Here is a 54883-nt window from a genome sequence, read left to right as displayed (position 1 = left end):
TGCAGGAACCCGCGCACTCGTTCTGAATATTTCTCGATGTTCATGTCTAACCTCCACGGATCGTCCCGCCCTTCGTAAGGCACGGAGCGATGATTGAGATTGAGCTCCCTCAAAGGCGAGCCCGTCGCCGGAACAACCGGCGTTGCAACGAGATATGGGAGAAGTTTTTGGGGATTTAAAGGAGCGGAAGAGATCTGCTGGAGGTACGGGTATCCTTCCGCTACGACTTGCCGCCGGGCGCGCTCCCGGCGGCAAGTCAGAGTTGGCCATCAGCCCTGTACACTAGGATGCGCGACCGGACGATTTGGGCTCGTGTCGCCTCGAGCACCATGTTGAGCGGGGTTTGGGCGGCGGGCGCACCTTCCCGAAGCCGCCCGAGCGGTTGACCTCCGTCAGCCGCCTTTCCCCGGCTTGCGCGCCGAGAGCAAGCCCGGTCTCCTGCGCCAGCGACGTTGGAGCACAGATCATCGTGGATGCGCAGTAGTACAGGCGTCCGACGGGGTTGATGTTCTCGTCGAGCGAAGAGCCAGACGATACGGATCTGCATCGGCACGCGGATCAACCGTGGCGTCCTGCGGAAAAGACGGGGTGCTGCTGCGTGCAGCGCATTGGCTCAGCCACGTCGATTACGACGTTCTCATGACCGGAGATTACTTCAGTAGAGGCTGCAGCAACAGAGGCCGCTGGCGCCCCGCGAGTCGGCTGTCATGCCACATCCGGGCTACTAAGGAAGGGGCTGGACAGCAGAAGCGAAAGCACCTACTTGATACGTTATTACATCACATGAGGTGACACATCATGACATCATTTTCGCACGTGATATCGGCGCTTGACGCGCCAGCTTGACGATACGTCTTGTTTCCGGCTAGCTGTCCGCGATGGTTCCTCGAGGTTGTACCGAAGGGATTAATAGGGAACGCGGTGAGGCGGCTTGCAAGAGCACCGATGCCGCGGCTGCCCCCGCAACTGTAAGCGGTTTGCCCACCCATCCTTGGGCGCTGAATGCGCCATGCCACTGAGCCTTTGCTCGGGAAGGCAGATGGGAGGCAGACGACCGTGAGCCAGGAGACCTGCCATCAATCGACAATCCAATCAGCCGGGCGGGGATGCCCGGAAAGGATCAGCCATGTTTGACCTGCGCCGCAAGGCCCTCCTCCGTCTTGATTGGACCCTCGGCCCATAGCTGTGCGGCACGGCATGGGCACTGCCCTGGTGGCATCCGCTTTTCCCTCCCCCAATCGAGATTTCAACAATGCGCCGTTTCATAACCATCCTTGCTTTGGCGTCGGGGCTTGCCGCGCTCGCCGGCTCCGCCTCTGCCCAGACCCAATACCCTCTCACGCTCAGCAATTGCGGCCGGGACGTGACCTTCCAAAGCGTCCCGCAAAAGGTAGTCTCGATCGGCCAGGGCATGACCGAGATCCTTCTCTCCCTCGGCCTCGCCGACCGTATCGTCGGCACCGCCGTCTGGGTCGGACCCGTGCTGCCGGCCTATGCCGAAGTAGTTCGTAGCATCAAGCGGCTTGCCGACAATAATCCCAGTTTTGAATCCGTCGTCGGCGAGGAGCCGGACCTCGTTGCCGCCGAGTTCGAATGGCATATCGGGCCGCAGGGATCGGTCGGCAGCCGCGAGCAGTTCGCCGACCTCGGCATCGAAACCTATGTGTCGCCCGCCGATTGCGTCGCCAAGCGCAATACCAACGGCGGCGATGGCGTCCGCAAGGAACTGTTCACGATGGATCTCATCTATCGTGAAATTGCCGAACTGGCGGAGATCTTCGATGTAAAGTCGCGTGGCGACAGTCTGATCGCCGAGCTTCGCGCCCGTGAAGCCGCCGCCGTCTCGTCCGTCGCCGGGCTGGCTGGCAAGGACACTCCGGTCGTCTTCTGGTTCTCCAGCAAGGACGTGGAGGGCGATGCCTTTATCGCCGGCAAGAACAGCGCACCGGCCTATATCCTGAGGACGCTCGGCGCGGCCAACGTCGTGACCAGCGAAGAGGAATGGCCGCTGGTCGGCTGGGAAACGATTGCGGAGGCAAACCCGGCCGTCATCGTCATTGCTACCATGGATCGCCGCCGCTATGCCGCCGATGATCCCGCAGTGAAGGTCGCCTTCCTGGAACAGGATCCGGTAACGCGCGAACTCGACGCGGTGCGCAAAAAGCACTTCGTGATGATGGACGCGCAGTCGATGAACCCGACGATCCGCACGATTGACGGGATCGAGATCCTGGCCCGCGGCATCGCTTCCTTCGGTCTTTCCCGGTGAGGCAGGTGGCTTCAAGGTGTTGGACCTGGTGGGCGCTGGCCGGGCTTTGCCTTGCCGCTAGCCTCCTTCTCGCGCTGATGGTCAGCCTGGCAGTCTCAATCGGGGAGATGGCCATCCCGCTGGCGACAACCGGCAAGGCCGTTGCCAACCGCCTTGCCGGGACCGGCTTCGAGCTCAGCCGCATCCATGAAGGCATCGTCTGGGACTATCGCCTCAGCCGCGCCCTGGTCGCCGCCAGCGCGGGAGCAGCACTCGCGCTCAGTGGCGCCATCCTCCAGGCTCTGCTGCGCAACCCGCTGGCCGAACCCTATGTCCTCGGCATCTCCGCCGGGGCATCCACGGGCGCCGTTTCCGTTATGATCCTTGGCGTGGGCTCCGGCGCACTTGGACTCTCCGCCGGCGCCTTTGTCGGAGCTGCCGTCGCCTTCCTGCTCGTCGGCCTGCTGGCGGCCGGTGCCGGCGGCAGCAGCGAGCGAATCATCCTGTGCGGCGTCGCAGGCTCGCAGCTTTTCAATGCCATCACCTCCTATATCGTCACCACCTCGGCCAATGCCGAACAGGCCCGCGGCGTGCTCTTCTGGCTGCTCGGCTCCTTGAGTGGCGTGCGCTGGCCGGATGTCTCCCTTTCGGCGCCGGTGGCGCTGGTCGGCTTCCTGGTCTGCATGGCTCATGTCCGGGCGCTTGACGCCTTTGCCTTCGGAAAGGATGCCGCAGCCTCACTCGGCATTTCCGTCACGCGCGTGCAGGTCATCCTGCTCGGCACGACGGCAGCCATGACGGCGATCGTGGTAAGCATGGTCGGTGCGATAGGCTTCGTCGGCCTAGTGATCCCGCATGCCGCACGCTTCGTCGTCGGGCCGGGCCATGCCCGGCTTCTGCCGGCCACAGCCTTTGCCGGCGCGATCTTCATGATCGGCGCCGACATCATCTCGCGCATCATCATTCCGCAGCAGATCCTGCCGATCGGCGTCGTCACCGCCCTCTTCGGCGCGCCCGCCTTTGCCGCGATCCTTTATCGGGCACGGAGGAGCGCATGAGCATCGCCGTCGAAAACGTCAGCTTCGCCGCCGGCAACAACATTGTGGTCGACGGTGTCAGCCTCGACATCGACAAGGGCAGGATCCTGGGTCTTCTCGGCCCGAACGGATCGGGGAAGTCCAGCCTGCTGAGGATTATCTGCCGGCTGAGAAAGGTGCAAAGCGGCATCGTCCGCCTCGGCGAAGACGATATCTCCCTCATCCCGCGCGCAGCATTGGCCCGTCGCATTGCCCTCGTGGAGCAGCAGTCCAGCACCGATACGCAGCTGACGGCACGCGACGTGGTGGGGCTCGGTCGCACCCCCCATCGCGGACTGCTCTCATCGAGAAGCGCCGATGACGATGCGGCCGTCGAAGACGCGCTGGATCGGGTCGACATGCTGCACAAGGCAAACCAGCTCTGGCAAACCCTGTCGGGAGGTGAGCGCCAGCGGGTCCATATCGCCAGAGCCCTGGCGCAGGCACCGAGCGAACTCCTGCTCGACGAGCCGACCAACCATCTCGACATCCAGCATCAGCTCGAGATCCTGTCACTCGTCTCCCGGCTCGGCATCACCTGCATCGTGGCGCTTCACGATCTGAACCTCGCCGCCATGTTCTGTGACAAGATCGCCATTCTGCGCGAAGGAAAATTGGTTGCCGCCGGCACCGCCGGAGTGGTGCTGACGGAAACGCTGATCGAAGATGTCTTCGGCGTGCGTGCGCATGTCGAACGCTCGTCGGTGCACGGCCGGTTCAACATCCAGTACCGCCTGGGCCAACGCCAGAGCGCCTTGTCGGATCTGCCGAGCGAAGGTGGGGATCGCACTAGACAATCCTCCTAATGCGTTTAAGCCTATCGATCCTTGCCCTGTCTTAGACCTTTCTCGCTGGAAGCTTCGCTCCGTCTTCGGCGGAAGACATCAATGCCTGGCGTCTTCTGGTGGGCGACCAGAAGGAAGCCAAGCTGACGGTTCTGGATTGCGTGACCGGTGATGAACTCGCCAGTTATCCACTTAAGGGATAGGTCACGCACCTGGTAGCCAGCGAAAGTGGCAAGACCGCCTTCGCGGTGCAGATGAACGCCGATGCGGTTGACGTCGTGGCCACCGGCGCGACCTTCTCCGACCACGGCGAGCACAGCGACATTGAGCTGGAGCAGCCTTCACATCTCGTGCAGCTGGAGGGGCGTCGTCCAGCCCATGCCGTGTCGCATGGAGATGAGGTCCTGCAGTTCTTTGATCTTAAGGGTGAGGCGCGCGTCTTTGCGGAACAGGCGCTTCTCCAGGGAAAACCGAACTACGACACGGTTAAAGCAGCCGCTCCTCATCACGGCCTTGTCGTCATGAACGATTACATGCTCGTTTCCGAGCCGGACCTGTCGCAACCGGTTAAAGAAGGGGAACTGCCCCCGCGCCTAGGCCTTAAAGTCCTCGACAAGGCGGGACAGCAGGCCGGCGACGTTGCCACGTGAACGGGGCTGCATGGCGAAGCCTCTTCCGCCGACATGGTCGCCTTTAGCTGCAAGGAAGGCGTTTTGGTCGCGCGCCCCAGGTGGGGCTGGAGCTCCGGAGCTGGAAATGCTGGAATACAGGCAGAACCTGGCCCGCAGGCTAGGTCAGCACGCTGCTGGGCGGCAAGCCCATGCAGTTCTTCCTCGGCAACTACGGCGATGACAAGGTGGTGGCGATTGACCCCTCGGAACAGGATCCGTTTCGCCTAGTTCAGCTCGCGGTTTGCCGGGTCGATTTCGCCCTCGATTCGAAGCGGGTGAGCCGAGCCTACGTCTTCACGGAAGACGGAAAGCTTCATCTTCTTGACGTTCTGACAGGCGAGATCACGAAGTCCGCACAGGTCACGGAGCCTTACAGCAAGGACGGCCACTGGCGCGACCCTCGTCCGCGCCTCACCGTCATGGGGAACGAAATCGCGGTAACCGACTCCAACCAGCAGAAGGTTCTCGTACTGGACGCGGGAACGCTGTCGCAAAGCCGCACCATTCCAGTTGCCGGAACACCGTTCAATATCGTTGCCGTCGGCGGATCTGGCGTACGCCATTGATCGTGTCAACCTGCGGCGCCTGTTCGAAGCACGATGGGCCGTGAGGACATTCCAGAAACGCAAAAACTCCGGTCGCGAGAGTCAGACTGCTGACAAAGTCCTCTTTGCCTTTGCTGGCGCTACTTCAACTCCGATCCGCTCTCTTCTCGATTCAGAGACGTTCCGTGAATCTTGGTCCTTGAGAAGGTGGGGCGGGGGTTTGTCATCAAGCTGAACTCCGGTCGCGAGACCGGAGTTCATTTGTCCTCAGCTGACGATCACTCGCCCGCCACCTCGGCCATCTCCGGCTGTCCGCCGGAAGCTTCGCCTTCGGACGCGCTCTCGCCTTCACCGCGGCGCGGACGGCGTGGGCGGTTGCCAGCATTGCGGCGGCGCGGCTGGCGCTCCTTGGCGGGTGCGGCCGGCGCATCTTCCTCGGCAGCCACTTCCGCCGGCGTTCCTTCGATCACAGGCTGAGGTCCGGAGCCATCGATGGCCGGCGCTGCGTCCGCTGCCGGGGCCTGCTCGCGCCGGTTCTGGCGCTGCTGGTCACGCTGTTGATCGCGTTGCTGGTCACGGTCTCGGCGCGGCTGCTGCTGCGGCTGTGCGTCGTTGGAATGCTGGCGGCCGCCGATATCGTCTTCGAAGTCGTTCGAGTCGTTGTCGTCGACATCCTGATTGTCGCGGTCTTGGCCATCGCCGCGGTCGTCACGCTGGAAGCGTTCCTGCATCTGCGCTTGGGCGGCGGCGATGATGCGGTTGTAGTGCTCGGCGTGCTGCAGGTAGTTTTCCGCGATCACGCGGTCGCCGGCGCTCTGGGCGTCGCGGGCAAGCGTGGCGTATTTCTCTGCGATATGCTGGGCCGTGCCGCGGATTTTGACGTCTGGGCCGGAGCTGTCATAGGTGCGGGTGAGAGGATTGCCGCCCTTGCGGTTGAAGTTGTTGCCACCGCCGTTGTTGGAGCCGCCACGCCCTCGACCGCGCTTGTTCTGCTGTCCTGGCCTCATAGATCGATCACCTGAATTTTCTGTTATCCGCTGATAGGGGGCCACGCGGCCGTGCTGGCACATGCCAGAGCAAGACTTCGCGCGCCGCGGACAGGAAGAAACCAAGCCGCCTGCCGCTTGTGAAAGTCAAATTAACTGATTCACGCACCGGGAAATGTTCAACCTTCGAAACTCTTAAAAAAGAGCCGGTCCAGGGTTGACCTAACCCGAACGAATCTCCGTTCATTCCCAGCCGCCCAGTGCGTGGCCGCAAACTATCCCGCTTCCTCTGTAAATCCAAGCTTTTTCTTTCGCTGTGCAAACTCATGCACCAGCCGCTTTGGAGAAGAGGAGCACGCGGTCGTTGCCGCCATAGTCGCATGCTGCTTCCACAACTTGGAAGCCCGCTTGCGCGAAAACGTCTGTAACGCTGTCCTTCTGGTCATAGCCGATTTCGACGCCGAGAACACCGCCGGATGCAAGCCTCTTCAATGCACCCGCGGCTATCGCCCGATAGGCATCGAGGCCATCTGCACCGCCATCGAGCGCCCGTGGCGGGTCGAAATCCCTGACCTCCGGCTCCAACTCCGCCACTACGGAGCTCTGGATATAGGGCGGGTTTGACACGATTATGTCGAAGCGCCCGGAGATCGCCTCGAACCAGTTGCTGCGGACCGTCTCAAGCCTGTCCGACAGTCCTAGCCGAACGGCATTGGCGCGCGCGGTCTCCAGGGCACCATCCGAGATATCCGTGGCGAAGCCGATTGCGCCGGCACATTCCTTGAGGAGGGCGAGGATGATTGCGCCCGTTCCCGTCCCGAGGTCGAGAACCCGGGCCGCCCCCTGCGCCGCGACGATCTGCCTCAGCCGGGGAAGAACCCTATCGACCAATGTCTCGGTATCGGGCCTCGGCTCCAGCGTCTCCTTGGAGAGCTTCAGCACCATGCCGTGGAATTCCCGTTCCCCTAATATGCGGTGCACGGGCTCGCGTTTCAAGCGCCGCACGACGGCATCTTCAATCGTGCCCATCTGCTCGTCCGTCAGCACGAGGTCCTCGCCGGCAAAAACCTCCATGCTGCTGAGCCCCAACAGGCCGCCGATCAGGACGCGCGCTTCCATGGGAGCGTCGGCAAGTCCGGCGGCGGCAAAACGCGCCCGCGCATCGGCAACGGCCGCACCGAGCCGGGTCACCCCTGCATCTCGCCAAGCTGTGCCAGCTGACCCGCCTGGTAGTCGGAGATCAAGGCGTCGACGACTTCATCGATGTCGCCTTCCATCATCCGGTCGAGCTTGTAGAGCGTCAGGTTGATGCGGTGATCGGTCACCCGGCCCTGCGGAAAGTTGTAGGTGCGGATGCGCTCGGACCGGTCGCCGGAGCCGACCTGGCTCTTTCGGTTGGCAGAGCGCTCGCTCTCGGCCTTTTGCCGCTCCATGTCGTAGAGGCGCGAGCGCAGCACCTGCATGGCCTTGGCGCGGTTCTGGTGCTGCGACTTCTCCGAACTCGTCACCACCAGCCCCGTCGGCAGGTGGGTGATGCGCACGGCCGAGTCCGTCGTGTTGACATGCTGCCCGCCGGCGCCGGAGGAGCGCATGGTGTCGATGCGGATGTCCTCGGCGCGGATCTCGATGTCGATCTCCTCCGCCTCCGGCAGCACCGCAACGGTTGCTGCAGAGGTATGGATACGTCCTTGCGTTTCCGTGTCCGGCACGCGCTGCACCCGGTGCACACCCGACTCGAACTTGAGCTTGGAGAACACGCCGCGCCCGCTGACGGTCGCGATGATTTCGCGAAAGCCGCCGGCCTCGCCTTCGCTGGCGGAAAGCACCTCCACCTTCCAGCCCTTGCCCGCGGCATAGCGCTCATACATGCGGAAGAGATCTCCCGCAAACAGCGCCGCCTCGTTGCCGCCGGTGCCGGCGCGGATTTCCAGGATCGCGCTCTTCTCGTCGGCCGCATCCTTCGGCAGCAGGAGGACCTGCATGTCGCGCTCCAGCGCCTCGACGCGCTCCTCCGCCTCCGGCAGTTCCATCTCGGCCAGTTCGCGCATCTCGCGATCCGTCGCCTTGTCGGCGAGCAGCGTCTTCAGGTCGGCAACCTCCGCGGTCGCCTTCTCGTAGTCGCGGATCTTGCGCACTACCGGCTGCAACTCGGAATATTCCGAAGCCAGCCGCACATAAACGTCCGCCGCCGGTCCCTCCGACATGCGCGCTTCGATTTCGCCGAAGCGGCGCTCCAACTCGCGCATCTTGTCTACAGGAAGCTTCGCCACCCTGCTCACTCCATTTTCTTGTTCTTCTTAGACCGGGACGCCGTTCTCTGCGGCAAACCGGATCAGCAGCGCGCGGATCGGCTCTTGCGACCGCTTCTCGTCCAGCGCTGCATTAAGCGCCTGCGCCAGCTTCTCGGCATCGAGCGACAGCAGCATCGCTTTGACTGGCCCGATCGCCGTTGCGCTCATCGACACCGACTGGAAACCGAGACCGATCAGCGCCATGGCCGAAAGCGGCTTGCCGGCCATCTCGCCGCACAGCGTCAGCTGCGTCTGGTTGCGCTCGGCCGCCCGCACAATCTCGCGCAGCATCCTGAGAAAAGGCTTGCCCAGCATGTCGAAGCGGTCGGAAACGCGCGCATTGCCGCGATCGGCTGCCATGGTGAACTGGAAGAGGTCGTTCGAACCGACCGAAACGAAGTCCACCTCAGCCATTAGCTCGTCGAGCTGCCACATCAGCGAGGGCACCTCCAGCATCGCGCCGAACTGCAGGCGCCGCGGCAGGTTGTGGCCGAATTTGGAAAGATGCTGCACTTCCTTCTGCAGAAGGTCGCGCACCGCATGGATCTCGGAGACGTCCGTCACCATCGGCAGCATCATCTTCAGTTCCGCACCGGCGGAAGCGCGCAGCAGCGCCCGCAGCTGCGTGCGCAGGAGCCCCGGCCGGTCGAGCGAAAGGCGGATCGCCCGCCAGCCGAGCGCCGGGTTTTCTTCCTCGTGGCTACGAAAATAGGAAACGACCTTGTCGCCGCCGATGTCGAGCGCGCGGAACGTCACCGGCAGGCCGTTTGCCTGCTTGATCACGTTGCGATAGAAGGCCTCCTGCTCTTCGAGCTTCGGCATGGTCGAGGCGATCATGAACTGCAGCTCGGTGCGGAAAAGCCCGATGCCGTCTGCGCCCGATTCTGAAAGCTGCGGCAGGTCCACCATCAGGCCGGCATTCATCATCAGGCTGATGCGCTTGCCGTCCAGGGTCACCGGCTCGACGTCGCGCAGGGCACGGAACTGCTCCTGCCGGCGCGCGCGCAGCCGCACCTTTTCCTCATAGGCCTTCAGGAGGTCTGCCATCGGCCGCAGATGCAGCTCGCCCTCGTCGCCGTCGATGATTACAGCATCACCGTTCTCGGCGAGCGCCACCGCACCGACGGCCTGACCGATCACCGGGATTCCCATGGCGCGCGCAACGATCACCACATGGCTCGTCACCGCCCCGTCCTCGAGCACGAGGCCGCGCAGCTTGTCGCGCGGGTAGTCGAGAAGCTCCGCCGCCCCCATGGCGCGGGCAAAGATGATCGCGTCCGCCGGCAGCCCCTCGCCCATGGCGCGGCCGCTATAGCCCGTCAGCTGCCGCAGCAGCCGGTTGGCGAGGTCATCGAAATCATGCATGCGCTCGCGCAGATACGGATCCGTCAGGCGCATCATGCGCGCCTTTGTGTCGCTCTGCACCTTTTCCACCGCAGCCTCAGCCGTCAGGCCATTGTGGATCGCTTCCTCCATGCGGCGCACCCAGCCCTGGTCGTAGGCAAACATGCGATAGGTTTCAAGCACCTCACGATGCTCGCCCTCGCTTGCGACCTCGCGGCGCGACAGCATGTCGTCGATCGAGATGCGCAGCGAGCCCAGCGCCTCGGCAAGCCGGCGCACCTCGTTGTCGGCGTCGTCGTTCAGGAGATTGGTGACCACCACGCGCGGCTCGTGCAGCACCACATGGCCAAGACCGATCCCCTCGCTGTAGCCATCGCCCTCGATGGTGACGGCACGCGTCAGGTCGAGCTCGAGGCCCGGCTTGGTGATCTTCTTCAGTTCCCCGGTCGCAATCATCTCGGCGATCACCATGGCGGTGGTTTCAAGCGCCTCGACCTCGTCTTCGCGGTAGGTCCGGCTCGCCTTGTTCTGGACGACGAGGACGCCCAAAGTGCGACCGGCCCTCAAGATCGGCACACCGAGGAAGGAGTGGTAGATTTCCTCTCCCGTTTCAGGAAGATAACGGAAGGCGGGGTGCGCCTGCGCATCCGAAAGATTGAGCGGTTGGGCCGACGCCGCGATGGTGCCGACAAGACCCTGCCCCATTTTCAGCTGCGAAAGGTGCACGGCTTCCGGATTGAGACCTTCGGTCGCATAAAGCTCCAGCACGCCGTCGGAACGCAGCACATAGACCGAGCAGACCTCGGCCACCATATTGCTGGCGATCTGACGCACGATCCGGTCGAGCCGCTCCTGCGGATCCAGCGGCTCGGCCATCAGTTCTCGCAGCCGCCGCAGCAGAACGCGCGGACCCGCCGACAGGTCTCTCATCGGCATAGTTGCTCCCGAAACGAGGTCACGTTCGCCGGCAATCTCCACCTCCGCAACCGGGAAGCGAGGCCTGCCGGCCCATGATCAACTCTTATCGAGACCGTAGGCAGAATGCAAAGTCCGAACGGCGAGTTCGGAATAGGCGCCGTCGATGAGGATGGAAATCTTGATTTCCGAGGTCGTGATCGCCTTGATGTTGATGCCTTTTTCAGCAAGTGCCTTGAAAGCGAGCGCCGCGACGCCCGCATGGCTGCGCATGCCGATGCCGATCACGGAGACCTTGGCCAGGCCCGATTCGTTCTGCGCCACGTCAAAGCCGATCGTCGCCTTGTTGTCCTCGAGCACCTTGAGCGCCTTCTGCACGTCCCCGGAAGGCACGGTGAAGGTCATGTCGGTGCGCGATCCATCCTCGGAAATGTTCTGGACGATCATGTCGACATTAATGTGGGCTTCGGCCAGCGGCCCAAAGATGGCGGCCGAGACACCGGGCCGGTCAGCGAGCCGGCGCAGCGAGATCTGTGCCTCATCCTTGGCATAGGCGATGCCGGTGACGACTTCCTGTTCCACGATTTCTTCCTCGTCGCAAATCAACGTGCCGGGCGGATTGATGAGGTCGCCCATGCCCGGCGCATCGGGATCCTCGAAACTTGAGCGTACGAAGGTACGGACCTTGTGAACCATGGCAAGCTCGACCGACCGCACCTGCAGGACCTTTGCCCCGAGCGAGGCTAGCTCGAGCATTTCCTCGAACGAGATCTTCTTCAGCCGTCGCGCCTTCGGCACCACGCGCGGATCGGTCGTGTAGACGCCGTCGACATCGGTATAGATGTCGCACCGGTCGGCCTTGACGGCCGCCGCAATGGCAACGGCCGAGGTATCGGAGCCGCCTCGGCCGAGCGTGGCGATCCGGTTGTCCGGGCCGATGCCCTGGAAGCCGGCAACGACTGCCACCTGGCCCTCGCCCATCCGGCGAATGATGTCCGACCCGTCGATCTCGAGAATACGGGCCGCCCCATGGGCGCTGTCCGTCCGGATCGGGATCTGCCAGCCCTGCCAGGAGCGGGCATTGACGCCCATCGATTGCAGCGCGATGGAGAGCAGGCCGGAGGTCACCTGTTCTCCGGAAGCGACCACGGCATCGTACTCGCGCGCGTCATAGAACGGCGAGTTGGCACCGGCGACCTTGGGCGTGTCCTGCACCCAGCCGACCAGCTCGTTCGTCTTGCCGGACATGGCAGAGACGACCACCGCCACCTCATGCCCGGCGTCGACCTCGCGTTTGACATGGCGCGCAACATTATGGATGCGTTCCAGATTAGCGACCGAGGTGCCGCCGAACTTCATGACGATGCGAGCCATTTTACCCTTGAGTCCATCCGTTCGCCCGAAGGGGCGTCTGCACAGAAACGCCCCGGGAGAGGCGGAATTCGCCGCGTCTCATAGCGAAAAGGGGGAAGGCGCGCAATGGCGGCGGAAGCGAGATTCGTAGTGCAGAAGGGCGCAACCCTGTGGCGTCACGCCCTCTCATTCAGCGATCTGATAGCGGGTCAGTTCCGGGTCAGGCACTCGGGGTCCTGATTGAAGCAAATGGTCCCATTCGGTCCCGGAACGGGGCCGCCGCTGCGTCCACCAAGGTCTCGATCTCGATCGCGGTCACGATCGCCCCGATCGCGATCCCATTCCCTTCGGTCGCGATCCCGGTCCGTGTCGCTACGATCTCGGTCCCAGTCGCGACGGTCGCGGCGATCCCAGTCCCGGTCGCGTCGGTCCCACCTGTCGCGGTCACGGTAGAAGTCGCGGCCGCGGTAATGGCGGTCCCAATAGTTGCCGAGCTCGAACGTGACGGTCGGGATGCCGAGCGGGCGGTAGTAGCGAGGCTCAACCTCGACGCGCCGCTGCTGATACGCCGCCCGCACGTAATTGCCGGAGACCCAGCCACGTCCGCCGCTGAAGGCGACGTCACACCAGTTGACGTTGCGCATGCAGCCATAGATCGTCACCGGCGATCCTTCCGGAATGACAGTGACCGCCGGATAGGAAGTGCTGGGTCCGGAGCGCATGTTTACGTTGCCGGTCGAGACGCCGCGTACGGCGGCGTCCGCGAGCGATGGCAAGGACACTGCAGAAACAAGCGCTGCAGCCGCGATAGACAGGTACTTCTTCACGTGTTTCCTCCTGCGGAGCATTTCGGCGGCCTATGCGCCGCCTTTCTCTCCAAAATGTTCGCAGCACTCTATTGTTCCCGGACGCCTGAACCGGCCGTGAACAAGCGGTTCAGTAGCATCACAGGTAGTTGTGCAGGAAGGTTAAGAGCGCCCGACGCATCGCCGGCGTCTCCTGGTGCCCTACGCCTGGCTGCGCCAGGAAGACCAGCGAGGCCGGCGCGCCGGCATTCGCATAAAGAGCCTGCGTCGTCTGAAGAGCGGCCGCAACAGCGTCTGGTGGCGTCAGCGGATCGTCCTTGCCGACACAGATCAGCTGCGGTCGCGGTGCGACCAGCCCTGCGATCTCACCGGTCGATGTTTCGCGCAGCATCCCCGGGATCGTAAGGTAATGGCCATGCAGATCGTGCACGCCGGTCTCTAACAGGGTGGCGAAGTCCGCATAGCAGCAGAGATGTGCCGCAGCAGCAATGCCCCGGTCGATCGCGGCAAGGAAATAGGCGAGCGCCGCCCCCATGGAGAGACCCGTCACGGCGATACGCCGCGGATCGACGTCGCTCCGCTCCGCCAGCCACGAGACCGCCGCCGCCTGCTCTGAAAGCATCTGCCCGAACAGCGTCCTCCCGTGCCAGAGCGCTGCCTTGGCTGCGGCATCCTCCGTCACACTGGCTCGTTCGCCGAAGGTCGGCATGTCGATCGACAGCACGATGAAGCCTTGCCGCGCCAGTGCAGGCCCGGGTGGATCCAGCAGTGCCGGGCGACCGTCGACCAGTTCGGAAGCTCCTATTCGTAGCGCCCGCCATGGGCGTGGCAGCGTAGAATCCCAAGACACCGCACCGCCGACGCCTTCGCACGCGTCAGAATGCCCCTGACGCTGTTCCTGTCGGGAAGGCGAAACCGCAACCGTTCAATGGCAAACCCGTCGGTGATCGCCGGCAGGCTCTCCGTCTCGCTAAGACGCAGTTCCTCAAACCTAAGCAGCGCCCGACGCCTGTCTACCGTGATCCCCATTTCCCCCTCCCGCACAATCGAGATCTTCGCAGATGCCGACACCGATCAAGCCGCGAATTGGGGATGATCCGCCACGTCAGATTCAATGAGATCATAAGCTTAAGAGAGAAATAGCTGCCATTTTTTCCCCGCCTTTTTTTGTCGAGCAATATTGGCTCGTTCCGCTTCGGCTACACCGGCACGCATCGCTGGCGAGGCGGGCCGGTGCCTGTACGGCTTGCCGTGATGCAAGTGGGCTTTGCAGGGCCGCTCAGAAAATGGTTCCCCTCTCGCTGGATAGGCGAGGCGTGCGTGTGTCGCACACCACCCGGTCTAGCTTTCCGCGAGGAACTAAGTCCAGGCCGCCGCAGAGGAACCGGAGTTGCGCTGGCAAAAGACACCGAACGGGGCACGTCGCGTGTCACATAATCAGTATTGAACGAGGCACACGGGTGTCCCGGCCAAAACTGAAAACACCGAGATCACCAAGGGAGGAGTCTGCCCAGCGTCTGGTACCTATCGGCCGCGTGCGAGACGCTGAACGTGACGCAGCTGAAGGAACAGTAAGATGGCTTCCGACATGACGGAATACGAAAAGTTGCGGGCCAGACAACACGAGGAGCTCTGTCGCCAGGCCGCAACTCTTATTCATATACGGCGTAAGGTCTGCCGTTTGAGAGCGTGCCGGCGAATTGGGATCTGCAGCGGATCCATGGTGCCCTCACCGCATCAGGCAGGTCAGGTGGAGGTGCAGCGAATGCTGGGGCTAAGCGGCAGAGCTTGCGCGCAATTGACGCTCTGCACTGCTAATCTCGATGGTTAAGGCAATAAAGCGTTCAACGGGCGAAGGATGAGGTGGAGCAGAGGGTCGCACCGTCTTCCCACCGAACGCTTGCGCGCCATCTTCTGGGCTCTATATCAGCGGCGGCAACGGCCCTTGACTTCTGACACCAATCATCCGACCTCAGGCTCGGATCCCGGAGATGACAACCCATGACCGATGCCGCAAAAACCACCATCGACCAGAGCGAAGTCGACCGCTTCTCCGCCATGGCGGCGGAATGGTGGGATCCGACCGGTAAGTTCAAGCCGCTGCACAAGTTCAATCCGGTTCGCCTCGGCTATATCCGCGACCGCGTCTCTGAAAATTTCGGCCGCGACCCCAAAGGGCATTTGCCACTCTCCGGCCTGCGGGTCCTCGATATCGGCTGCGGCGGCGGTCTGCTTTCCGAGCCAGTCGCCCGCATAGGCGCAAGTGTCGTCGGCGCAGATCCGTCGGAGAAGAACATTAGGATTGCCCAGACCCATGCCGCCGAAACCGGCGTGGAGGTTGACTATCGTGCCGTGACCGCCGAACAGCTTGCAGAGGCAGGCGAGACGTTCGACGTAGTGCTCAATATGGAAGTGGTTGAGCATGTGGCGGATGTAGATTTCTACATGCGCACCTGTGGTGCCATGGTCAAGCCCGGCGGCCTGATGTTCGTCGCCACCATCAACCGCACCTTCAAGGCGCGCGCGCTTGCCATCTTCGCTGCCGAGAACGTGCTGCGCTGGCTGCCGAAAGGCACCCACCAATACGAAAAGCTGGTGCGTCCGGACGAGATCGAGGCGCCGCTTTCATCTGCTGGTCTGGACATCATCCACCGCACCGGCGTCTTCTTCAACCCGCTCCAGGACCGCTGGAACCTGTCGCCGGACATGGACGTGAACTACATGCTGCTGGCGAAGAAGCGGGCAGAAATCAGCGGCTGAACGAGAGAACCTGATCCAGCAGATCGCCCTGCGTCTGCGCGTTCAAGGCGGCAAGTTCTCTGACTTTGGATCAGTTGATGACGATGGTGTCTCCCGCCGGCCCGAAGGGATCTTGGCATCGAAGGCATCAGGGTTAGTGCCTTCGTCGTGAAGCTGCTCGCCGCTTCACCGCCTCCGCCCAGTCTGGCTGATCGTCCGTCCACCAGAGAACAAAAGCTGGCCATCGTCTTGCAACGTGGCAGTGGCCGGCGTGCTTCAGCGCATCGGCATGGACGCCAGTAGGTGAAAGTCATCAATGACTCGATGTCTGACCAGAGAGAGAGCGTGGACGGTGCCGACGAGAAGCCACTGCCGTCCATGAAGCGCGGGAAGCGTTTGCCCCCAGCTCGGCGGACCCTCCTCGCCGTCATAGCCTGAGCGCCCGATAAAGCCCTGCCCGTTCAACCGCTCGGAACTTAAAAGGTTCCGCCGCCTGAATTCGTCAGTCTCGGGCTTGTCAAACGGTGCCACGAACAGCGCGAAATTGTATGCGGCCAGGCGTTCCATCCTACCGCAGCCGTTAGTTCGCATCCTCGGGCAGGACCGGGATCGGCGCGATGTCGATGCCTTCGTCGACCAGCGAGCGCACCTCGTCGAGGCTTGCCTTGCCGATGATGCCGCGTGCGTCCGCCTCACCATAATGGATCTTGCGGGCCTCTTCGGGAAACCTCTCGCCGACATCCTCGGCATTGGCCTTGATAGCGGCGACCGCTTCCTTGAGCTTCGCCATCATCTGCTTCTGCGCCATGTCCATCGCCACCGCCTGCTTCTCCTCGCGCTTGCGCGCCGTGGCAACGGACGGTGTCATCAGCGACTTGGAAACTGCAGCCGAACTGCAGACGGGACAGGTCAGCAAGCCCGCCTCGACCTGACGGTCGAAGTCGGCGCTTCCTGAGAACCAGCCTTCGAAGCTATGCGCGTTGCCGCAGACGAGGGAATAGCGGATCAAGCGGCCACCCCTTTCGCCTCCGCCGTCACGACATCGAGCGTGAAGTCGCGGGCGTTCTTGAGATTGGGGATCTTGCCACGGGCAGCCTTGACCTGGTCTACGTCGATCTCCGCCATGACCACGGCCTCTCCACTGCCCCCGGCAGACGCGAGAACCTTGCCCCAGGGATCGATGATCATCGAATGGCCGAAGGTCTCGCGGCCGTCCTCGTGCACACCCGCTTGTGCGGCAGCTATGAGGAAGGCGCCATTCTCGATCGCCCGTGCCCGCAGCAGAACTTCCCAATGCGCTTCGCCCGTCTGGCGGGTGAAGGCGGCAGGCACGGTCAGCACTTCGGCGCCGGCGACGGCTTCCGCGCGGAAGAGCGCCGGGAAGCGGACGTCGTAGCAGATGGCAAAACCAAGCTTGGCGAAGGGAAGATCGGCAATGCGCGCTTCTCCGCCAGGCCGGTAGACGGCGCTCTCGCGCCAGCTTTCGCCATTGTCGAGGTCGACGTCGAACATGTGGATCTTGTCGTAGGTGCAGATCCGGCTGCCGCCTGGCGCAAACAGAAAGCCGCGATTGGCAATCTTGCCGTCGTCGAGCGCGATGGCCGTCGAGCCGACGTGAACATGGATGCCCAATTCACGAGCGAGATCCTGTGCCGTGGAAACGATGACGTCACCCGCCTCGTCTTTCAGCACCGCCCGCAGCCCATGTCTGTCCTTCTGTACTGCGCCGGTCATCTCCGGCGTCTGAACATAGACCGCACCCTGGCTCGCCGCCTCGCGCACGAGCCGCGCCATGTCGGCCGCGTTCTTCTCCGGATCGACACCGGAGCACATCTGGATCGCAGCCGCCTTGAACGCCATCGTCGCTCTCCTTTAGTTGGCGAGCATCGGATCGAGCTTGCCGGCCCGTTCCAGCGCATGGAGATCATCGCAGCCGCCGACGTGCTCGCCGTTGATGAAGATCTGCGGGAACGTCGACCGGCCATTGGCCTTGCCGATCATCTCCTGCCGCAGATCCGGCGCATAGGTCGCATCGTGTTCGGTGAAGTCGACACCCTTGGACGCGAGCAACGATTTTGCGCGGACGCAGTAGCCGCAGCCTTGGCGGGTGTAGATCGTGACGTCTGCCATCAAATTCTCCAGGCGCGGACGAGGCGGGAGCGGGCCGCGCATTTGCACTGTCATTGGCTCTTCATATAGGCCCAGTGACAGCCATTGCAAAGGTCAAAACGGTGACCTCGGCGGCCCCCGCCTTCTTCAGCGCACGGGTCGCGGAGGAGACGGTGGCGCCGGTGGTGAATACATCGTCCACCAGCAGGATATGCTTGCCGACGACGTCGATCTCCCACCCTGGCACGACCTTGAAAGCGGGCCGCACATTCTCTTCGCGACCGCGGGCTGTCAGACCGACCTGACATGAGGTGTTCTTCACCCTGACCAGCGTGCTCGGCAGGAACGGCCGACCCGACTGCCCTGCCAAGTGTCGCGCAAGTTCGGCCGACTGATTGAACTTGCGGCTGACGAATCGCCAGCGATGTAACGGCACGGGAACGATAGCATCGCTCCGGGCGACGAAGCCATCAGAGGCGCGCAGCATCCAGGCCGCCATCATGGCGCCAGTTCGGTCCGGTCGCTATACTTCAGCCCGTGAACCAGTTGCAGCACCGGTCCTTCGTGACGCTGCGCAAACGGTTGAAGACGGGCGGATCGTCAATCGCCTCCGCCGACACCATGCCCTCGCCCGGATCATAGCTGAACGGGATCCCAAAAATATCGCAATTAGGGCCGCTCGATGAAACGGATCTCGCTCCAGCAGGTTGGGCAGAAACTTGCGCGGCGCCCGGTGCCCAGCCCACATGCGGGGCAGACGGGAGGGTAGACGAGGTCGCACCGCATGAGCGTAGGGGATCGCCTGAGGATACCGAGCTCCTGCTCTGGGTGATCTGCCACCATGGATTGACATTAGCCGGCGGGACGCGCCATTGCGCAAGCAGTTTTCAGAATGGATGACGCGATGGAGATCATTTTCGATCAGGCACTGGCCGCAAAGCGGCGCGAGCGGGCGGTTCGCCAGAGCGGTCCTGGCGCAGCTTTCCTGCTTGATGTTGCCGCACGCGAACTCGCGGAGCGCCTTTCGGTGGTGGAGCGGCATTTCGATGCCGCTGCCGAACTGCATGGCGGAACCGGTATTGCTGCCCGGCTGGCGCTGGAGACTGGCAAGGTCGGAACGGTCAATCGGATCGAGACAGACGCTACCTTTGCTGCAGCCGGGGAACCGATAACAACCGCCCCGCTGGACGACGTGCCGCTCGCACCCGCATCCGTCAATCTCGTCCTGTCGCCGCTGTCGCTGCACCTCGTCAACGACACGCCCGGAATGCTGGTCCGCATCCGGCGGGCGCTGAAGCCCGACGGCCTGTTCCTGGCGGCAATTCCCGGTGCCGGTACGCTGGCCGAGCTTCGCGACGTCCTGCTAACCGCAGAGGCCGAGCTCACCGGCGGCGCCAGCCCCAGGGTCATTCCCTTCGCCGATGTGCGCAACGTCGGCGCGCTTCTGCAGCGCGCGGGGTTCGCTTTGCCGGTGGTGGACGTGGAGAGCTACATCGTGCGCTATGATTCGCTGTTTCCGCTAATGCGCGACCTTCGCGCGATGGGGATGGCCAATCCGCTGGTCGGGCGACGCCGCGCTCCTGTCAGCCGCACCCTGTTCCTGCGCGCCGCCGAGCTTTATGCCGGGCGTTACTCTGACCCGGACGGCCGCATCCGGGCAACCTTCTCGATCATCTATGCGTCCGGTTGGGCGCCGCACGAAAGCCAGCAGCAGCCGTTGAAGCCGGGATCCGCGAAGGTGCGGCTCGCGGATGCATTGAAGGTCGGCAGCAGCGACGAAAACTAGCTGATCGCGTTCTCAAGGTGGCTCTCGATCGTGTTGAAGACGCCGAGCAGCGCGTCGGAGAACCCGCCGAGACCGACGATCAACGCGACCGCGATCAGAGCTGCGATCAGGCCATACTCGATGGCCGTGGCACCTTCGTTGCAGCGCGACAGGGACCGGAGGAGACGCATGCGGATTGTGCCTTTCGCTTTGCCTCGCCGTCTCGCCGCTCAGCAGCGATTATCCACGTCGTAGGGCTGGATGATGCAGACGGAGCCGGGCGTTTCCTGAAGCACACTGCGACGGATGGTGTAGTGCTTGGATGCCTTGTCGGCAGACCCGATCGAACCGGTGGTGATCCGGTCGATTTCCTCCTGCACGTGGGCCAGGTGACGGTCGTTGCGGTTCTCTGCCAACATCGGAGTGACGATCAGCGACAGCGCGATCGCAGCCGTGCCGAACAGCAGGGCGATGTTCACGGCGCCGGTCCTGCCGGATCTGCGGGATGGCCGATTGCGGGCCCGCACAGTCTTCCAGACTTCCTCGTCCATGGTCTCAAAGCCTCGTCAACGCATATACACTGCCTTGGTGAAGGGGGAGCCTAGGAGATTCAGATAAACGATCTGTTAACGTCGTTCCGATTCCGGCAAGGAGTGTGACTTCAAAGCAGGTCCTGGAGGAAGGGAATCAACGGTTCGTCGGCCGGCGGCATCGGGTAGGAGCGGAGATCGCGGACCCGCACCCACTTGATCGCCTGCCCTTCCTGACCTTGAGGGATGCCCTCGTAACGCCGGCAGATGTAAAGCGGCATCAGCAGGTGGAAGCTTTCATAAGTGTGGCTGGCGAAGGTAAGCGGCGCCAGGCAGGCGACCTTGGTGGTGATGCCGAGCTCCTCTTCCAGCTCACGGATCAGCGTCTCCTCGGGCGTCTCTCCCGGCTCGACCTTACCGCCAGGAAACTCCCAAAGCCCGGCCAGCGATTTGCCTTCCGGCCGCTGCGCCAGCAGGATGCGCCCGTCCGCATCGACGAGCGCGCAAGCCGCGACGAGCAGGAGTCGGCGTTCGGCGGTCATGCCTGCACCTCGCGCCAATAATGGTATTCGTAGGCCTCGCTGAAGCCGAACTTCCGGTAGAGCGCCAGTGCCGGATGATTGTTATCGACCACCTGCAGCCAGGCGCTTCGGGCGCCGCTGATGCGTGCCCAGCGGAGCGCCGATGCGAGAATCTTTGAGCCGAGTCCCTCGCGGCGGTGAGACGTGGCAACGGCAAATTCCATGATACCGGCAAGATCATTGTCCTGTACGCAAAGAGCAACGGCAGCCGGCTTGTGCGCAGGCTCTTCGACGACGAAAAGCCCCGTCGGCGGCTTGATTGTGCTCAGCACCTCCGCAAGTGCAGGCTTTAGGCCCGCATCCTCCTCGTTGACGGAGAGATTCGCGTCGACGAAGCGCCCAATATCATGCATCGGGAGGTGATCGATCGTTTCCGGCAGGGTAACCTGCGCCAGGTCCGCCGTCATCACCTTGACCGTCTCGAACCGCTCCCAGCCGGCCTCCGGAAGTCTCTCGATCAGCATTGGAGGGGATAGCGGCGTCTGTCGCAGCAGGAGCGGGCGGCCGTATGACTGAAACCGCTTGCGCGCCTTTTCGAGCCGGATGTCCATGTCCCGGACATCGGAGGGATCAAGCGGTACCACACAGTTCAGCCGCTTCGACGGATGACCGCCTGAAAGCCTGAGCTGCCAGCTGCCGTCATAGATCACGGTTGCCGCGGGCCATGCACGAAAGCCGACAGCCTCCAGGCGACGGACAAGCGGCAGGTTGCTGGCGGGTGAACTTGCCTGCATACCTCCGTCAGCTCCGGTAATCGCCGTTGATGGCGACATATTCCTTAGTGAGGTCGCAGGTCCAGACGGTGGCCTTGCCTTCGCCGATGCCGAGCTCGACGCGCACGGGAATGTCCTCCCGCTGCATCACTGCGGTGGCCGCAGCTTCGGAATAGTCAGGATCCCGTTCCCCGTCGACTGCCACGCGTACCTCGCCAAACCAGATGGCTAGCTTGTCGCGATCGGCCATTTCGCCGGATTTTCCGACCGCCATGACGATGCGTCCCCAGTTGGCGTCCTCGCCAGCGACAGCGGTTTTCACCAGAGGCGAATTGGCGATCGAAAGCGCAATTCGCTTCGCGGCAAGGTCGTTCTCCGCCCCCGTGACAGTGATTTCTACCATCTTGCGGGCGCCTTCGCCGTCGCGGACGACCTGCAGGGCGAGATCCTTCAGGAGATCGTTGAGTGCCGCGCGGAAACCTTCCAATGCCGGATCATCGACCAAGGTCACCTTGGCCTGACCGTCTGCCGCCGCAGCGCCCGTAGCAAACAGCATCAGCGTATCGGAGGTGGAGGTGTCGCTGTCGACGGTGACGGAGTTGAAGCTCGGCTCGACACCGGCAGACAGCAGCTGCTGCAGAACCGACGCGTCGATATCCGCGTCCGTGGCCACGAAAGACAGCATGGTTGCCATGTCGGGAGCGATCATGCCGGCACCCTTGGCAATACCGTTAATCATCACCGTGACGCCGCCGATCTCGGCCGTGCGCGTCGCGACCTTCGGATAGGTGTCGGTGGTCATGATCGCCTTGGCTGCCTCAACCCAGAAGTCCGGCGCCGCAGCGGAATGCATGTCGCCGAGGACGCCTGCGAATTTTGAGGCGTCCAAAGGCTCGCCGATCACGCCGGTGGAAGCAAGGTAGACCTCGTTCGCTTCGCAACCCACCGCTGCCGCCGCCGACTTCGCCGTCAGTTCCGTCGCAGCCTTGCCCTTCAGTCCGGTAAAGGCGTTGGCATTGCCGGAATTCACCACTACCACCCGGGCCTGCCCGTGCGGCAGATTGGCGCGGCAGAAATCGACCGGTGCCGAGGGGCACTTGGAGCGGGTGAAAACGCCGGCGACAGTCGCAGGCTGGTCGAAGACCATCAAGAGCACATCGTTGCGGTTCTTGTACTTGATCCCGGCTGCCGCAGTCGCCATTCGCAAGCCGCGTATGGCAGGCATTTCGGGAAGGAATTTCGGAGCGAGCGGAGAGACGGAAACTGACATCGGGGCGATCCGGACTGAACATGGAAGGGCCCGGAAAACCGGGCCCTGAGGAAAGTCTTATTGCTGGGCCGCAGGCGCCTCGCCCGCTGCGGGGTCGGCATCGGGGGCCTTGTTGACCTCCTCATAGCCCTTGCGCAGCGCTTCGTCCATGATCTCCACCTCCTGCTCGGCCTTGGCCTGCTCGATGAGCGAGAGATACTTGTCGCGCATGACCAGCTGGCGCACCTGCGGCTCGACCTGGTCGAAGGCGGGCGGCTGGACGTCGCGGCGGTCTTCGAGCTTGATGACGTGATAGCCGAACTGCGACTTCACCGGCGTCTTGGTGTATTCGCCCTTCTCCAGCGCAAAGGCGGCTTCCTCGAACTCAGGAACCATGCGGCCCTTGGTGAACCAGCCGAGATCGCCGCCATCGGACTTGTTGGAGTCTTCCGACTTCTCCTTGGCGAGTTCGGCAAAGTCCTTGCCAGCATCGAGCTGCTTGATGATCTCGCTTGCCTCTTCCTCGGTCTTCACCAGGATGTGGCGGGCATTGACCTCTTCCTGCTTCGGAAGAGCTGCAATTTCCATCTCGTAGCGCGCCTTGACCTCGTCCTCGGTCACGGCATCGACAACGTGTTTGCGGAAATAGGCGTTATGCAGCTCGCGATCCTTGATGTAGTCAAGGCGCTTCTGGAAGTCGTCAGTCTCGTCTATACCCTCATCGACCGCACCCTGGGCCAGAAGCTTCACGTCGATGGCGCCAGAGAGCGCGGCAACCCGCTTCTGCTCGTCAGGAAGCTGCTGCAGCTGCGGGTCGAGGTTCTGGATCGCGAGGTCGAGCTCCGACTGGTGGATCTCCATGTCGCCAACCTTGGCGACAACCGCATCTTCCTGCGCGAAAGCGGGAGCTGTGAAGGAAACTGCGACAGCAAGGGCGGCCGAAGCGAGGAATTTGTGGCGCAACATCAAGTCACCTTTCGAGATATGGATGCCGGTCTCAGAAGCGCCTGATCCCGGTCGGAAAGCCTTCACAAACATCGGATTGTGGCCTTTGTGTATCGGCGGCCACCGTTGACATCAATCGACCCCCCTCTTATCTGTCACGCTACTTTGCGTCCAGAAGAGTTTCCGGGCGTAGCGGGCAATTTGCCGGGCGAGAACTCGGCCTGAGGCTTCGCTTTCTTTATGTAAAGATGACTGGAAAGGACCATTCTGATGGTCAGCTTTGGCGGATTGGCCCGCAAACTGTTCGGCTCTGCAAACGAGCGCCGCGTTCGCTCCTACAAATCATCTGTCGAGGCTGTCAACGCCCTCGAAGACAAGATTAAGGCGCTGTCCGACGCCGAGCTTACGGCGAAGACTGCTGAGTTCCGCCAGCAGCTGGCGGACGGCAAGACGCTCGACGACATCCTCGTTCCTGCCTTCGCCGTTGTGCGCGAGGCATCCCGGCGCGTTCTCGGCATGCGTCCGTTCGACGTCCAGCTGACCGGCGGCATGATCCTGCACGACGGCGCCATCGCCGAGATGAAGACCGGTGAAGGCAAGACGCTGGTCGCAACGCTTTCCGTCTACCTCAACGCGCTTGCCGGCAAGGGAGTCCACGTCGTTACAGTCAACGACTACCTTGCCAGCCGTGACGCGGGCACGATGGGGCGCCTCTACGGCTTTCTCGGCCTGACGACCGGCGTCATTGTCCACGGCCTCAACGACGACCAGCGCCGCGCGGCCTATGCCTGCGACATCACCTACGCGACGAACAACGAGCTGGGCTTCGATTATCTCCGCGACAACATGAAGTACGACCGTAACCAGATGGTTCAACGCGGCCACAACTACGCGATCGTCGACGAAGTGGACTCGATCCTCGTCGACGAGGCGCGCACGCCGCTGATCATCTCCGGCCCGCTCGACGACCGTTCCGAACTCTACAACACGATCGACGCCTTCATTCCGCTCCTGTCGGAAGAGGACTATGAGATTGACGAGAAGCAGCGCTCCGCGAATTTTTCGGAAGTGGGCACCGAGAAGCTGGAAAACCTGCTGCGGCAGGCAGGACTTCTCAAGGGTGAGAGCCTTTATGATGTCGAGAACGTCGCGATCGTCCACCACATCAACAATGCGCTGAAGGCCCACAAGCTCTTCACCCGCGACAAGGACTACATCGTCCGCAATGGCGAGATCGTCATCATCGACGAGTTCACCGGCCGCATGATGCCCGGGCGCCGTTACTCGGAAGGCCAGCACCAGGCGCTGGAAGCTAAGGAGAAGGTGCAGATCCAGCCGGAGAACCAGACGCTCTCCTCGATCACCTTCCAGAACTATTTCCGTATGTATTCGAAGCTCGCCGGCATGACGGGTACCGCGTCCACGGAGGCCGAAGAGTTTGGCAACATCTACGGCCTGGAAGTCGTGGAAGTGCCGACGAACCTGCCGATCCAGCGTATCGACGAGGACGACGAGGTCTACCGGACCTTCGAGGAGAAGTTCAAGGCGATCATCGAAGAGATCAAGGCGGCCCACGAGCGCGGCCAGCCGGTTCTCGTCGGTACTACTTCGATCGAGAAATCCGAGCTTCTGGCGACGATGCTGCGCCAATCCGGGTTCGACAAGTTCCACGTGCTGAACGCCCGCTACCATGAGCAGGAAGCCTATATCGTCAGCCAGGCGGGTGTACCGGGTGCCGTCACGATCGCCACCAACATGGCGGGCCGTGGCACGGACATCCAGCTGGGTGGCAATATTGACATGCGCTTGGAGCGCGACCTGGAAGGCATGGAAGCCGGCCCTGAGCGCGACGCCAAGGAAGCCGCCATTCGCGCAGAGGTAAAGGCGCTGAAGGAAAAGGCGCTTACCGCCGGCGGGCTCTATGTTATCGCCACCGAGCGCCACGAAAGCCGACGCATCGACAACCAGCTGCGCGGGCGTTCCGGTCGCCAGGGCGACCCCGGCCGTTCCAAGTTCTACCTGTCGCTGCAGGACGACCTGATGCGCATCTTCGGCACCGACCGCATGGACGGCATGCTGCAGAAGCTTGGTCTCAAGGAAGGCGAGGCCATCGTCCATCCTTGGATTAACAAGGCGCTGGAACGCGCGCAGAAGAAGGTCGAGGCCCGCAACTTCGATATCCGGAAGAACCTGCTGAAGTACGACGACGTCACAAACGACCAGCGCAAGGTCATCTTCGAACAGCGCATCGAGTTGATGGACGCCGATGCCGAAGCGCTGACCGAGATCGTTGCCGATATGCGCAATGAGGTTATCGAGATCCTGGTTGCCAAGCATATTCCCGAGCGCGCCTATGCTGAGCAGTGGGATGCAGCCGGCCTCAAGACGGAGCTGCAACGCCTTCTCAACCTCGACCTGCCGGTGGAAGACTGGGTTACGGAAGAAGGGATTGGCGAAGACGATATCCGCGAAAGGATCACACAGGCTGCCGACGCAGCCGCTGCCGACCGTGCGGAGCGCTTCGGACCCGAGGTCATAAACTACGTGCAGCGCTCCGTCGTCCTGCAGACGCTCGACCATCTGTGGCGCGAGCATATCGTCAACCTCGATCACCTGCGTTCCGTCGTCGGCTTCCGCGGCTATGCGCAGCGCGATCCGCTGCAGGAATACAAGGCGGAAGCTTTCGAGCTCTTCCAGGCGCTTCTGGCCAACCTTCGTGAAGCGGTGACCGCGCAGATGATGCGCGTCGAACTGGTGCGCGACCAGCCGGCGCCGGAACCGCCGCCGGTGATGGAGGCGCACCACGTGGATGCCACCACCGGGGACGATGACTTTGCCGGCGGCAATGATTCCGGCATGCAGGTGGCTCCTGACGATCGCGATCCGACAGATCCCGAGACCTGGGGCAAGGTCGGCCGGAACGAGGTCTGCCCCTGCGGTTCCGGTAAGAAGTACAAGCACTGCCACGGCGCCTTCGAACAGGCGTAGGGAATAGTTGCAAAGCAGATGAAAAGTGCCGCCTCCGGGCGGCATTTTTCGTTTCTGCCCGGTGGGGTCGCCGAGGGAAAGAGCGAAATCTCCGGCTGGCCGAAAGGATTGTTAACCCTGCCGTGGCAAGACTGGCATCTGCGTTTGCGTGAGATGCGAGTATTGCGTGCCGGTCATGGCGGTCATCGAAACAGCCGAGAGGTTCTTGCCGCAAGGCCTGCGCACGCGGCTGCGGCCGTGGCTGGACGATTTTGCGCGGACGCTGCGGCAGGACAATGAAACCGCCCGAGCGCAAGGTCAGGCGCTCATCGCCTTCCTCATTCGCCTCGTCAGCGCTGCCATCGCCTTCGTATCGCAGATCGTGCTTGCCCGCCTGATGGGCGAGTTCGAATACGGCATCTTCGCCTTTGTCTGGGTATTGGTTGTACTTGCCGGCAGCCTTTCCTGCCTCGGCTTCCACACCTCGGTGATCCGCTTCCTCCCACATCACCAGACGGAGGGCGATATGGCCGCGGCTCGCGGACTGCTGGTTGCTGCGCGCGTCTTTACGCTGATCTGCGCCAGCACGATCGCGGTTGCCGGCTTCGCCTTCCTCCATTTCTTCGGCGACCTCTTCCAGAGCTACTGGCTCGTCCCGCTGTTTCTGGCGATGGTGACCCTGCCGATGATCGCGCTCGGCGACGTGCTGGACGGCACCGCGCGGGCAAACGGCTGGACCGTGACGGCCCTTAGTCCGACTTTCATTTTTCGCCCGACGCTGATCCTTCTCTTTATGGTGGCCGGCGTCTGGATGGGAGCGCCCGATACCGCCGTCACTGCCATGCAGGCGGCGCTGGCTGCCACCTATCTGGCGACGCTGACGCAGTATCTGCGGCTGCGCCTGCGCCTTCAGCGCACCTTCGGGCGCGGTAAGCTGCGGCTCCAGTCGCGGGCCTGGCTTGCCTATTCGCTGCCGATCTTTCTGATCGACGGCATCGGCTTCCTCCTGACCAATGCCGACGTGGTGGTGGTCGGGCTCTATCTGCCGCCGGACCAGGTCGGCATCTATTTTGCCGCAACGAAGATCATCGTGCTCGTCCAGTTCGTGGCCTTCGCCGTCAAGGCGGCGGCGGGACCTCGCTTCTCCGTCCTTCTCGCCACCAATGACCCGCAAGAGCTGGCGCGGTTTGCAGCCCAGGTTGCCCGCTGGAGCTTCTGGCCGGCCTTGATCCTTGGAATCGTCCTGCTTCTGACCGGCAGACAGCTTCTCGGGCTGTTCGGCGAGGCGTTCACCGAAGGCTATTGGCTGCTGCCGATCCTGTTTGCCGGCATTCTCGCCAAGGCGCTGATCGGCCCCGGCGAGACCTTGCTGAGCATGGGCGGCCACGAAAGGCTCTGCGTCCTCCTCTATGGCGTCGTCCTGATCACCGCGATCGCGGCGAACGTGGTGCTGATCCCGCGCCTCGGCCTCACGGGTGCAGCGATCGCCACGTCTCTCGCCATGGCCGTCGAAGCCCTGCTTCTGCACATAGCCCTGCGCCGAACGCTCGGCATCGTGCTGTTTGCGCTCGGCCGCTCCAAGACTTTCCCCGGTATCAAGGCTGAATGACCATGGCTCAACCTCCTGGCAGCCCAGACTTCGAACGCACCCTCAGCGCCGGCTGGTCCCAGCCTCTGGCGCAGACATGGCGACAGGATCGACCGGACGCCGACACGAAAATGGCCGTCGGCCGCCCGGGGCGCGAACTCTGCCTCTACCCGGCCTCCTTCGGCTATGATCTGCAGCAGGAGCTCGAATTCCTGACGAACCGGGCGATCGAACCGAATATCTTCTTCGGTGCCCGTCTGCTCGCCCCCGCCATGCCCCGCATCGACGACAAGCAGGTGCGTTTCGCGCTGATCCGCGACGAGGATGGCGACCGCAGCCGAATGCGGCTTCTCATGCCGTTCACGGTGGAGAAGCCCGGCTTTGCCATGGGTCCGGCCATCGTCCGCGCCTGGGCCAACCCCTTCGGCCCCCTCGGCACGCCGCTGGTCGATGCGGAGGAAGCGGCCGAGACGCTCGACAATCTGCTGGAGGCACTTGCAAGGCCCGAGGCGCGCTTGCCGTCGGTGCTGGTGCTGCCACAGGTTCGGCTCAACGGGCGGTTCGCGCAATTGATGCGAGCAGTTGCAGTGTCACGCGATCTGCCCGTCACTGTCACCGACCGTCTGCAGCGGCCGATGCTGGAGAGCGATGAGCCGGTCGAAACTTATCTGAAGAACGCCATCTCGTCGCACCATCACCGTGAGATGCGACGGCAGTGGCGCCAGCTGGCGGCCAAGGGGCGCCTTGAATATGCCGTTGCGCGCCAGCCGGAAGAGGTGCGCCTGAAGATGGAGGAGTTCCTGGCGCTCGAGGCCACGGGCTGGAAGGGCCAGAAACGCTCCGCCCTGATCAACGATCGCTATCGCGCCGCCTTTGCCCGCGAGGCGATCACCAATCTAGCCGAGGTCGACGCTGTCCGCATCCACACGATCGAGTTCGACGGCAAGGCAATTGCCTCCCTCATCGTCTTCGTCATGGCCGGTGAGGCCTATACCTGGAAGACCGCCTATGACGAAAGTTTCAGCCGCCATTCGCCCGGCAAGCTGCTGATGGTCAAGCTGACGGAGTGGCACCTAGAGGACGCCAACATCCTGCGGTCGGACTCCTGTGCCGTGCCCGATCATCCGATCATGAGCCGGTTCTGGAAGGAGCGGGAGGAGATGGGAACCCTTCTGATCGGTCTTTCCCGCAACGGCGACCGGGACGTGCGTCAGGCTGCAGCCCAGCTGCATATGTACAACAGCACCCGCAACATGGCCCGGCTGCTGCGCCAGAAGATCATGTCGATCGCCCGCAAGCCGGATTAGACGGAGACTGCTACTCGGCGGCGAACTGCTGCCGCAGAACCCGACGAATGACCTTGCCGCTGGTGGTCATAGGCAGGCTTTCCACGAAGGCGATCTCCCGCGGATATTCGTGCATCGAAAGGCGGTTCTTGACCCAATCCCGCAGCTCGACGGCAAGTGCATCGTTCGCCTCGTGGCCATCCGCTGCAACGACGAAAGCCATTACAATTTCCGTGCGCACCGGATCCGGCTTTCCGATGACGGCCGCAAGCTGAACGGCCGGATGGGCCGTCAGGCAATCCTCGATCTCGCTCGGGCCGATGCGATAGCCGGACGAGGTGATGACGTCGTCGCCACGGCCGACGAATTCGATGTAGCCATCCTCGTCCTGGCGACCGAGGTCGCCGGTCAGCAGCCAGCCGTTGACGAACTTGCCCTCGGTCGCCGTATCATCCTGCCAGTAGCCGAGGAACATAACAGGATCCGGAGCTTCGATCGCGATCTGGCCGAGCGAACCCTGTGGCACTTCGCGTCCCACCTCATCGACGATCGCCACCCTATGCCCCGGCACGGGACGCCCAATTGCACCAGCACGCGACACGCCGAGAACTGCGGACGAGCCGAGCACGAAATTGCACTCGGTCTGGCCGAAGAGCTCATTGACCGTGACGCGGAGCGTCTGGCGTGCCCACTCGAAGGTCTCCTTCCCCAACGCTTCTCCGGCAGACGTGACGCTGCGCAGGTGGAGGGGATAGCTCTGGAGCGGATTGTCGGCGGCCTTCATGAGACGAAGGGCGGTGGGGGGAATGAAGGCATTGCGGACCTGCATCTCGGAGAGGATGCGGAACGCCATGTTGGGATCGAACTTCTGCGCTGGCGAGGAGACCACGGGGACACCCAGCATTAGGGCCGGCAGCAGGACATTGAGCAGCCCGCCTGCCCAGGCCCAGTCGGCGGGCGTCCAGATCCGGTCTCCCCGCTGCGGCGCCAGGTCGTGCCCCATCTGGAAGCCGGGGATGTGTCCCGCAAGCACACGATGGCCGTGGACGGCTGCCTTCGGCGGCCCGGTCGTACCAGAGGTGAAGATCATGAGAGCGGGATCGTCGGGACCGGTCGGTGCAATCGGATAGCTGTGCTCGAACTGTGCGATCAGCTGGTCGAGCCGGTGCGCACCCGGTGCCTCTGCAACGGACTCGGTCAAGATGACATGGCGCATGTTCGGGAGCCGCGGCAGGATTGGCCGGAGGCGGGAGAAACCGAAACCGTTCGTGACGATGGCCGAGGCACCGGCAGCCTTTAACCGGTATTCCAGCGCATCCTCGCCGAAGAGGAGCGCGAGCGGCAGTGCGATCGCCCCGATCTTGTAGATCGCGACATGGGCGACAACGGTATCGAACCCCTGCGGCAGCAGGAGCGCCACGCGATCGCCCCGCTGCAGCCCTAGATCCATCAGAGCGTTGGCCAAGGCCGAGGACTGCAGTGACAGTTCGCCGTAGGTCATCGAGAGATGGCTGCCGACCGGGCTGAAGTGCTCCAAACAGATGCGATCGGGCTCTCGCGCGGCCCAGGCGTCGCTGACAACCTCGCCGATGTTGAACGAATCGGGGATTTGCCACCGAAAGTCGCGGCAGATCTCGTCATAGGAAGATTGGAAGGGTAGCAGCATGGTCTTCTTTGCAGGGCGGACCGCGAGACAGCTACCATCAGGAAGGGGAGCCCACAAGGAGCAGCCGCAGCCGCTCTTGGGCCCATCAGTCGTCAAGCAGACTATCGCTGTGCCGTCATGCGCAGCATGCGGCAGAGTATTCTCAACTCTGGATGGGCGTTGCTGTAGAGAAGGCCGCCGCAGCGTGTCAGCAGTCGGCGTCGCTGATCGTCCGGCATGTTTGCGAAGGCCTCGCGTTGCGCCGGCGTGAGCCCAGGATTGCTACCACCCACGCCTGGACCGCCAGCGCCCGGTCCGCCGTTCCCGGCCCACCGGGGTGCCGCCACCGATGCCGACGCCCACGCCGGTGTTGCTACCAGCCGAACCGCCAATCGATGCAGTCACGCCGGCGTCCAGGCCGTCACGGGTGTTTGCGTTGACCCCGGCATTGATGCCGTTGGAGCCGCCGATCGACGCGTCGACATCGGCAAGGCTGCCACCGCCCCCACCGAATTGGCGCTGGCATTGACGCCGTTCGAACCGCCAACGGATGCATTGGCGTCTGCCAAGCACTGCTGCCCCCAACAGTTGCATCGGCATTGACGCCACCCGGAGCCGCCGACGGAGGCGCTAACGCCCACGCCGTCGCTGGTTCCGACACCGACGCTAGCGCCGCCGACGGAGACACAGAGATCCTGCGCGTGTAAGTGCCCGGTCACGGGCAGAACGAGGCAGGCGGAAACCAGGAACATGACTTTCCTGTTTTTCATGCTCATTTCCTCCTTTTGAACCCGCTCTTCATCTGCGTGTGCGGCAATTCAACGCAGGTCGCCGGGAGGTTGATTCCGAATCATTTAGCGGTACTGGTGTAACTTGTTAAGAGAACGCTAAAGTCATTCTGCAGCCTGTCTCACCACCGGACGGAGCGCCGTATCGCGCGAGATCTGCCTTGCACGCGAGCGGGACAGCATGATAGAGGCTCACGTACCTTCCGTGCCCCGTTGGCGGAATTGGTAGACGCGCCTGACTCAAAATCAGGTTCCGAAAGGAGTGCTGGTTCGATCCCGGCACGGGGCACCATCTGACCTACCCTCATATGCCGAGGTTCACGCGAATGTTGCGGGCGGACAGCTTGCCGCACCGCCTGTCTCGTTTACAGCCGGCGCCGATCTGATCTAAGGGATCAACGGCAGACGCCTGCCGAAGGAGATAAAGATGGCCGCCGCTCTTTCACCCGATGCTTCGCGCAGATACGCCTTCTATGCAGGCGTGGTGACGCTTGGGATGACGGCGACCGTCGGCGGAGCGCTCGCCTTCCAGTATGTCGGCGGCTACATTCCCTGCGCGCTCTGCCTACTGCAGCGCAATCCTTATTACTACAGCATCCCGCTCGGGATTGCCGCACTGCTGGCGACGGCGCTGCGCCTGCCAAGTTGGGTGATACGCAGTCTCCTCGCCGCGATCGGCATGATGATGCTGGTCGGCGCCGGAATGGGCGTCTACCACGCTGGCGTCGAATGGGGTTTCTGGGAAGGTCCTGCCACCTGCGCCACGAGCGCACCGGGGGTTAGCACCAATGCCGGCAGCCTGCTCGACGACCTGAACGCCTTTCACGGACCGTCCTGCACGGAGGCTTCACTGCGCGTGCTGGGATTGTCCTTCGCCGGATGGAACGTGATCGCAAGCCTGATCCTTGCGGCGATCGCGTTCGCAGGAGCACGCAAGAAGGCCGTTTAGGGCTGCAGCTCGGTATCCCAGTAGAGATAGTCCATCCAGCTTTCGTGCAGGTAGTTCGGCGGGAAGAGCCGGCCGTTGTTGTGCAGGTCCTGTACCGTCGGCGGATAGGGCTTCTGCGCCGGGAACATGCCTGCCTGCTTCGGAAGCTTGCTACCCTTGCGCAAATTGCAAGGCGAACAGGCCGCAACGACGTTCTCCCATGTCGTCTCGCCGCCATGGGCGCGCGGGATGACATGGTCGAAGGTCAGTTCCTCATGCGCGCCGCAGTACTGGCACTCGAAGCGGTCGCGAAGAAAGACGTTGAACCGGGTGAACGCGGGATGACGCGTCGGCTGCACATAGGTCTTCAGGCTGACCACGCTCGGCAGCCGCATGGAGAAACTCGGTGAGGAGACGGAGTGCTCGTATTCAGCTATGATGTTCACACGGTCAAGGAAGACGGCCTTGATCGCGTCCTGCCAGGACCAAAGCGACAAGGGGTAATAACTCAGCGGCCGGTAGTCGGCGTTCAGGACGAGCGCCGGCAAGGCCTGGGGAGAAACTGCAATCGTCAAGGGGTACTCCTTACCGATTCGGCATCTGCAGCTTTATATTAGGTCCGATGCCACAGAATTGTGAAGCCATATTAACACTTGGCCGCTCACGCCGCAGGTAAAACGGGCGCGACATCTTTGTGCGCCGTCGCCGAATAGTAGGCCCAAAACAGCCGGGCGGCGACGGAGCGCCATGGCCGCCATGCCTCCGAAATGAGCGCGACGGCCCGCGGCGCAGGGCGCTCCGGGAGGAGAAGCGCCCGTGCCAGCGCCGCCTGCAGCGCGACATCTCCCGATGGGAAGATGTCCGGATGACCGGCACAGACCATGAGATAGACTTCCGCCGTCCAAGGGCCGATGCCCGGCAACGCCATCAGCTCTGCCATCGCATCGGGAGGATCGGCATCACAGATGCCATTGAGGTCGATGTCCGATCGGGCGACGGTGGTCGCGAGCCTGGCAAGCGTCATGGTCTTGGCACGTGAGAGGCCGAAGCCGGCGATCACATCCGGCGAGTGGTCGAGCCACGCCTCGGCGGCAACCGGACCGGCGGCGGACATGCGGCCCCAGATGGCGCTGGCGCTCGCCTTCGAAATCATCTGCGACACGATGATGAAAGCGAGGCCGGCAAAACCCGGCTCCATCAGACGCAGCGGCAAGGGGCCCGCCAGCTCGCTTATGGAGATAAGCCTCGGGTCGGCTTCCAGCAGATGCTGCAGGCCCATTTGAAGGTCATCGTCGCCGCGGATCCTGCGCATCGCCTCTCCTGTGGCCGTTGCCGAAAAACCGTGGCAGAAGAAAGCATGCTGCACAGTTCCGGTCAAAGCGCCGTCTTCCGATTCGCTCCAAGCCCCAACGGCCATCTGCATCTCGGCCATGCTTACTCCGCACTCCTCAACCACGACATGGCGCAGGAAAGCAGCGGTCGATTGCTGCTGCGGATGGAGGATGTCGATCTTACCCGCTGTACGCCTGAGTACGAGGCATCGATCTACCGGGACCTGGAATGGCTGGGCCTGCGTTGGGAGATGCCGGTGCGGCGGCAGTCCGAACATCTCAACGATTATGCTGTGGCGCTCGAGCGGCTGCGGGAGATGGGTCTGGTCTACCCCGCCTTCATGACGCGCGGGGAGGTGAAGGCAATTGTGGCGGAGCGGGAGGAAAGTAGCCTTGAGTGGCCGCGCGACCCCGACGGCTCCCCGCAGTATCCTGACCGGGATCGGCAATTGAGCGACGTAGAGCGAGAGCAGCGATTGGCCAGCGGGATCCGTCATGCCTGGCGACTGGATATGGACAAAGCGGTTTGCGGGATAGGGCAGCCGTTGACGTGGCGGGAAACAGGAGGCGGAGCGGAGCGCTTGGTGACAGCCGACCCCTCGGCTTGGGGCGATGTGGTGCTGTCGCGATCAGATGCACCCTCGAGCTATCATCTTTCGGTCACGGTGGACGATGCGCTGCAAGGGGTCACCGATGTCGTGCGAGGCATCGATTTGTTCCATGCGACCTCCGTACACCGCTTGCTGCAGGAACTTCTCGGCCTGCCGCAGCCGCTCTATCACCATCACCGGCTGATCCTCGACGAAGAGGGGCGAAAACTTTCAAAGAGCGAGGGGGCAACGGGGCTGGCAGCCTTGCGGGAAGCCGGATCGTCACCGGCGGACATCCGCCGTCGCGTCGGGCTCTGAGGCATCCTTGATCGTGCTGGCGGCATGGCCATGACGCTTGCGGCGTGCATGCACCACGACGGAATAGACGCGGTACTTCATCAGCGCCGCATTGATCTCTGCCCCCAGCATGAAGATCACACCGACCATGTAGAGAAAGACCAGCACAATCATCACGGAGGCGAGGCCGGCATAGGTGGCGGCGTAGTTGGCAAAGGTCGAGAGATAGGAGGCGAAGATCAGCGCGCCGATCGTCCAGAAGACCAGCGTGACGACCACGCCCGGCAGTACGTCGACGATACGGCGTTCGCCGTCCGGCAACCACTTGTGCGACAGGATGAGGCCCGTCATCAGTACTAGCACCGTGCCGTAGATGCCCCAGTCGGACGCAGCGCGAAGAAGCCACTCTAGCCACGGAAAGAAGCGTTCAGCGTAGCGAAGGCCGACTGGAACGGCCACAAGCAGCGTGCTGATGAAGGCGAAAATGACGACGACAGCAATGACGAAGCCGAGGCTGGCGAGACGGGTCATGTACCAGGCACGTGTTTCGCTGACGCGATAGGCGCGGTTGAGCGAGACGCGCAAAGCCTCCACGCCGTTGGAGGCGAAGTAGGCGGCGGCCAGCACCGATAAAGTCAGGAGCCCGCCGCGCGGGATGGTCAGCACCTGCTCGACTTCGCGCGACAGGGGCGCTGCGATGTCTTCCGGCCAAGTGTCGAACAAGAGATGGACCGCCGTTTCGGAGAAGCTGTCGGCGCCGAGAAAGCCGGCGAGTGCCGTTCCGAAGATCAGGAACGGGAAGAGCGCAAGCAGTCCCGAAAGCGCCACATGGCTGGCAAGCGCCCAGCCGTCATCTTCGTTGAAATGGCAGTAGGCATCCCAGGCCACCTTGTAGGCAAGTCCGAGGCCGCGGATTCTGCTGCTTTTCTCGGCCAAGGTCGGCTCCGTTGTCACTCCTGCCGAAATATGGGATGCACGGCCACCTTGTACAGGGAGCAATGATGCCGCATCGCAAGAACATCATCGTCACCGGCTGCTCATCCGGCATCGGCGCCCATTGTGCACGCAGGCTGAACGCCGACGGATGGCGGGTGTTTGCAACGGTCCGGAAGGCGCAAGATCTGGCGCCGCTCGAAGCAGAAGGCATCGAGGCGCTGCTGATGGATTACACCGACACCCCATCCATCGCCGCTCTCGTCGAGGCGGTCCGAGACCGGACCGGCGGGCGGATCGACGCCCTGTTCAACAACGGTGCCTATGGCCAGCCCGGAGCTGTCGAGGATCTGGCGACGGAGGTTCTACGCGAGCAATTCGAGACGAACCTCTTCGGCTGGCACGACCTGACGCGGCGGATCATTCCGCTCATGCGGGTTCATGGCGGCGGCCGGATCGTCAATTGCTCTTCGATCCTCGGCCTGCTGCCCTACCGCTACCGCGGCGCCTATACAGCCTCAAAATATGCGCTGGAAGGGCTGACCCTGACTCTGCGTATGGAGCTCGAAGGGAGAGGCATTCATGTCAGCCTGATCGAGCCCGGACCGATCGAATCGCGCTTCACGGCCAATGCGCTGGCAAAGATCGAGCAGCATATCGATCTGGAGAACTCGGCCCACTGGGAGGAATACAGGCGTCAGCTTGCGCGCCTGACTGGCACAGGGCCGAAGAACCGTCACAAGCTCGGCCCGGAAGCAGTCTACGATGTCCTCCGGCACGCCTTGACCGCTGCCCGGCCCAAACCACATTATCTGGTAACGACCCCCGCCAAACAGGGCGCGCTGCTCAAAAGGCTCCTCCCCGCTGATCTCTTCTACCGCCTGATGCGTAGGCTCGACTGACAAAACAAGGCAGCATAACGAATGTCCACTTTCACCACCGTTCTCGCCCTCATCGTGATGGGCCTCGTGGTTCTTGTCCTCATCCGTGGCCTCTTCAACATGATGAAGGGAACCGATGCCAACAAGTCCAACAAGCTGATGCAGCTTCGCCTGATGTTGCAGGCGATTGCGATCGTGCTCATCATGCTGACGCTGTGGATCACCGGCGGCGGCAGGTAATGGTCAAGCTCAACAAGATCTATACGCGCACGGGCGATGCGGGAACGACGGCGCTGGTCAGCGGCCCGCGCCGCGACAAGCACGACCTGCGCGTGGATGCCTTTGGTACGGTTGACGAAACGAACTCCACTATAGGGCTGGCCCGGCTGCACACCTCCGGCATGACCGACCTCGACGCCATGCTGGCGCGCATCCAGAACGACCTGTTTGACCTCGGCGCCGATCTTGCAAATCCTGTTGTCGAGGCCAATTCCGAGTATGAGCCGCTGAGGATCGTCCATGTGCAGGTCGAGCGGCTGGAAAACGAGATCGACCATCTTAATGCGGCGCTCGAACCGCTTCGTTCGTTCGTGCTGCCGGGGGGGACGCCCGCCGCTGCCGCACTGCACCTGGCGCGCACCGTATCGAGACGTGCAGAAAGGCTGATGGTGGAACTGTCGCGTCAGGAATCGGTCGGTGTACCGGCGCTCAAGTACATCAACCGGCTTTCGGACTTTCTCTTTGTGGCCGCCCGTCATGCCAACGAAGACGGCAACGCGGACGTGCTCTGGGTTCCGGGAAAGAACCGATAGCCGCCGACTTAGGGAACCGGCATGTTCATCCCGCTTCATGACGCAAACACGCTGAAACACATCCGCGTTCAGTACGTGACGATCGGGCTGATCGCTGCAAACTTGTTGCTCTGGGCGCTGACGGCGGTGGCGCCCCAGGCGGTAGGGGAATTGGCCGCCCTCGGCCTCGGCTTCATCCCGGCCGTTGCCTTCAACTATGCAGAGCTGGATCCCTCTTTCGTCGTCGTCCCGGAAGGCGCGACCTATCTCACCTACGCCTTTCTCCATCTGGACTTCTGGCATCTCGCCTCTAACATGCTGTTCCTCTGGGTCTTCGGCGACAATGTCGAGGATGCGCTGGGACACCTGCGCTTCTTGATTTTCTACCTACTCTGCGCTGCCGCCGGCGCCCTCTTCCATGCTCTGGTAACGCCGATCTCGGAGGGGCCGCTGATCGGCGCATCGGGAGCAATCTCCGGTGTGGTTGCGGCCTATTTCATCCTGCATCCGCGGGTCCGGCTCTGGGTTCTGGTGTTCTTGCGCATCCCGCTGCCGCTGCCCGCTTTCATTCCGCTTACGCTGTGGATCGGCCAGCAGTTCGTCATGCTGGCGCTGAACCTGGACAGCATGGTCTCCTGGGGTGCCCATGTCGGCGGTATCATTGCGGGTGCTTTTCTTGTTGTGGTGATGCGTCGCAAGGGCGTGCCGCTCCTCGACCGCCAGGTCGTGCTCCCCAAGGCCGTCGAAACAAGGACAAGCGTGCCCCAGATACCCCGGTCGCAGTCATAGCCGGATGAGCAAACCTCAGCCAATGCGGCCCAAAACCGCGTTGTAATCGTCACAAAAATGGGTATCCATGTCGCCCACTGACGAGAGAAAAAACGGGAGAGGCCGCATCCTTGCGGCTCTTAAAAGTCAAGGAAGGACCCCATGAAGATCCTGGTGCCTGTGAAGCGAGTGGTCGACTACAACGTCAAGATCCGCGTCAAGCCGGATGGGACGGGCGTGGAGCTCGCCAACGTCAAGATGTCGATGAACCCCTTCGACGAGATCGCAGTCGAGGAAGCCCTACGGCTGAAAGAAGCCGGCAAGGCCGAAGAGGTCGTCGTCGTCTCGATTGGGCCCGCCAAGGCCGAAGAGACGCTGCGCACTGGTCTCGCAATGGGTGCGGACCGAGCGATCCTGGTGGAGACCGACGAGACAATCGAGCCGCTTGCTGTCGCGAAGATCCTCAAGGGTGTAGCCGAAGCGGAAGCGCCGAGTCTCGTCATCATGGGCAAGCAGGCGATCGACGACGACAGCAACCAGACCGGCCAAATGCTTGCCGCGCTTCTGAAGTGGGGCCAGGCGACCTTCGCCTCCAAGGTCGAGCTCGGCGACGGTGCCGCCAAAGTGACCCGCGAAGTCGACGGCGGCCTACAGACGGTGGAAGTGAAGCTTCCGGCCATCGTCACCACCGACCTTCGCCTCAACGAGCCGCGCTATGCCTCGCTGCCCAACATCATGAAGGCGAAGAAGAAGCCGCTTGACAAGAAGACACCGGCCGACTTCGGCGTCGACACGGCGCAGCGCCTGAAGGTGCTGAAGACGGAAGAGCCGGGCGGACGCAAGGCCGGCATCAAGGTCGCAAGCGTGGCCGAGCTCGTCGAGAAGCTCACGACCGAAGCCGGCGTCCTCTAAACCGGAAGAACAGGAGACAACAACATGGCCATTCTTCTTCTGGCAGAACACGACAACAGCAGCGTATCCGACCAGACCGCCAAGGCACTGACGGCAGCCAAGGCAATCGGCGGCGACATCCACGTCCTCGTTGCCGGCTCCGGCGCACAGGGCGCGGCCGACGCGGCTGCCAAGCTGGACGGCGTGTCCAAGGTGCTGCTGGCCGACAGCGGCGACCTTGCGAACAACCTTGCAGAGCCATTGGCAGATCTGATCGTCTCGCTGGCCGGCGGCTACGACACGATCATTGCACCGGCGACGGCCTCGGCGAAGAACGTCATGCCGCGCGTGGCGGCACTTCTCGACGTCATGCAGGTTTCCGAGATCATCGAAGTGGTTTCGTCCGATACCTTCAAGCGGCCGATCTATGCCGGTAATGCAATCCAAACCGTGCAGTCGACGGATGGCAAGAAGGTGATCACGGTGCGTACCGCAGCCTTCCAGGCGACCGGTGAAGAAGGCTCCGCTTCGGTCGAGCAGGCACCGGCACCGGCCAATCCTGGCCTGTCGAGCTTCGTCTCGGATGCAATTGCTTCGTCTGAGCGTCCGGAACTGACGTCCGCCAAGATCATCGTCTCGGGCGGTCGTGCACTTGGTTCGGCGGAGAAGTTCCAGGAGGTCATCCTGCCGCTCGCCGACAAGCTTGGCGCTGCCGTCGGCGCATCGCGCGCCGCGGTCGATGCCGGCTATGCGCCGAACGACTGGCAGGTGGGGCAGACTGGCAAGGTCGTCGCACCCGACCTGTACATCGCCGCTGGCATTTCCGGCGCCATCCAGCATCTCGCTGGGATGAAGGACTCCAAGGTGATCGTCGCGATCAACAAGGACGAAGAAGCCCCGATCTTCCAGGTTGCCGATTATGGCCTCGTCGGCGATCTCTTCGACCTTCTGCCGGAACTCGAAAAGGCGCTTTGAACCGTTGCTTCGCAGCTGCGAAGAACGCTAAGAACGTGCAAGGCATCACAAACTCTGCCGGCCGCCTCCGCGGCCGGCATTCATTCGGGCGCCTCTGAGCGCTCCCGAGGAGCGGTACCATGGCGGCAGTTGAGAAAATCGGTGTGATTGGTGCGGGGCAGATGGGATGCGGCATTGCGCATGTCTGTGCTCTAGCGGGCTACAATGTCCATGTCTACGACCTCTCGCAGGACCGGATCGAAGCGGGCCTTGCCACCATCAACGGCAACTTCGCCCGCCAGGTCAGCAACGGGAAGCTTGCGGAGGAGGATCGCAAGGCAGCTCTTTCCCGCATCGCCGGCTCGTCCGACATGAATGATCTTGCGCCGATGGATCTGGTGATCGAGGCCGCAACCGAAGAGGAGGCGATCAAGCGCAAGATCTATGCGCAGCTTTGCCCGATCCTGAAGCCGGAAGCGCTGCTTGCAACCAACACGTCTTCGCTTTCGATCACGCGCCTAGCCGCCGCAACTGATCGGCCCGAGCGCTTCATGGGCATCCACTTCATGAACCCGGTGCCGGTTATGAAGCTCGTCGAGCTCGTGCGCGGCATTGCAACGGATGAGACTACCTTCACAACGGCGCGCGAGTTCGTCGCAACCTTGGACAAGACGGTGACCGTCGCCGAAGACTTCCCGGCCTTCATCGTCAACCGTATCCTGCTGCCGATGATCAACGAGGCGATCTATACGCTCTACGAGGGCGTCGGCTCCGTCGAGGCCATCGATACGGCGATGAAGCTCGGAGCCAATCATCCGATGGGGCCGCTGCAGCTGGCGGACTTCATCGGCTTGGACACCTGCCTCTCCATCATGCAGGTCCTGCATGATGGCCTGGCTGATTCCAAGTACCGGCCTTGTCCGTTGCTGGTGAAGTACGTGGAAGCTGGCTGGCTTGGCCGCAAGTCTGGCCGCGGGTTCTACGACTACCGCGGCGAGACGCCGGTTCCGACCCGCTAAATTCCCCTCGCGGCCGAAATCATCGCCTTCGCGTCTGGACTGTCCCAGACGGCCGGTCCGTTCATCGCCGACACAAGGCAACCCTGCTTGTCGAGGATTAGCGTCACCGGCAGGCCGAAGGCCAGACCTTCCTTTTTCATTGCGTTGAAGACGCCCATCGAGCTGTCGCGGTAATAGCCCAGCACGTCGATCCCTGTCTCCTGAAGAAATGCCTTTGGCTTCTCGTCGGATCCGGTATCGACGTTGACGGCGACGACTTCGAAATCTGCGCCACCCATCTCCTTCTGAAGATTGTTGAGGGCGGGCATCTCCTCGCGGCAGGGGCCGCACCAGGTAGCCCAAAGGTTCAGCAGGACCGTCTGCCCCTTGAAGTCTGCCGTCTGGAGATCCTGCCCCTCCGGTCCCTTGAAACTGATCGACAGCGGGCGCGGCGGGTCGGCCGGTGTCATGGCTGCGACCTCACCCCGCGCCAGTTCGTCCACCTTGCGCGCCAGCGCGACGGCACCTTCGCAGGCGCCCGCCGCAGAGGCGCTTTCCGCTGTCACAACCTCGGCATTGCCAGACGCAGCAATCCTCACGTATACGGCAACAGCCCCGGCCAGAAGGCCGGCTATAGCAGCGATCATTACCAGCTTGGCGGAGGGAAGACCCAGCGGTCTTTTGTTCGTCATCGAGAACTCCAGGACTTTGCATTATGGCTGACGGCACGAAGGACGCGGTATCCTCCAACCAGATGTGGGGCGGTCGCTTCGCCTCTGGCCCGGATGCGATCATGGAGGAGATAAATGCCTCGATCGGCTTCGACAAGAAGCTTTTCGCTCAAGACATCCGCGGCTCAGTGGCGCATGCGACCATGCTGGCGGAGAAATGCATCATTTCGGCGGAAGATAAAGACAAGATCGTCGAGGGGCTGAACACGATCCTGTCAGAGATCGAAAGCGGCAATTTTGAGTTCTCCCGCAAGCTGGAAGACATCCACATGAATGTGGAAGCCCGTCTTGCGACGCTGATCGGCCCGGCCGCGGGGCGCCTGCACACGGCACGCTCTCGCAACGATCAGGTGGCGCTCGACTTCCGCCTTTGGGTCAAGGAGGAACTGGTCAAGACGGAGCGGATGCTGACCGATCTGATCGGCGCCTTCCTCGACCGCGCCGAAGAACATGCCGACACCGTCATGCCGGGCTTTACCCATCTGCAGACCGCGCAGCCGGTGACCTTCGGGCACCACTGCATGGCCTATGTGGAGATGTTCGGCCGCGACCGGCAGCGGGTGCGCCACGCGATCGACCATCTGGACGAAAGCCCGATCGGGGCAGCCGCACTGGCCGGCACCGGCTTCCCGATCGACCGTCACATGACTGCGAAGGCGCTCGGCTTCCGTGAGCCGACCCGCAATTCCATCGACACCGTCTCCGACCGCGATTTTGCCCTGGAGTTTCTCTCGGTTGCCGCGATCTGCTCCATGCACCTGTCGCGGCTTGCGGAAGAGATCGTGATATGGTCGACGCCGCAGTTCGGCTTCATCCGCCTGTCCGACGCCTTTTCGACCGGCTCTTCGATCATGCCGCAGAAGAAGAACCCGGATGCCGCCGAGCTGGTGCGCGCCAAGACGGGTCGTATCAACGGCTCGCTCGTTGCGCTCCTGACGGTCATGAAAGGTCTTCCGCTCGCCTATTCCAAGGACATGCAGGAAGACAAGGAACAGGTCTTCGACGCCGCCGAGAACCTCGAACTAGCGATTGCCGCGATGACTGGCATGGTGCGGGACCTGACCGTCCACACCGACCGCATGCGCGCTGCCGCCGGCTCCGGCTATTCCACCGCCACCGACCTTGCCGACTGGCTTGTGCGCGAGGCTGGGCTTCCCTTCCGCGACGCTCACCATGTCACGGGCCGGGCGGTGGCGCTTGCCGAGCAGAAGGGCTGCGAGCTTGCCGAGCTGGCGCTTGAAGAGCTGCAAGGCATCCATGCTTCGATCACTGGCAAGGTCTTCGATGTTCTTTCCGTCGATGCGTCGGTCGCCAGCCGCACGAGCTTCGGCGGCACGGCACCGTCCGAGGTGCGCAAGCAGATCGCCTGGTGGCGGAACCTCAACTGAGGCCGCAAGGCAATCAACCACACTGCACAAGCGGCTGAAACTTCGCTATGAAAGGCCGCAACCAGTCAATGAAGGACATCAGATGTCGATCGGCTCGCAGAAATTCGGCGCAACTTTCCTGATGCTCGCTGTCGCAGGGCTCGTCCTTGGCGGATGCGGCCGAAAGGGCGAGCTCGATCGCCCCAGCACGCCGGTCGAACAGCAGAACATGCGAAAGAGCGGTGAAAACCGCCAGCCGGACCCGGTCAGCAACCGCCCCTTCCTTCTTGACCCCCTGCTCTGACGGACTGCCTCAGGTGAACCATTTCCAGTATATCGACGGCGTACTACACGCCGAAAACGTGCCTGTTCCCGAAATCGCTAAAGCGGTCGGCACACCCTTCTACTGCTATTCGACCGCGACGCTGGAGCGCCACTACACCGTCTTCACCAAGGCCTTCGCCGACGTGGACGCAATGGTTTGCTATGCGATGAAGGCCAATTCCAACCAGGCGGTTCTGAAGACGCTCGGGCGGCTCGGCGCGGGTACCGACGTCGTTTCCGGCGGCGAGCTTCGACGAGCACTGGCGGCTGGCATTCCGGCAAGCCGCATCATGTTCTCCGGCGTCGGCAAGACGGCCACCGAAATGGATCTCGCGCTGGAAGCCGACATCTACTGCTTCAACGTGGAGTCCGAGCCGGAGCTAGAGGTTCTTAACCAGCGCGCCCAGCGGATGGGCAAGCGCGCACATGTATCTTTCCGCATCAATCCGGACGTCGATGCGCGCACGCATGCCAAGATCTCGACCGGCAAGAAGGAAAACAAGTTCGGCATCTCCTACGAGCGTGCCCGCGCCGTCTATGCTCATGCGGCCCAGCTGCCGGGCATTGAGGTGAACGGCATCGACATGCATATCGGCAGCCAGATCACCGAGCTGCAGCCATTCGAAGATGCCTTTCGCCTGCTGCGGGAACTGGTCGACACGCTGCGCACCGAGGGCCACCGGATCGATCACGTCGATATCGGCGGCGGGCTTGGCATTCCCTACAAGGACGACAACAATCCGCCGCCACTGCCGGATGCCTATGCAGAAACCGTCAAGCGTCAGCTGCGCTCTCTCGACTGCAAGATCGTCACCGAGCCGGGCCGCCTCATCGTCGGCAATGCCGGCATCCTCGTCACCGAGGTGATCTATGTGAAGGATGGCGGCGAGAAGACATTTGTGATCGTCGACGGCGCGATGAACGACCTCATACGCCCGACGCTTTACGATGCCTATCACGAGGTCCGTCCGATTGTCGCGGCAGCGTCGGAGGCTCAGCGCATCCGTGGAGACATCGTTGGGCCGGTCTGCGAGACGGGCGACTATCTCGCGCTCGATCGGGAGATGGCAGCACCGAAGCCGGGTGACCTGATCGCCGTCGGTTCGGCGGGCGCCTATGGAGCCGTGCAGGCAGGGACGTACAATTCGCGGCTTCTGGTGCCCGAAGTGCTGGTGAAGGGGGACCGGTTCCACGTGATCCGCCCCCGGGGCACCTATGACGAACTGATCGGGCTCGATTCCGTCCCCGACTGGCTTTCCTGACCTTTCGATCTAGGCGTTCACTTTTCCTCGACCCACTGCGGAAAAACGCAGTGGGGATGGCCCGTGCTCTCGTCTTCGCCATAAAGACTGTTATCTTGCGTTCGTGGCCTGCCGGACGTGGCGCGGTCCTTACTTGCCCCGCCAACAGGAGACGGCCGGCATGAGCAATATCCGCAAAGGCGCCTTCGATGCCCTTCCTTCACTGGCACGACGGGTTGCCTGGAAGCGGACGCTGGCTCGGCTGGTCTTGTTCCTCGAGCGTCTGGCACCTCGCCTTCTGCCGCCGCTGACGGTCGTAGCCCTGTTTCTCTCAGCGGCTTGGCTTGGGATCTTCCGGACGAATCTAGACCTTCTGCGCTGGGCGCTGACGGCTACGTTCGTTCTCGCCTTCCTGGCGTCGCTGCTGCCGCTTGCTCGCACGCGTTGGCCAAATGCCGGCGAGGCAGATCGGTTGCTTGAGGAGCGGAACGAGCTCCAGCACCAGCCGGTCGCGGTCCAGGAGGACGAACCTGCCTTCGATACGCCGTTCGGACGCGCGCTCTGGAAGGAGCACCAGGTGCGTATGGCGGAGAAGATTGCAGCACTGGATGCCGGGCTGCCGCGCCCGGACATCGCACGGCATGACCGCCTTGCCCTGCGTGCCATCCCTGCTCTACTGGTCGTCGTGGCCTTCGGCTTTTCCTTTTCCAACGGTGCTGGCCAGATTTCCGATGTCTTTCGCGGTCCCGCTACAGCCGCCAGCACAAATCCCGACCTGCGGATCGACGCCTGGCTGACGCCGCCTTCCTATACGGGCCAGGCCCCGGTGTTCTTGACCGGCGGTGAGGCCGAGGCGGTCTCGGAAGTGCAGGTCCCGCAGAATTCCGAACTGACGGTGCGCGTGACGGGCGGCGAGGGTGAAGAGGCCGTCGTGTTCTCCGCCGCCGAGGGGGACAGCCCTCAACCTCTGGCCAGCGAAGAAGCGGTTGCGACGGGTGACACAACAGAGGCTTCACAACTGCCGCCGCCGAATGTGCCCGACCCCGGACAACCGGCGCCGCCACGCACTTACGTGTTGAAGGTCGCCAAAAGCGGCGAACTGACAGTGAACGGCAGGAGCTGGACCTTCGACGTCATCCCGGATCGGGTACCGGAGATCGCCTTCAAGGGCCAGCCGAAGCGTGCACTCAACGGTGCGCTGGAGATCGGCTTTGCCGGCAAAGACGACTATGGCCTTCAGGAGGCGCATGCCCTGATCAAGCCCGTCGAGGCGCCAGATCCTGCAGCAACGCCTCTCTACCCGCCGCCGGAGTTCCGGCTGGACCTGCCGCGGCGCAACCCGCGCAACCCTGAGGGGGTCACGAGCCGCAACCTGACCGAACATCCGTTGGCCGGCAAGCGGGTGCGCATTACGCTTGTGGCAACCGACGGCGCAGGCCAGACCGGAAAAAGCCCTGCCCATGAAATGGTGTTGCCGGGCCGACCGTTCACGGAGCCACTTGCGGCCGCTGTTGCGGAGCAGCGGCAGGTGTTCTCTCTCGACACGCGGCAGATGCCGCGGGCTATCGAACTCAACGAAGTGCTGGCGCTGCGGCCGGACGAGACAATACCGGACCTGTCTCACTTCCTGCTCATCCGTTCGGCACTCGGCCGGATGGAACTAGCACGGGGTGAGGAGCAGCTGAAGGAAGTGGCGGATTATCTCTGGGAGATCGCGCTCGGCATTGAGGATGGCGATCTTTCTGCGGCTGAAAAGCGCCTCCGGGACGCTCAGAACGCTCTCAACGAGGCGCTGGAGAACGGTGCAAGCGACGAGGAGATTGCTGAGCTGATGAAGGAGCTGCGCGAGGCGATGCAGGAGTTCATGTCCGAGCTCGCCCAGCGCCTGCAGAACAGCCCGCGCATGCAGCAGAACATGCAGGCGGAAAACGTGATTCGTCAGCGCGACCTGCAGAACATTATGGACCAGATCGAAAACCTGGCGCGCTCCGGCAACCGCGACGCAGCACAACAGATGCTTTCGGAACTGCAGCGGATGATGAACAATCTGCAGGCCGGCCGAATGCCGCAGGGGCAGCAGGGCCAGCAGCAGAACAGCCAGATGCGCGAGCAGATCGACAAGCTCGGCGAGATCATGCAGGAACAGCAGCGGCTGATGGATGAGACCTTCCAGCTGGACCAGGCACTGCGCGACCGCATGCAGCGGGGCGATCCAGGCCAGCAGGGCGAACAGCCGTACGAGCAGGGGCAGCAAGGTCAGCCGCAACAGAGACAGCAGGGGCAGCGGGGCTCGCCAACGGACCAGATGACGGCGGAACAGCTGCGCGAGGCGCTGAAAAACCTTCGCGCACAACAGGAAGGCCTGGGCAAAAAGCTGCAGGAGCTGCAGCAGGGCCTGAAGGACCTCGGCATGCAGCCGGGCGAAGGCTTCGGTGAGGCCGAACGCGAAATGGGCAATGCAGGCGAGGCGCTGGGTGAAGGCGAGGGCGAACAGGCCGTCGAAGGCCAGGGCAATGCCTTGAACGCGCTCCGCCAGGGCGCCCAGAACATGATGCAGCAGATGATGCAGGCAATGCAGCAAGGCCAGGGACAAGGGCCTGGACAAGGCGAGGACTCACAAGGCAACCAGACCGGCCGTGACCCGCTTGGTCGCCCCCGGGCGACGGCTGGCCCCGATTTCGGTGATCAGGTGAAGGTGCCGGACGAGATCGACGTGCAACGGGCCCGCGAGATTCTGGAAGCGATCCGCGAGCGTCTGGGCAATGCCCTATCCGGGGAAGCTGAGCGCCGCTACCTGGAGCGGCTGCTCGAGATCCGCTAGCAGCTTAAGCCGCACAGCAGCTTTCGCCGGCAAGTGCCCTTGCGACAGCCTTGCGGATCTCCGGCAGGGCAAACGGTTTCTGCACGACATCGACGATCTTTGCGGCAAGGTCGTCCGCCCGCTCGCGCTGCTCGGCATAGCCGGTCATCAGAAGGATCTTCATCTGCGGATGCCGCGCCGCAGCCTGATGGGCAAGCTCGATACCATCCATGACCGGCATGCGGATATCGGACAGAAGGAGGTCAAATTTCTCTTCGGCAAGCCTTTCGAGACCTTCGGCGCCGTCGCCCGCTTCACAGGTTTCGTGGCCGTCGAGACGAAGGGCGCGGGCAACAAAGGTGCGCAGGGCGCTTTCGTCTTCGGTTATCAGGATCTTTGCCATGACGATCGCATTCTTCCCTTTGTGTTTAACATTGGGAGCAAATCACCAGACTTTGCTTGCCGAGGAGTAAACAAGCGACCGGAAGCGGCGTAACGTGGTTAAGGAATTACCGCCTGCCGAGGCCTAGCTTTCGCCCAGGGCGTCCCCGGTGACGACGCCGACGAAGGGGAGTTCGCGGAAGGCATAGGCGACGTCCATGCCGTAGCCGACGACGAAATAGTCGGGGCATTCGAAGCCGACATAATCCGCCTCCAGCTTCTCCTGCCGCTTGATGCTCTTGTCGAGCAGCACGGCGATCGTGACATTGCGGGCTCCGCGCTCGTAAAGCAGCTCCTTGGCGAACTTCAGCGTGCGCCCCGATTCAAGAATATCGTCGATCAGCAGGACATCGCGGTCCTTCACGTCGCTGTCGATGTCCTTCACGATCCGCACGCCTTGCGACACAGTCCCTGCACCATAGCTGGAGAGCGTGATGAATTCCACTTCGGGCGCCAGTCCGACATCATGAAGAGCACGCAGAAGGTCTGCCGCGAAGATGAAGGACCCTTTAAGGATCGCGATGACCAGAAGATCCTTCGTCGGTCCGCCGGCAATCTCGGCAGCGATGGCGCGATTGCGCTCTGCGATCACCTCTGCGGTGTAGAGGGGCTCGATGATCTTGCCGCGGACGACGGGCATGGGGCTCTCCTGGCAGTTCCGGAGGCCGCCGGTAGCACAATTACGAGCGGGAAGCATCCTCACCGGCGAAGGAAAGCTTCAATTCCGGGGTTTTTCCACCGGGGTGCGGAATGCGCACGGAGAAGCCGTGGCTGTGCCCGCTCTGCATCTGGCTGACAGGCGGGTTGATCAGGGTGGAAGACAAAAGGGCTCCCTCCCGGAAGAGGTCCGCCCTGATGGAGGGAAGGTTCAGGCCCGTCCGTCCCCGGTTCTCGACGATCCCGTTGATCAGGAGGACCGGCATCCCCTCGGCCTCTTGCGGCGTCACCGTCACATGGGTGATGTCCAGCGTCGGTGCTTCCACAGGCCCATTGCCTTGCCCGACAAACAGCGAGAAGCCGCCAGCGAGACCAAAGACGACCAGGAAGGCCGCCGCAACCACAGCCGAGAACATGTCGGCCGAAAGGCGAGATAGGAGGCGTTCGACCCGCTCGACAAGAGCGGCCGGCGGCGACGCAGCTGCAGCAGGTTTTGCTCCGGATGCGGTGCGGCGATTGTCGTTCTGGGTCTCAAAGCGCCTGTCACGAAGCGGCTTCGGGCGCAGCGTGACGAAGTCGGCATCTGTGACGCTTCCGCCGCCGCGATGGGCGCGCCGAACATGCTTCGCGGCAGGTTCGGGTGGTAGGATGTCGACGACGGCCATCATTCTCCCCTTTTCGGCAGGAGCTGCACTGGTGCCGACAGATCCCCTCAGGTGGATGAAGGAACGTCGGCATTGAATCGAATCCTACCCAGTCGTAGATTCGAATGGTTAATGCTTCGCGAATGCGGCCTCGAAATCGACCTATTCCGGTGGCGGTTGAAGTGCGCTAGCCGGCAACAGGTCGGCTGAATGAACATCAGGATTGCGATTTTCCATTGATCCACTTCGAAAATGTCGGCCTGCGCTATGGGATGGGCCCGGAGATCCTCCGGGACATGACGTTCGACATCCCGAAGCGGTCGTTCCAGTTCCTGACCGGCCCCTCAGGTGCAGGCAAGACAACGCTCCTGCGTCTGCTCTTCATGTCACTCCAGCCGACCCGCGGGCTGATCCGCATGTTCGGCCGCGACCTGTCACAGATCCCGCGTGGGGAGCTCCCGATGCTTCGCCGCCGAGTGGGCATCGTGTTTCAGGATTTCCGGCTGCTGGATCACCTGACCACGTACGAGAACGTGGCCCTGCCGCTGCGCGTGCGTGGCAAGGAGGAGAGCAGCTACCGCAACGATGTGATCGAACTGCTGAAGTGGGTTGGGCTTGGCGAGCGTATCAATGTCCTGCCGCCGGTGCTTTCGGGTGGCGAGAAGCAGCGTGCCGCAATCGCCCGGGCCCTGATGGACCGCCCGGAAATCCTCCTGGCCGACGAGCCGACCGGCAATGTCGACCCGCCAATGGCGCAACGACTTCTCAGCCTCTTTCTCGAACTGAACCGGCTCGGAACCGCCGTGGTCATTGCAACCCACGACCTCGGGCTGATGGATCAGGTAAATGCGCGCCGGATGATCCTGACAGAAGGGCGGCTCGATATCTATGAATGAGATGGCCCGACCCAAAGCAGAAGGCACCGCTACCCCACGCCGCGCGCCGATGCGGGTGCGACCGACGGCGCCGATCCTGCCCCCCTCCAATATTCAGGGCAACGCACTGATGGTGGTGATCGCCATCATGGCGTTTCTGGCCTGTCTGACGCTTGGTGCCGTCACCATGGTCCGAGCAACGGCGACAGGTTGGCAGAGTGAGATCTCCCGCGAAATCACGATCCAGATCAAGCCTTCCGAAGGGCTGGACATGGACGCCACCCTTGAGAAGGCGAAGAACCTGGCGCTCGGCTTCGTCGGCACCCAGGAAGGCACGATCATGGATGATGCCGCGACGGCCCGGCTTCTCGAGCCGTGGCTTGGTACAGGCCTTGATCTCAACGAGCTGCCGGTGCCGCGGCTCGTGATCATCACGATCGACGAGCAGAACCCACCTGATTTTGTTGCCATGCGAGACCTTCTCTCTAAGGAGATCCCGCAGGCCTTCCTCGACGACCACCGCACCTGGGTCGACCGTCTGGTTTCCATGGCAAGCACCACGGTGTGGATCGGCACCGGTGTTCTCATCCTTGTCTTCACCGCCATGGTGCTGACCGTCGTCTTCGCCACGCGCGGCGTGATCTCCGGCAATCGGCATATCGTGGAGGTGTTGCACTTCGTCGGCGCCGAGAGTGCATTTGTTGCGCGCGAATTCCAGAAGCACTTCTTGAAGATAAGCCTCAAGGGATCTGCCGCAGGCAGCGCGGTGGCGGCAATCCTGTTCGCTATTCTGGGCGCCTGGCAGGCGAGCTCACGGGCGACGCCGGAAAGCGACCAGGCGACGGCCCTCTTCGGCACCTTCTCGCTTGGCCTCGCCGGCTATCTCGGCATCTTCGCCACCATGATCGTCATCGCGCTCCTGACGACGCTGACGGCGCGCTTCACCGTCATGAGGAACATCGATGAGATCGACCTCATCCGCTCCGACCCGGGGCGGTCCGATGGCCTGCCCGCATCCTGACCTGCGGTGAAAAGAGTTGGTCGCAGACACCTATTCTCCGCCACGAAGTGGGTTTATGCACTGAATCATGAGCACGAGTCGTTCGCCGAGAGATGATCGATTGCAGAAGGAACGTCCGCGCAAGGGCGTGGGCCGCCAGCTTTTCTCGCGCCACAGCCGGCTGCGGCGCACGGCAAGGTGGCTGATCCTGACCTCTTTCCTGATGATCGCCGCCGTGTTCGGCGGCTTTCTCTGGTTTGCCGATTCCGTCGCCTCGCTGAAGCCACCGGAAAGCGTGAAGGCAGATGCGATCGTCGTCTTGACCGGCGGCTATCAGCGGATCGACCAGGCGATGGGGCTGCTGCGCGACGGTGCCGGCAAGCGGCTGCTGATCTCCGGCGCGCATCCCTCGACCACGCCGGCGCAGATCCGCAAAATGACGCAGACGCCGACGGACCTCTTCTCCTGCTGCGTCGACATCGGCTACGACGCCCTCGACACGATCGGCAATGCCAACGAGATCTCCCGCTGGATCCATGACAACGGCTTTTCGGTCGTGCTGGTGGTGACCAACAACTACCACATGCCGCGCAGCCTGCATGAACTGCGGCGCGTCGATCCGGCTACCGATTACATCCCCTACCCCGTCGTCAATTCAGACCTGACGCGCAAGGCCTGGTTTACCGAGCCCGACGTCTTGCGCACCATGATTGGCGAATACATCAAGGTGGTCGCCGCGAACGCAAGGGACTGGATCGGCATCGCCCGCGCCAGCGGGCTGCGAACCCGAGAGGAAGGCGACGCTTCCGCTGCAAGCTTCGCGCACTAGTTCAAGATCACCTCCTCCTTTCGCTCCGCAAGGATCTCGTGTAGGCAGCCGTGGTCCAAGGGGAAACTGCCGCATGCTGATGGTCCGCTCCATCCTCTTCAACATGGCGTTCTACGCGAACCTCATCCTTCAGATGATCGTCCTGACGCCGGTCTACTTCATCCTGCCGCGCAAGAAGGCCTACGACATCCCGAAGAACTGGGCGCGGTCGAACCATTGGCTGATGAAGAAGATCGTCGGCACCACCTTCGAGATCGAAGGTCTGGAAAACGTCCCCGAGGGCGGCTGCATCTTCGCCCCGAAACACCAGTCCTTCTGGGACACGTTCGCGCTGCTGCCCTGGCAGAAGGACCCGGTCTACATCCTCAAGCGCGAGCTCACCTGGATCCCGCTGTTCGGCTGGTACGTGATGAAACAGCGGATGATTCCGGTCAACCGCGGCGCCCGCGGCAAGGTCATGGTCGCGGTGATGGAGCGTACCAAGCAGGAGATGGACAACGGCCGCCAGCTGATCATCTATCCGGAAGGCACGCGCCGGCCGCCGGGGGCCGAGCCGGAGTATCGCTATGGGATCGCCCGCATCTACCGGGACATCCAGGTACCGGTCGTGCCAATCGCCATGCATCCTGGGCTGTTCTGGCCACGCCGCCGCTCGATCCGCTTTCCAGGCCATTTCAAGGTCCGCATCCTGCCACCGATCATGCCGGGGCTCGACCCAGACGAGTTCTTCAAGACGCTGGTGACGACGCTAGAAAAGGCGAGCGACGAGCTGCTGATCGACACCGTAGAGGCAAATCCGCATCTGCGCCTGCCGGCCACGGCGGCCAATCGCCTGGCCGAGTTGCGGTCGGAGCAGCAGCTTCAGTCGGTGGTGACCAATCTCTCGACGCCCTCGAGCCAATGATCACGGATGCCCATCTGCCTGAGATGGGCGACCGTGTTGATCACATAGGCAGGGTTGGGGCCTGACCTTCCTGCCGCCCTGCGGACAATGTCCGCAGCCTCGTCCACGTCGAGCGCCCCCGCATATTGACAATGCGCCCGATCCACGACATAGCCCACCGCTTGCACCTGGCGCCCTCCCCGAAGTGCCACAGGCAGGATGCGCTCCTTGTAGACATGCGTCACCAGCTCTCGGGCACGCAGGTAGTCGAGAACCTCCGGCTTCTCGCCCTGATCGACCCGAAAGGCGACGCCCCGGCAGGATCCTCCGCGATCGAGCCCGAGAACAAGCCCCGGCTGATCCGGGGTTCCGCGGTGAACATGAGACCGGACGCAGAGGGAGCGGCGGTAACCGAATACGTGTGCTTCTGCTTTCTCAAGGTAGGTGAAGCCCGGATTCCACATCAGCGACCCGTAGCCAAATACCCAAAATTCGTCCATATCCGGCGCCATGCGTTCCCGGCAGCGTGCCTCGCGCTGCATCACGGCCACCATTGGGAGAACATCATGGCAGCGTCAAGCCGAACCAGCGTCAGCCGCAAGATTTGGCTTCTCGCTACCGCCATCGTCCTGGCGATCGCACTCTACACAGGCGGGTGGTTCTACGCGGCTCACGCCCTCAAGGAGAAGACGCTGGCGCTGCTAGGCAGCCAGGAAGCGAATGGCATCACCGCACAATGCACGGACGCCACTTACCGCGGCTACCCCTTCCGGATCGGCTTATTCTGCTCCAGCGCATCGCTTGACGACCGCAACAACGGAATCTCGGCGACCATTGGCGCATTGCGGTCAGCGGCGCAGGTCTACGACCCGGGCCACATCGTCTGGGAAGCGGATGCTCCTGCGCAGCTGCGAACGAGCCATGGTCTGACCGTATCCAGCGACTGGGAGAGCCTGCAGTCGAGCCTCATCGCCAAGCATGACGGCGTCGAGCGCTCCTCTACCGTCATTCGCCAGGGCACGACGAGCATCGTCTCGACAGCAGCCGGGCAGTCCTTGAACATCGGCGCCGACCGCACCGAGATGCATCTACGTCAGAACGGTGCCGATCTGGACGCGGCTTTGCTGCTGGAGAATGCGCGCGTAACCGCTCAGGACGTGCCGGAACTTCTACCCCCGGTAACGGCGACCGTCGATGTGACACTCGTCGGACGCGGCGGCATCATTGACGGCACCGATCCGAATGGTATTACGCTCTATGGGACTCAGGGCGAGATGCACAGCCTGTCGGCCGATCTCGGAGAAGGGCGGACAATTACCGTAAGCGGCCCCTTCTCGATCGATGAGGAGGGTTACCTGTCCGGAAAGCTCAAACTTAAGGTCGACCAGATCGAAGCCTGGCGGAACAGCCTCGCCCAAGCCTTCCCGGAAGTCGCACCGGTTCTCCAGACGGTGGCGGGCATGCTCTCGGCCCTGAACGGCGGCGGGCAGAGCGCCTCGATCGATCTGACCGTCAATCACGGTAAGGTCTTTGCCGGCGGCTTCATCCCTGTCGGTGAAATCCCGCCGATCTGACGAGACTATTTCTTGTCTAGCGCGTGGCGGCCGAAATCCGGCACGTCCACGTCCTGGCCTGCCTCGATGATCGACCGCCGAACGGCGCGCGTGCGGGTGAAAAGCTCGAACAACTTGTCTCCCTCACCCCAGCGGATCGCCCGCTGCAGATAGGCGAGATCTTCCGAGAAGCGCGCCAGCATCTCCAGGATCGCTTCCCTGTTGTGCAGGCATACGTCACGCCACATCGT

The 54883-nt window shown here is 62.7% G+C and carries 57 protein-coding genes, 1 tRNA gene, 2 pseudogenes and 1 riboswitch (2 of these 61 cut by a window edge); of the genes and pseudogenes, 29 read left to right on the top strand and 31 right to left on the bottom strand.

The features are described from left to right. Both clpB and MUU54_RS16050 read right to left on the bottom strand, forming a co-directional pair. On the bottom strand, nucleotides 1-44 hold the beginning of the coding sequence (gene clpB, locus MUU54_RS16055; protein WP_247245030.1) for an ATP-dependent chaperone ClpB. It extends 2560 nt beyond the left edge of the window; 44 of the gene's 2604 nt are visible here — the first part of the coding sequence; the start codon lies at nucleotides 42-44; the stop codon falls past the left edge of the window. Nucleotides 45-256: 212 nt separating this feature from the next. Next, nucleotides 257-531, bottom strand: a pseudogene (locus MUU54_RS16050) (hypothetical protein); the annotation flags it as partial. Between the two features lie 332 nt (nucleotides 532-863). Continuing rightward, a riboswitch (cobalamin riboswitch) is annotated at nucleotides 864-1092 on the top strand. Between the two features lie 160 nt (nucleotides 1093-1252). On the opposite strand from MUU54_RS16050, the gene MUU54_RS16045 reads away from it, so the two are divergent. The 5 genes from MUU54_RS16045 (at nucleotide 1253) to MUU54_RS24820 (ending at nucleotide 5346) form a co-directional block, all read left to right on the top strand. Further along, nucleotides 1253-2269: an ABC transporter substrate-binding protein gene (locus tag MUU54_RS16045; RefSeq protein ID WP_247245029.1), complete on the top strand. Its 1017-nt coding sequence runs from the start codon at nucleotides 1253-1255 to the stop codon at nucleotides 2267-2269. Continuing rightward, nucleotides 2266-3306, top strand: coding sequence for a FecCD family ABC transporter permease (locus MUU54_RS16040; protein WP_247245028.1), 1041 nt, complete (start codon nucleotides 2266-2268; stop codon nucleotides 3304-3306). Before MUU54_RS16045 ends, MUU54_RS16040 begins: the two co-directional genes overlap by 4 nt. Further along, complete coding sequence (locus tag MUU54_RS16035; RefSeq protein ID WP_247245027.1) at nucleotides 3303-4130, top strand: ABC transporter ATP-binding protein; 828 nt, start codon at nucleotides 3303-3305, stop codon at nucleotides 4128-4130. The genes MUU54_RS16040 and MUU54_RS16035 overlap by 4 nt, the downstream gene beginning before the upstream one ends. A 233-nt stretch (nucleotides 4131-4363) precedes the next feature. After that, the gene (locus MUU54_RS24825) at nucleotides 4364-4759 is read left to right on the top strand and encodes a hypothetical protein (protein ID WP_312038837.1); all 396 of its coding nucleotides are present in this window, start codon (nucleotides 4364-4366) and stop codon (nucleotides 4757-4759) included. A 170-nt stretch (nucleotides 4760-4929) separates the two neighbouring features. Next, nucleotides 4930-5346 (top strand): hypothetical protein, encoded by a 417-nt coding sequence (locus tag MUU54_RS24820; protein ID WP_312038836.1) that lies wholly within the window; start codon nucleotides 4930-4932, stop codon nucleotides 5344-5346. Between the two features lie 257 nt (nucleotides 5347-5603). Here MUU54_RS24820 and MUU54_RS16025 read toward each other — a convergent pair whose 3' ends face one another. From MUU54_RS16025 to MUU54_RS15995, 7 genes are all read right to left on the bottom strand, one after another. Beyond that, a complete protein-coding gene (locus tag MUU54_RS16025) occupies nucleotides 5604-6332 on the bottom strand; it encodes a DUF4167 domain-containing protein (protein ID WP_247245026.1) in 729 nt (242 codons plus the stop codon). 303 nt (nucleotides 6333-6635) lie between these two features. Continuing rightward, nucleotides 6636-7502 (bottom strand): peptide chain release factor N(5)-glutamine methyltransferase, encoded by an 867-nt coding sequence (gene prmC / locus MUU54_RS16020; protein ID WP_247245025.1) that lies wholly within the window; start codon nucleotides 7500-7502, stop codon nucleotides 6636-6638. Then, nucleotides 7499-8581, bottom strand: coding sequence for a peptide chain release factor 1 (gene prfA, locus MUU54_RS16015; protein WP_247245024.1), 1083 nt, complete (start codon nucleotides 8579-8581; stop codon nucleotides 7499-7501). Before prfA ends, prmC begins: the two co-directional genes overlap by 4 nt. A 27-nt stretch (nucleotides 8582-8608) precedes the next feature. After that, nucleotides 8609-10876 (bottom strand): phosphoenolpyruvate--protein phosphotransferase, encoded by a 2268-nt coding sequence (gene ptsP / locus MUU54_RS16010; protein ID WP_247245044.1) that lies wholly within the window; start codon nucleotides 10874-10876, stop codon nucleotides 8609-8611. A gap of 84 nt (nucleotides 10877-10960) precedes the next feature. Continuing rightward, nucleotides 10961-12235, bottom strand: coding sequence for an aspartate kinase (locus MUU54_RS16005; protein ID WP_247245023.1), 1275 nt, complete (start codon nucleotides 12233-12235; stop codon nucleotides 10961-10963). Between the two features lie 188 nt (nucleotides 12236-12423). Further along, nucleotides 12424-13062, bottom strand: a complete 639-nt coding sequence (locus MUU54_RS16000; RefSeq protein ID WP_376742112.1) for an SH3 domain-containing protein — start codon at nucleotides 13060-13062, stop codon at nucleotides 12424-12426. Between the two features lie 97 nt (nucleotides 13063-13159). Further along, nucleotides 13160-13870: an alpha/beta hydrolase family protein gene (locus MUU54_RS15995; RefSeq protein ID WP_247245021.1), complete on the bottom strand. Its 711-nt coding sequence runs from the start codon at nucleotides 13868-13870 to the stop codon at nucleotides 13160-13162. A gap of 1151 nt (nucleotides 13871-15021) precedes the next feature. Between MUU54_RS15995 and ubiG the strand changes: the two genes are divergently transcribed. After that, complete coding sequence (ubiG, locus tag MUU54_RS15990; protein WP_247245020.1) at nucleotides 15022-15780, top strand: bifunctional 2-polyprenyl-6-hydroxyphenol methylase/3-demethylubiquinol 3-O-methyltransferase UbiG; 759 nt, start codon at nucleotides 15022-15024, stop codon at nucleotides 15778-15780. Nucleotides 15781-16035: 255 nt separating this feature from the next. On the opposite strand, the gene MUU54_RS15985 is transcribed toward ubiG, so the two are convergent. The 5 genes and pseudogenes from MUU54_RS15985 to MUU54_RS15965 form a co-directional block, all read right to left on the bottom strand. Then, nucleotides 16036-16326: a hypothetical protein gene (locus MUU54_RS15985; protein ID WP_247245019.1), complete on the bottom strand. Its 291-nt coding sequence runs from the start codon at nucleotides 16324-16326 to the stop codon at nucleotides 16036-16038. A gap of 13 nt (nucleotides 16327-16339) precedes the next feature. Beyond that, nucleotides 16340-16768: a DUF1178 family protein gene (locus MUU54_RS15980; RefSeq protein WP_247245018.1), complete on the bottom strand. Its 429-nt coding sequence runs from the start codon at nucleotides 16766-16768 to the stop codon at nucleotides 16340-16342. Continuing rightward, a complete protein-coding gene (locus MUU54_RS15975) occupies nucleotides 16765-17619 on the bottom strand; it encodes a carbon-nitrogen hydrolase family protein (protein WP_247245017.1) in 855 nt (284 codons plus the stop codon). The genes MUU54_RS15980 and MUU54_RS15975 overlap by 4 nt, the downstream gene beginning before the upstream one ends. Nucleotides 17620-17631: 12 nt before the next feature. Then, nucleotides 17632-17889, bottom strand: coding sequence for a glutaredoxin 3 (grxC, locus tag MUU54_RS15970; protein WP_247245016.1), 258 nt, complete (start codon nucleotides 17887-17889; stop codon nucleotides 17632-17634). Nucleotides 17890-17950: 61 nt separating this feature from the next. Further along, a pseudogene (locus MUU54_RS15965) lies at nucleotides 17951-18654 on the bottom strand (ComF family protein). Nucleotides 18655-18772: 118 nt separating this feature from the next. Here MUU54_RS15965 and MUU54_RS15960 point away from each other — a divergent pair. Continuing rightward, nucleotides 18773-19654 carry a methyltransferase domain-containing protein gene (locus MUU54_RS15960; RefSeq protein WP_247245015.1) on the top strand — a complete coding sequence of 294 codons (882 nt, stop codon included), beginning with the start codon at nucleotides 18773-18775 and terminating at the stop codon, nucleotides 19652-19654. On the opposite strand, the gene MUU54_RS15955 is transcribed toward MUU54_RS15960, so the two are convergent. The 6 genes from MUU54_RS15955 to MUU54_RS15930 all read right to left on the bottom strand — a co-directional run bounded on the left by MUU54_RS15955 (nucleotide 19651) and on the right by MUU54_RS15930 (nucleotide 23672). Further along, nucleotides 19651-19824, bottom strand: coding sequence for a Flp family type IVb pilin (locus MUU54_RS15955; protein ID WP_247245014.1), 174 nt, complete (start codon nucleotides 19822-19824; stop codon nucleotides 19651-19653). The genes MUU54_RS15960 and MUU54_RS15955 overlap by 4 nt on opposite strands. A 39-nt stretch (nucleotides 19825-19863) precedes the next feature. Further along, nucleotides 19864-20184 (bottom strand): hypothetical protein, encoded by a 321-nt coding sequence (locus MUU54_RS15950; RefSeq protein ID WP_247245013.1) that lies wholly within the window; start codon nucleotides 20182-20184, stop codon nucleotides 19864-19866. Between the two features lie 110 nt (nucleotides 20185-20294). Further along, on the bottom strand, nucleotides 20295-20705 hold the full coding sequence (gene mutT / locus MUU54_RS15945) for an 8-oxo-dGTP diphosphatase MutT (RefSeq protein ID WP_247245012.1): 411 nt from the start codon (nucleotides 20703-20705) through the stop codon (nucleotides 20295-20297). Beyond that, on the bottom strand, nucleotides 20702-21478 hold the full coding sequence (locus MUU54_RS15940) for a GNAT family N-acetyltransferase (protein WP_247245011.1): 777 nt from the start codon (nucleotides 21476-21478) through the stop codon (nucleotides 20702-20704). Before MUU54_RS15940 ends, mutT begins: the two co-directional genes overlap by 4 nt. Before the next feature lie 7 nt (nucleotides 21479-21485). Further along, nucleotides 21486-22727, bottom strand: coding sequence for a bifunctional glutamate N-acetyltransferase/amino-acid acetyltransferase ArgJ (gene argJ / locus MUU54_RS15935; RefSeq protein WP_247245010.1), 1242 nt, complete (start codon nucleotides 22725-22727; stop codon nucleotides 21486-21488). 57 nt (nucleotides 22728-22784) lie between these two features. Continuing rightward, a complete protein-coding gene (locus tag MUU54_RS15930; protein ID WP_247245009.1) occupies nucleotides 22785-23672 on the bottom strand; it encodes a peptidylprolyl isomerase in 888 nt (295 codons plus the stop codon). A gap of 249 nt (nucleotides 23673-23921) precedes the next feature. Between MUU54_RS15930 and secA the strand changes: the two genes are divergently transcribed. The 3 genes from secA (at nucleotide 23922) to MUU54_RS15915 (ending at nucleotide 29513) form a co-directional block, all read left to right on the top strand. After that, the gene (gene secA, locus MUU54_RS15925) at nucleotides 23922-26639 is read left to right on the top strand and encodes a preprotein translocase subunit SecA (RefSeq protein WP_247245008.1); all 2718 of its coding nucleotides are present in this window, start codon (nucleotides 23922-23924) and stop codon (nucleotides 26637-26639) included. A gap of 175 nt (nucleotides 26640-26814) precedes the next feature. Further along, on the top strand, nucleotides 26815-28227 hold the full coding sequence (locus tag MUU54_RS15920; protein ID WP_247245007.1) for a lipopolysaccharide biosynthesis protein: 1413 nt from the start codon (nucleotides 26815-26817) through the stop codon (nucleotides 28225-28227). Nucleotides 28228-28229: 2 nt separating this feature from the next. Next, nucleotides 28230-29513, top strand: a complete 1284-nt coding sequence (locus MUU54_RS15915) for a GNAT family N-acetyltransferase (protein WP_247245006.1) — start codon at nucleotides 28230-28232, stop codon at nucleotides 29511-29513. Between the two features lie 10 nt (nucleotides 29514-29523). Here MUU54_RS15915 and MUU54_RS15910 read toward each other — a convergent pair whose 3' ends face one another. Both MUU54_RS15910 and MUU54_RS15905 read right to left on the bottom strand, forming a co-directional pair. After that, on the bottom strand, nucleotides 29524-31158 hold the full coding sequence (locus MUU54_RS15910) for an AMP-binding protein (protein WP_247245005.1): 1635 nt from the start codon (nucleotides 31156-31158) through the stop codon (nucleotides 29524-29526). A gap of 261 nt (nucleotides 31159-31419) precedes the next feature. Next, entirely contained in the window at nucleotides 31420-31737 is a 318-nt protein-coding gene (locus tag MUU54_RS15905; RefSeq protein WP_247245004.1) for a hypothetical protein, read from the bottom strand. A gap of 395 nt (nucleotides 31738-32132) precedes the next feature. Here MUU54_RS15905 and MUU54_RS15900 point away from each other — a divergent pair. Next, nucleotides 32133-32217, top strand: a tRNA-Leu gene (locus MUU54_RS15900). 135 nt (nucleotides 32218-32352) lie between these two features. After that, on the top strand, nucleotides 32353-32874 hold the full coding sequence (locus MUU54_RS15895; protein ID WP_247245003.1) for a disulfide bond formation protein B: 522 nt from the start codon (nucleotides 32353-32355) through the stop codon (nucleotides 32872-32874). Here the strand turns inward: MUU54_RS15895 and MUU54_RS15890 are convergent. Together MUU54_RS15890 and MUU54_RS15885 are read right to left on the bottom strand one after the other, a co-directional pair. Next, nucleotides 32871-33428, bottom strand: coding sequence for an HNH endonuclease (locus MUU54_RS15890; protein ID WP_247245002.1), 558 nt, complete (start codon nucleotides 33426-33428; stop codon nucleotides 32871-32873). The genes MUU54_RS15895 and MUU54_RS15890 overlap by 4 nt on opposite strands. A gap of 86 nt (nucleotides 33429-33514) precedes the next feature. Then, entirely contained in the window at nucleotides 33515-34165 is a 651-nt protein-coding gene (locus MUU54_RS15885) for a DNA-3-methyladenine glycosylase family protein (RefSeq protein ID WP_247245001.1), read from the bottom strand. A 45-nt stretch (nucleotides 34166-34210) separates the two neighbouring features. Here MUU54_RS15885 and gluQRS point away from each other — a divergent pair, with 45 nt between their 5' ends. After that, on the top strand, nucleotides 34211-35092 hold the full coding sequence (gene gluQRS / locus MUU54_RS15880; protein WP_281433354.1) for a tRNA glutamyl-Q(34) synthetase GluQRS: 882 nt from the start codon (nucleotides 34211-34213) through the stop codon (nucleotides 35090-35092). Here the strand turns inward: gluQRS and MUU54_RS15875 are convergent. Continuing rightward, complete coding sequence (locus MUU54_RS15875; RefSeq protein WP_247244999.1) at nucleotides 35057-36007, bottom strand: YihY/virulence factor BrkB family protein; 951 nt, start codon at nucleotides 36005-36007, stop codon at nucleotides 35057-35059. The two genes, gluQRS and MUU54_RS15875, sit on opposite strands and share 36 nt — an antisense overlap. A 65-nt stretch (nucleotides 36008-36072) precedes the next feature. Here MUU54_RS15875 and MUU54_RS15870 point away from each other — a divergent pair, with 65 nt between their 5' ends. The 7 genes from MUU54_RS15870 to MUU54_RS15840 all read left to right on the top strand — a co-directional run bounded on the left by MUU54_RS15870 (nucleotide 36073) and on the right by MUU54_RS15840 (nucleotide 41308). Then, on the top strand, nucleotides 36073-36906 hold the full coding sequence (locus MUU54_RS15870) for an SDR family oxidoreductase (protein WP_247245043.1): 834 nt from the start codon (nucleotides 36073-36075) through the stop codon (nucleotides 36904-36906). 21 nt (nucleotides 36907-36927) lie between these two features. Continuing rightward, nucleotides 36928-37125, top strand: coding sequence for a twin transmembrane helix small protein (locus MUU54_RS15865; protein WP_247244998.1), 198 nt, complete (start codon nucleotides 36928-36930; stop codon nucleotides 37123-37125). Continuing rightward, nucleotides 37125-37697: a cob(I)yrinic acid a,c-diamide adenosyltransferase gene (locus MUU54_RS15860; protein WP_247244997.1), complete on the top strand. Its 573-nt coding sequence runs from the start codon at nucleotides 37125-37127 to the stop codon at nucleotides 37695-37697. Before MUU54_RS15865 ends, MUU54_RS15860 begins: the two co-directional genes overlap by 1 nt. Before the next feature lie 21 nt (nucleotides 37698-37718). After that, nucleotides 37719-38465: a rhomboid family intramembrane serine protease gene (locus MUU54_RS15855; RefSeq protein ID WP_247244996.1), complete on the top strand. Its 747-nt coding sequence runs from the start codon at nucleotides 37719-37721 to the stop codon at nucleotides 38463-38465. 141 nt (nucleotides 38466-38606) lie between these two features. After that, nucleotides 38607-39356, top strand: coding sequence for an electron transfer flavoprotein subunit beta/FixA family protein (locus MUU54_RS15850; protein WP_247244995.1), 750 nt, complete (start codon nucleotides 38607-38609; stop codon nucleotides 39354-39356). A gap of 24 nt (nucleotides 39357-39380) precedes the next feature. Then, a complete protein-coding gene (locus tag MUU54_RS15845; RefSeq protein WP_247244994.1) occupies nucleotides 39381-40310 on the top strand; it encodes an electron transfer flavoprotein subunit alpha/FixB family protein in 930 nt (309 codons plus the stop codon). A 119-nt stretch (nucleotides 40311-40429) separates the two neighbouring features. Further along, the gene (locus MUU54_RS15840; RefSeq protein ID WP_247244993.1) at nucleotides 40430-41308 is read left to right on the top strand and encodes a 3-hydroxybutyryl-CoA dehydrogenase; all 879 of its coding nucleotides are present in this window, start codon (nucleotides 40430-40432) and stop codon (nucleotides 41306-41308) included. Here the strand turns inward: MUU54_RS15840 and tlpA are convergent. Beyond that, complete coding sequence (tlpA, locus tag MUU54_RS15835) at nucleotides 41305-41979, bottom strand: thiol:disulfide interchange protein TlpA (protein WP_247244992.1); 675 nt, start codon at nucleotides 41977-41979, stop codon at nucleotides 41305-41307. The genes MUU54_RS15840 and tlpA overlap by 4 nt on opposite strands. 23 nt (nucleotides 41980-42002) lie before the next feature. Here tlpA and argH point away from each other — a divergent pair, with 23 nt between their 5' ends. The 4 genes from argH (at nucleotide 42003) to MUU54_RS15815 (ending at nucleotide 47771) form a co-directional block, all read left to right on the top strand. After that, the gene (argH, locus tag MUU54_RS15830; protein ID WP_247244991.1) at nucleotides 42003-43406 is read left to right on the top strand and encodes an argininosuccinate lyase; all 1404 of its coding nucleotides are present in this window, start codon (nucleotides 42003-42005) and stop codon (nucleotides 43404-43406) included. Between the two features lie 82 nt (nucleotides 43407-43488). Continuing rightward, the gene (lptM, locus tag MUU54_RS15825) at nucleotides 43489-43689 is read left to right on the top strand and encodes an LPS translocon maturation chaperone LptM (protein ID WP_247244990.1); all 201 of its coding nucleotides are present in this window, start codon (nucleotides 43489-43491) and stop codon (nucleotides 43687-43689) included. 13 nt (nucleotides 43690-43702) lie between these two features. Next, nucleotides 43703-44971: a diaminopimelate decarboxylase gene (lysA, locus tag MUU54_RS15820; RefSeq protein WP_247244989.1), complete on the top strand. Its 1269-nt coding sequence runs from the start codon at nucleotides 43703-43705 to the stop codon at nucleotides 44969-44971. Nucleotides 44972-45131: 160 nt separating this feature from the next. Continuing rightward, nucleotides 45132-47771, top strand: a complete 2640-nt coding sequence (locus MUU54_RS15815) for a TIGR02302 family protein (RefSeq protein WP_247244988.1) — start codon at nucleotides 45132-45134, stop codon at nucleotides 47769-47771. A 4-nt stretch (nucleotides 47772-47775) separates the two neighbouring features. Here MUU54_RS15815 and MUU54_RS15810 read toward each other — a convergent pair whose 3' ends face one another. From MUU54_RS15810 to MUU54_RS15800, 3 genes are all read right to left on the bottom strand, one after another. Then, on the bottom strand, nucleotides 47776-48153 hold the full coding sequence (locus MUU54_RS15810) for a response regulator (protein WP_247244987.1): 378 nt from the start codon (nucleotides 48151-48153) through the stop codon (nucleotides 47776-47778). 123 nt (nucleotides 48154-48276) lie between these two features. Beyond that, nucleotides 48277-48831 (bottom strand): hypoxanthine phosphoribosyltransferase, encoded by a 555-nt coding sequence (gene hpt, locus MUU54_RS15805; protein WP_247244986.1) that lies wholly within the window; start codon nucleotides 48829-48831, stop codon nucleotides 48277-48279. Between the two features lie 40 nt (nucleotides 48832-48871). Continuing rightward, nucleotides 48872-49516, bottom strand: a complete 645-nt coding sequence (locus MUU54_RS15800; protein WP_247244985.1) for a hypothetical protein — start codon at nucleotides 49514-49516, stop codon at nucleotides 48872-48874. 212 nt (nucleotides 49517-49728) lie between these two features. On the opposite strand from MUU54_RS15800, the gene ftsE reads away from it, so the two are divergent. From ftsE to MUU54_RS15780, 4 genes are all read left to right on the top strand, one after another. After that, nucleotides 49729-50388: a cell division ATP-binding protein FtsE gene (gene ftsE / locus MUU54_RS15795; RefSeq protein WP_247244984.1), complete on the top strand. Its 660-nt coding sequence runs from the start codon at nucleotides 49729-49731 to the stop codon at nucleotides 50386-50388. Then, on the top strand, nucleotides 50381-51388 hold the full coding sequence (locus MUU54_RS15790) for a cell division protein FtsX (protein WP_247244983.1): 1008 nt from the start codon (nucleotides 50381-50383) through the stop codon (nucleotides 51386-51388). Before ftsE ends, MUU54_RS15790 begins: the two co-directional genes overlap by 8 nt. A 67-nt stretch (nucleotides 51389-51455) precedes the next feature. Then, the gene (locus tag MUU54_RS15785; RefSeq protein WP_376742111.1) at nucleotides 51456-52196 is read left to right on the top strand and encodes a YdcF family protein; all 741 of its coding nucleotides are present in this window, start codon (nucleotides 51456-51458) and stop codon (nucleotides 52194-52196) included. Between the two features lie 73 nt (nucleotides 52197-52269). Further along, complete coding sequence (locus tag MUU54_RS15780) at nucleotides 52270-53100, top strand: lysophospholipid acyltransferase family protein (RefSeq protein WP_247244982.1); 831 nt, start codon at nucleotides 52270-52272, stop codon at nucleotides 53098-53100. On the opposite strand, the gene MUU54_RS15775 is transcribed toward MUU54_RS15780, so the two are convergent. Next, nucleotides 53058-53621, bottom strand: a complete 564-nt coding sequence (locus tag MUU54_RS15775; RefSeq protein ID WP_247244981.1) for a gamma-glutamylcyclotransferase — start codon at nucleotides 53619-53621, stop codon at nucleotides 53058-53060. The genes MUU54_RS15780 and MUU54_RS15775 overlap by 43 nt on opposite strands. 24 nt (nucleotides 53622-53645) lie before the next feature. Here MUU54_RS15775 and MUU54_RS15770 point away from each other — a divergent pair, with 24 nt between their 5' ends. Then, nucleotides 53646-54653 (top strand): DUF2125 domain-containing protein, encoded by a 1008-nt coding sequence (locus tag MUU54_RS15770; RefSeq protein WP_247244980.1) that lies wholly within the window; start codon nucleotides 53646-53648, stop codon nucleotides 54651-54653. Nucleotides 54654-54658: 5 nt separating this feature from the next. On the opposite strand, the gene MUU54_RS15765 is transcribed toward MUU54_RS15770, so the two are convergent. Further along, nucleotides 54659-54883: the 3' portion of a prephenate/arogenate dehydrogenase family protein gene (locus MUU54_RS15765; RefSeq protein ID WP_247244979.1), read on the bottom strand. 702 nt of this gene lie beyond the right edge of the window; 225 of the gene's 927 nt are visible here — the last part of the coding sequence; the start codon falls outside the window, past its right edge — the gene reads right to left on this strand; it ends in the stop codon at nucleotides 54659-54661.

The sequence above is a fragment of the Pseudorhizobium tarimense genome, from assembly GCF_022968135.1.
Lineage (GTDB): Bacteria > Pseudomonadota > Alphaproteobacteria > Rhizobiales > Rhizobiaceae > Neorhizobium > Neorhizobium tarimense.
This window is presented reverse-complemented; position numbering and strand designations above follow the sequence as displayed.

What these genes read in the sequence shown, in the direction of transcription:
- MUU54_RS15910 (WP_247245005.1), bottom strand. Translation starts at nt 31,158, where the DNA reads ATGCTGCTACCCTTCCAATCTTCCTATGACGAGATCTGCCGCGACTTT.
- MUU54_RS15785 (WP_376742111.1), top strand. Translation starts at nt 51,456, where the DNA reads ATGAGCACGAGTCGTTCGCCGAGAGATGATCGATTGCAGAAGGAACGT.
- MUU54_RS15840 (WP_247244993.1), top strand. Translation starts at nt 40,430, where the DNA reads ATGGCGGCAGTTGAGAAAATCGGTGTGATTGGTGCGGGGCAGATGGGA.
- tlpA (WP_247244992.1), bottom strand. Translation starts at nt 41,979, where the DNA reads ATGACGAACAAAAGACCGCTGGGTCTTCCCTCCGCCAAGCTGGTAATG.
- gluQRS (WP_281433354.1), top strand. Translation starts at nt 34,211, where the DNA reads ATGCTGCACAGTTCCGGTCAAAGCGCCGTCTTCCGATTCGCTCCAAGC.
- MUU54_RS15790 (WP_247244983.1), top strand. Translation starts at nt 50,381, where the DNA reads ATGAATGAGATGGCCCGACCCAAAGCAGAAGGCACCGCTACCCCACGC.
- MUU54_RS15800 (WP_247244985.1), bottom strand. Translation starts at nt 49,516, where the DNA reads ATGATGGCCGTCGTCGACATCCTACCACCCGAACCTGCCGCGAAGCAT.
- secA (WP_247245008.1), top strand. Translation starts at nt 23,922, where the DNA reads ATGGTCAGCTTTGGCGGATTGGCCCGCAAACTGTTCGGCTCTGCAAAC.
- MUU54_RS15885 (WP_247245001.1), bottom strand. Translation starts at nt 34,165, where the DNA reads ATGCGCAGGATCCGCGGCGACGATGACCTTCAAATGGGCCTGCAGCAT.
- MUU54_RS15775 (WP_247244981.1), bottom strand. Translation starts at nt 53,621, where the DNA reads ATGCAGCGCGAGGCACGCTGCCGGGAACGCATGGCGCCGGATATGGAC.
- MUU54_RS24820 (WP_312038836.1), top strand. Translation starts at nt 4,930, where the DNA reads ATGCAGTTCTTCCTCGGCAACTACGGCGATGACAAGGTGGTGGCGATT.
- MUU54_RS15985 (WP_247245019.1), bottom strand. Translation starts at nt 16,326, where the DNA reads ATGGAACGCCTGGCCGCATACAATTTCGCGCTGTTCGTGGCACCGTTT.
- MUU54_RS15930 (WP_247245009.1), bottom strand. Translation starts at nt 23,672, where the DNA reads ATGTTGCGCCACAAATTCCTCGCTTCGGCCGCCCTTGCTGTCGCAGTT.
- MUU54_RS15895 (WP_247245003.1), top strand. Translation starts at nt 32,353, where the DNA reads ATGGCCGCCGCTCTTTCACCCGATGCTTCGCGCAGATACGCCTTCTAT.
- MUU54_RS16000 (WP_376742112.1), bottom strand. Translation starts at nt 13,062, where the DNA reads ATGCTCCGCAGGAGGAAACACGTGAAGAAGTACCTGTCTATCGCGGCT.
- MUU54_RS15950 (WP_247245013.1), bottom strand. Translation starts at nt 20,184, where the DNA reads ATGGACGAGGAAGTCTGGAAGACTGTGCGGGCCCGCAATCGGCCATCC.
- MUU54_RS15780 (WP_247244982.1), top strand. Translation starts at nt 52,270, where the DNA reads ATGCTGATGGTCCGCTCCATCCTCTTCAACATGGCGTTCTACGCGAAC.
- MUU54_RS15865 (WP_247244998.1), top strand. Translation starts at nt 36,928, where the DNA reads ATGTCCACTTTCACCACCGTTCTCGCCCTCATCGTGATGGGCCTCGTG.
- MUU54_RS15940 (WP_247245011.1), bottom strand. Translation starts at nt 21,478, where the DNA reads ATGCAGGCAAGTTCACCCGCCAGCAACCTGCCGCTTGTCCGTCGCCTG.
- MUU54_RS16035 (WP_247245027.1), top strand. Translation starts at nt 3,303, where the DNA reads ATGAGCATCGCCGTCGAAAACGTCAGCTTCGCCGCCGGCAACAACATT.
- MUU54_RS15920 (WP_247245007.1), top strand. Translation starts at nt 26,815, where the DNA reads ATGGCGGTCATCGAAACAGCCGAGAGGTTCTTGCCGCAAGGCCTGCGC.
- MUU54_RS15845 (WP_247244994.1), top strand. Translation starts at nt 39,381, where the DNA reads ATGGCCATTCTTCTTCTGGCAGAACACGACAACAGCAGCGTATCCGAC.
- MUU54_RS15855 (WP_247244996.1), top strand. Translation starts at nt 37,719, where the DNA reads ATGTTCATCCCGCTTCATGACGCAAACACGCTGAAACACATCCGCGTT.
- MUU54_RS15860 (WP_247244997.1), top strand. Translation starts at nt 37,125, where the DNA reads ATGGTCAAGCTCAACAAGATCTATACGCGCACGGGCGATGCGGGAACG.
- MUU54_RS16005 (WP_247245023.1), bottom strand. Translation starts at nt 12,235, where the DNA reads ATGGCTCGCATCGTCATGAAGTTCGGCGGCACCTCGGTCGCTAATCTG.
- MUU54_RS16025 (WP_247245026.1), bottom strand. Translation starts at nt 6,332, where the DNA reads ATGAGGCCAGGACAGCAGAACAAGCGCGGTCGAGGGCGTGGCGGCTCC.
- argJ (WP_247245010.1), bottom strand. Translation starts at nt 22,727, where the DNA reads ATGTCAGTTTCCGTCTCTCCGCTCGCTCCGAAATTCCTTCCCGAAATG.
- ubiG (WP_247245020.1), top strand. Translation starts at nt 15,022, where the DNA reads ATGACCGATGCCGCAAAAACCACCATCGACCAGAGCGAAGTCGACCGC.
- hpt (WP_247244986.1), bottom strand. Translation starts at nt 48,831, where the DNA reads ATGCCCGTCGTCCGCGGCAAGATCATCGAGCCCCTCTACACCGCAGAG.
- ptsP (WP_247245044.1), bottom strand. Translation starts at nt 10,876, where the DNA reads ATGAGAGACCTGTCGGCGGGTCCGCGCGTTCTGCTGCGGCGGCTGCGA.
- MUU54_RS15870 (WP_247245043.1), top strand. Translation starts at nt 36,073, where the DNA reads ATGCCGCATCGCAAGAACATCATCGTCACCGGCTGCTCATCCGGCATC.
- MUU54_RS15770 (WP_247244980.1), top strand. Translation starts at nt 53,646, where the DNA reads ATGGCAGCGTCAAGCCGAACCAGCGTCAGCCGCAAGATTTGGCTTCTC.
- lptM (WP_247244990.1), top strand. Translation starts at nt 43,489, where the DNA reads ATGTCGATCGGCTCGCAGAAATTCGGCGCAACTTTCCTGATGCTCGCT.
- grxC (WP_247245016.1), bottom strand. Translation starts at nt 17,889, where the DNA reads ATGGCAGACGTCACGATCTACACCCGCCAAGGCTGCGGCTACTGCGTC.
- argH (WP_247244991.1), top strand. Translation starts at nt 42,003, where the DNA reads ATGGCTGACGGCACGAAGGACGCGGTATCCTCCAACCAGATGTGGGGC.
- MUU54_RS24825 (WP_312038837.1), top strand. Translation starts at nt 4,364, where the DNA reads ATGAACGCCGATGCGGTTGACGTCGTGGCCACCGGCGCGACCTTCTCC.
- MUU54_RS15850 (WP_247244995.1), top strand. Translation starts at nt 38,607, where the DNA reads ATGAAGATCCTGGTGCCTGTGAAGCGAGTGGTCGACTACAACGTCAAG.
- MUU54_RS16045 (WP_247245029.1), top strand. Translation starts at nt 1,253, where the DNA reads ATGCGCCGTTTCATAACCATCCTTGCTTTGGCGTCGGGGCTTGCCGCG.
- MUU54_RS15975 (WP_247245017.1), bottom strand. Translation starts at nt 17,619, where the DNA reads ATGGCGTTCAAGGCGGCTGCGATCCAGATGTGCTCCGGTGTCGATCCG.
- MUU54_RS15810 (WP_247244987.1), bottom strand. Translation starts at nt 48,153, where the DNA reads ATGGCAAAGATCCTGATAACCGAAGACGAAAGCGCCCTGCGCACCTTT.
- MUU54_RS15955 (WP_247245014.1), bottom strand. Translation starts at nt 19,824, where the DNA reads ATGCGTCTCCTCCGGTCCCTGTCGCGCTGCAACGAAGGTGCCACGGCC.
- MUU54_RS15815 (WP_247244988.1), top strand. Translation starts at nt 45,132, where the DNA reads ATGAGCAATATCCGCAAAGGCGCCTTCGATGCCCTTCCTTCACTGGCA.
- MUU54_RS15905 (WP_247245004.1), bottom strand. Translation starts at nt 31,737, where the DNA reads ATGCCGATGCAACTGTTGGGGGCAGCAGTGCTTGGCAGACGCCAATGC.
- mutT (WP_247245012.1), bottom strand. Translation starts at nt 20,705, where the DNA reads ATGACCGCCGAACGCCGACTCCTGCTCGTCGCGGCTTGCGCGCTCGTC.
- MUU54_RS15915 (WP_247245006.1), top strand. Translation starts at nt 28,230, where the DNA reads ATGGCTCAACCTCCTGGCAGCCCAGACTTCGAACGCACCCTCAGCGCC.
- MUU54_RS15960 (WP_247245015.1), top strand. Translation starts at nt 18,773, where the DNA reads ATGGAGATCATTTTCGATCAGGCACTGGCCGCAAAGCGGCGCGAGCGG.